At 58.2% G+C, this 57,671-nt stretch carries 46 protein-coding genes and 7 pseudogenes (1 of these 53 running past the window's edge); 27 read left to right on the forward strand and 26 right to left on the reverse strand.

Annotated features, from left to right (window positions below):
• Nucleotides 1–99: 99 nt before the first annotated feature.
• Together gap and HA48_RS00650 are read right to left on the reverse strand one after the other, a co-directional pair.
• Complete coding sequence (gap, locus tag HA48_RS00645; RefSeq protein WP_128599320.1) at nucleotides 100–1,110, reverse strand: type I glyceraldehyde-3-phosphate dehydrogenase; 1,011 nt, start codon at nucleotides 1,108–1,110, stop codon at nucleotides 100–102.
• A 77-nt stretch (nucleotides 1,111–1,187) separates the two neighbouring features.
• On the reverse strand, nucleotides 1,188–2,168 hold the full coding sequence (locus tag HA48_RS00650; protein ID WP_128599321.1) for a GlxA family transcriptional regulator: 981 nt from the start codon (nucleotides 2,166–2,168) through the stop codon (nucleotides 1,188–1,190).
• 222 nt (nucleotides 2,169–2,390) lie between these two features.
• On the opposite strand from HA48_RS00650, the gene HA48_RS00655 reads away from it, so the two are divergent.
• The gene (locus tag HA48_RS00655; protein WP_128599322.1) at nucleotides 2,391–2,828 is read left to right on the forward strand and encodes a hypothetical protein; all 438 of its coding nucleotides are present in this window, start codon (nucleotides 2,391–2,393) and stop codon (nucleotides 2,826–2,828) included.
• An 8-nt stretch (nucleotides 2,829–2,836) separates the two neighbouring features.
• Entirely contained in the window at nucleotides 2,837–3,676 is an 840-nt protein-coding gene (locus tag HA48_RS00660; protein ID WP_128599438.1) for a DUF817 domain-containing protein, read from the forward strand.
• 39 nt (nucleotides 3,677–3,715) lie between these two features.
• Here HA48_RS00660 and HA48_RS00665 read toward each other — a convergent pair whose 3' ends face one another.
• The 3 genes from HA48_RS00665 to pth all read right to left on the reverse strand — a co-directional run bounded on the left by HA48_RS00665 (nucleotide 3,716) and on the right by pth (nucleotide 5,971).
• Nucleotides 3,716–3,988 (reverse strand): hypothetical protein, encoded by a 273-nt coding sequence (locus HA48_RS00665; RefSeq protein WP_128599323.1) that lies wholly within the window; start codon nucleotides 3,986–3,988, stop codon nucleotides 3,716–3,718.
• 194 nt (nucleotides 3,989–4,182) lie between these two features.
• On the reverse strand, nucleotides 4,183–5,274 hold the full coding sequence (gene ychF / locus HA48_RS00670; protein ID WP_128599324.1) for a redox-regulated ATPase YchF: 1,092 nt from the start codon (nucleotides 5,272–5,274) through the stop codon (nucleotides 4,183–4,185).
• A 109-nt stretch (nucleotides 5,275–5,383) separates the two neighbouring features.
• A complete protein-coding gene (pth, locus tag HA48_RS00675) occupies nucleotides 5,384–5,971 on the reverse strand; it encodes an aminoacyl-tRNA hydrolase (protein ID WP_128599325.1) in 588 nt (195 codons plus the stop codon).
• A gap of 262 nt (nucleotides 5,972–6,233) precedes the next feature.
• Between pth and ychH the strand changes: the two genes are divergently transcribed.
• On the forward strand, nucleotides 6,234–6,512 hold the full coding sequence (gene ychH, locus HA48_RS00680; protein ID WP_128599326.1) for a stress-induced protein YchH: 279 nt from the start codon (nucleotides 6,234–6,236) through the stop codon (nucleotides 6,510–6,512).
• On the opposite strand, the gene HA48_RS00685 is transcribed toward ychH, so the two are convergent.
• The 4 genes from HA48_RS00685 to lolB form a co-directional block, all read right to left on the reverse strand.
• The gene (locus tag HA48_RS00685) at nucleotides 6,509–7,684 is read right to left on the reverse strand and encodes a GGDEF domain-containing protein (RefSeq protein ID WP_128599327.1); all 1,176 of its coding nucleotides are present in this window, start codon (nucleotides 7,682–7,684) and stop codon (nucleotides 6,509–6,511) included. The two genes, ychH and HA48_RS00685, sit on opposite strands and share 4 nt — an antisense overlap.
• A gap of 224 nt (nucleotides 7,685–7,908) precedes the next feature.
• Nucleotides 7,909–8,856, reverse strand: coding sequence for a ribose-phosphate diphosphokinase (gene prs / locus HA48_RS00690; RefSeq protein ID WP_006118899.1), 948 nt, complete (start codon nucleotides 8,854–8,856; stop codon nucleotides 7,909–7,911).
• Between the two features lie 125 nt (nucleotides 8,857–8,981).
• Complete coding sequence (gene ispE, locus HA48_RS00695; RefSeq protein WP_128599328.1) at nucleotides 8,982–9,851, reverse strand: 4-(cytidine 5'-diphospho)-2-C-methyl-D-erythritol kinase; 870 nt, start codon at nucleotides 9,849–9,851, stop codon at nucleotides 8,982–8,984.
• A complete protein-coding gene (lolB, locus tag HA48_RS00700) occupies nucleotides 9,848–10,474 on the reverse strand; it encodes a lipoprotein insertase outer membrane protein LolB (protein WP_128599439.1) in 627 nt (208 codons plus the stop codon). The genes ispE and lolB overlap by 4 nt, the downstream gene beginning before the upstream one ends.
• 216 nt (nucleotides 10,475–10,690) lie before the next feature.
• Between lolB and hemA the strand changes: the two genes are divergently transcribed.
• The 6 genes and pseudogenes from hemA to kdsA all read left to right on the forward strand — a co-directional run bounded on the left by hemA (nucleotide 10,691) and on the right by kdsA (nucleotide 15,996).
• Complete coding sequence (hemA, locus tag HA48_RS00705) at nucleotides 10,691–11,947, forward strand: glutamyl-tRNA reductase (protein WP_128599329.1); 1,257 nt, start codon at nucleotides 10,691–10,693, stop codon at nucleotides 11,945–11,947.
• Between the two features lie 41 nt (nucleotides 11,948–11,988).
• On the forward strand, nucleotides 11,989–13,071 hold the full coding sequence (gene prfA / locus HA48_RS00710; protein ID WP_128599330.1) for a peptide chain release factor 1: 1,083 nt from the start codon (nucleotides 11,989–11,991) through the stop codon (nucleotides 13,069–13,071).
• Entirely contained in the window at nucleotides 13,071–13,910 is an 840-nt protein-coding gene (gene prmC, locus HA48_RS00715; RefSeq protein ID WP_128599331.1) for a peptide chain release factor N(5)-glutamine methyltransferase, read from the forward strand. Before prfA ends, prmC begins: the two co-directional genes overlap by 1 nt.
• Nucleotides 13,910–14,308, forward strand: a complete 399-nt coding sequence (locus HA48_RS00720; protein ID WP_128599332.1) for a SirB2 family protein — start codon at nucleotides 13,910–13,912, stop codon at nucleotides 14,306–14,308. Before prmC ends, HA48_RS00720 begins: the two co-directional genes overlap by 1 nt.
• A pseudogene (sirB1, locus tag HA48_RS00725) lies at nucleotides 14,305–15,113 on the forward strand (invasion regulator SirB1). Before HA48_RS00720 ends, sirB1 begins: the two are co-directional and overlap by 4 nt.
• 28 nt (nucleotides 15,114–15,141) lie before the next feature.
• Complete coding sequence (kdsA, locus tag HA48_RS00730; RefSeq protein ID WP_128599333.1) at nucleotides 15,142–15,996, forward strand: 3-deoxy-8-phosphooctulonate synthase; 855 nt, start codon at nucleotides 15,142–15,144, stop codon at nucleotides 15,994–15,996.
• 309 nt (nucleotides 15,997–16,305) lie between these two features.
• Here kdsA and HA48_RS00735 read toward each other — a convergent pair whose 3' ends face one another.
• Entirely contained in the window at nucleotides 16,306–16,929 is a 624-nt protein-coding gene (locus tag HA48_RS00735; protein WP_244182778.1) for a hypothetical protein, read from the reverse strand.
• A 430-nt stretch (nucleotides 16,930–17,359) separates the two neighbouring features.
• Nucleotides 17,360–18,450 (reverse strand): annotated as a pseudogene (gene chaA / locus HA48_RS00740) (sodium-potassium/proton antiporter ChaA).
• 366 nt (nucleotides 18,451–18,816) lie between these two features.
• On the opposite strand from chaA, the pseudogene chaB reads away from it, so the two are divergent.
• Nucleotides 18,817–19,046 (forward strand): annotated as a pseudogene (chaB, locus tag HA48_RS00745) (putative cation transport regulator ChaB).
• Nucleotides 19,047–19,284: 238 nt separating this feature from the next.
• Nucleotides 19,285–19,956, forward strand: coding sequence for a gamma-glutamylcyclotransferase (locus tag HA48_RS00750; protein ID WP_167377132.1), 672 nt, complete (start codon nucleotides 19,285–19,287; stop codon nucleotides 19,954–19,956).
• A gap of 1 nt (nucleotide 19,957) precedes the next feature.
• Here the strand turns inward: HA48_RS00750 and HA48_RS00755 are convergent, their stop codons facing one another.
• The 8 genes and pseudogenes from HA48_RS00755 to HA48_RS00790 all read right to left on the reverse strand — a co-directional run bounded on the left by HA48_RS00755 (nucleotide 19,958) and on the right by HA48_RS00790 (nucleotide 28,943).
• The gene (locus tag HA48_RS00755) at nucleotides 19,958–21,373 is read right to left on the reverse strand and encodes a serine/threonine protein kinase (protein ID WP_128599334.1); all 1,416 of its coding nucleotides are present in this window, start codon (nucleotides 21,371–21,373) and stop codon (nucleotides 19,958–19,960) included.
• A 67-nt stretch (nucleotides 21,374–21,440) separates the two neighbouring features.
• Nucleotides 21,441–22,385 (reverse strand): hypothetical protein, encoded by a 945-nt coding sequence (locus tag HA48_RS00760; protein WP_128599335.1) that lies wholly within the window; start codon nucleotides 22,383–22,385, stop codon nucleotides 21,441–21,443.
• 14 nt (nucleotides 22,386–22,399) lie between these two features.
• A complete protein-coding gene (locus HA48_RS00765) occupies nucleotides 22,400–23,176 on the reverse strand; it encodes a PP2C family protein-serine/threonine phosphatase (RefSeq protein WP_128599336.1) in 777 nt (258 codons plus the stop codon).
• Complete coding sequence (gene tagH, locus HA48_RS00770) at nucleotides 23,173–24,297, reverse strand: type VI secretion system-associated FHA domain protein TagH (protein WP_128599337.1); 1,125 nt, start codon at nucleotides 24,295–24,297, stop codon at nucleotides 23,173–23,175. Before tagH ends, HA48_RS00765 begins: the two co-directional genes overlap by 4 nt.
• A 33-nt stretch (nucleotides 24,298–24,330) precedes the next feature.
• Entirely contained in the window at nucleotides 24,331–25,029 is a 699-nt protein-coding gene (gene tagF / locus HA48_RS00775) for a type VI secretion system-associated protein TagF (RefSeq protein ID WP_128599338.1), read from the reverse strand.
• Between the two features lie 13 nt (nucleotides 25,030–25,042).
• Nucleotides 25,043–27,157, reverse strand: a complete 2,115-nt coding sequence (tssM, locus tag HA48_RS00780) for a type VI secretion system membrane subunit TssM (protein ID WP_128599339.1) — start codon at nucleotides 27,155–27,157, stop codon at nucleotides 25,043–25,045.
• Nucleotides 27,157–28,366, reverse strand: a pseudogene (gene icmH / locus HA48_RS00785) (type IVB secretion system protein IcmH/DotU). The gene tssM and the pseudogene icmH overlap by 1 nt, the downstream one beginning before the upstream one ends.
• A gap of 85 nt (nucleotides 28,367–28,451) precedes the next feature.
• Complete coding sequence (locus HA48_RS00790) at nucleotides 28,452–28,943, reverse strand: SH3 domain-containing protein (RefSeq protein WP_208613091.1); 492 nt, start codon at nucleotides 28,941–28,943, stop codon at nucleotides 28,452–28,454.
• Nucleotides 28,944–29,427: 484 nt separating this feature from the next.
• Between HA48_RS00790 and HA48_RS00795 the strand changes: the two genes are divergently transcribed.
• From HA48_RS00795 to cobA, 7 genes and pseudogenes are all read left to right on the forward strand, one after another.
• Entirely contained in the window at nucleotides 29,428–30,648 is a 1,221-nt protein-coding gene (locus tag HA48_RS00795) for a nitrate regulatory protein (protein ID WP_128599341.1), read from the forward strand.
• Between the two features lie 247 nt (nucleotides 30,649–30,895).
• Nucleotides 30,896–32,166: pseudogene (locus HA48_RS00800) on the forward strand (CmpA/NrtA family ABC transporter substrate-binding protein).
• Complete coding sequence (gene ntrB / locus HA48_RS00805) at nucleotides 32,163–33,038, forward strand: nitrate ABC transporter permease (protein WP_128599342.1); 876 nt, start codon at nucleotides 32,163–32,165, stop codon at nucleotides 33,036–33,038. Before HA48_RS00800 ends, ntrB begins: the two are co-directional and overlap by 4 nt.
• Before the next feature lie 48 nt (nucleotides 33,039–33,086).
• Complete coding sequence (locus HA48_RS00810) at nucleotides 33,087–33,875, forward strand: ABC transporter ATP-binding protein (protein WP_128599343.1); 789 nt, start codon at nucleotides 33,087–33,089, stop codon at nucleotides 33,873–33,875.
• Nucleotides 33,876–33,885: 10 nt separating this feature from the next.
• Nucleotides 33,886–37,952 (forward strand): annotated as a pseudogene (gene nirB / locus HA48_RS00815) (nitrite reductase large subunit NirB).
• The gene (locus HA48_RS00820) at nucleotides 37,949–40,552 is read left to right on the forward strand and encodes a nitrate reductase (RefSeq protein WP_128599344.1); all 2,604 of its coding nucleotides are present in this window, start codon (nucleotides 37,949–37,951) and stop codon (nucleotides 40,550–40,552) included. Before nirB ends, HA48_RS00820 begins: the two are co-directional and overlap by 4 nt.
• An 11-nt stretch (nucleotides 40,553–40,563) precedes the next feature.
• Nucleotides 40,564–41,382: a uroporphyrinogen-III C-methyltransferase gene (gene cobA, locus HA48_RS00825; RefSeq protein ID WP_128599345.1), complete on the forward strand. Its 819-nt coding sequence runs from the start codon at nucleotides 40,564–40,566 to the stop codon at nucleotides 41,380–41,382.
• Here the strand turns inward: cobA and HA48_RS00830 are convergent.
• Nucleotides 41,377–42,250 (reverse strand): annotated as a pseudogene (locus HA48_RS00830) (LysR family transcriptional regulator). The gene cobA and the pseudogene HA48_RS00830 overlap by 6 nt on opposite strands.
• Before the next feature lie 115 nt (nucleotides 42,251–42,365).
• Here HA48_RS00830 and HA48_RS00835 point away from each other — a divergent pair.
• The 4 genes from HA48_RS00835 to flhE all read left to right on the forward strand — a co-directional run bounded on the left by HA48_RS00835 (nucleotide 42,366) and on the right by flhE (nucleotide 46,870).
• A complete protein-coding gene (locus HA48_RS00835) occupies nucleotides 42,366–43,112 on the forward strand; it encodes an SDR family NAD(P)-dependent oxidoreductase (RefSeq protein WP_128599346.1) in 747 nt (248 codons plus the stop codon).
• A 119-nt stretch (nucleotides 43,113–43,231) separates the two neighbouring features.
• A complete protein-coding gene (gene flhB / locus HA48_RS00840) occupies nucleotides 43,232–44,383 on the forward strand; it encodes a flagellar biosynthesis protein FlhB (protein ID WP_128599347.1) in 1,152 nt (383 codons plus the stop codon).
• Nucleotides 44,376–46,463 (forward strand): flagellar biosynthesis protein FlhA, encoded by a 2,088-nt coding sequence (flhA, locus tag HA48_RS00845; RefSeq protein WP_128599348.1) that lies wholly within the window; start codon nucleotides 44,376–44,378, stop codon nucleotides 46,461–46,463. The genes flhB and flhA overlap by 8 nt, the downstream gene beginning before the upstream one ends.
• Nucleotides 46,463–46,870: a flagellar protein FlhE gene (gene flhE / locus HA48_RS00850; protein WP_128599349.1), complete on the forward strand. Its 408-nt coding sequence runs from the start codon at nucleotides 46,463–46,465 to the stop codon at nucleotides 46,868–46,870. Before flhA ends, flhE begins: the two co-directional genes overlap by 1 nt.
• Nucleotides 46,871–47,240: 370 nt before the next feature.
• Here flhE and argS read toward each other — a convergent pair whose 3' ends face one another.
• Together argS and HA48_RS22755 are read right to left on the reverse strand one after the other, a co-directional pair.
• Nucleotides 47,241–48,971 carry an arginine--tRNA ligase gene (gene argS / locus HA48_RS00855; protein WP_128599350.1) on the reverse strand — a complete coding sequence of 577 codons (1,731 nt, stop codon included), beginning with the start codon at nucleotides 48,969–48,971 and terminating at the stop codon, nucleotides 47,241–47,243.
• Nucleotides 48,972–49,137: 166 nt separating this feature from the next.
• Complete coding sequence (locus HA48_RS22755) at nucleotides 49,138–49,260, reverse strand: hypothetical protein (protein ID WP_007889544.1); 123 nt, start codon at nucleotides 49,258–49,260, stop codon at nucleotides 49,138–49,140.
• A gap of 312 nt (nucleotides 49,261–49,572) precedes the next feature.
• On the opposite strand from HA48_RS22755, the gene HA48_RS00860 reads away from it, so the two are divergent.
• Nucleotides 49,573–50,145, forward strand: a complete 573-nt coding sequence (locus HA48_RS00860; RefSeq protein WP_128599351.1) for a VOC family protein — start codon at nucleotides 49,573–49,575, stop codon at nucleotides 50,143–50,145.
• On the opposite strand, the gene HA48_RS00865 is transcribed toward HA48_RS00860, so the two are convergent.
• Nucleotides 50,129–51,268 (reverse strand): MalY/PatB family protein, encoded by a 1,140-nt coding sequence (locus HA48_RS00865; protein ID WP_128599352.1) that lies wholly within the window; start codon nucleotides 51,266–51,268, stop codon nucleotides 50,129–50,131. The two genes, HA48_RS00860 and HA48_RS00865, sit on opposite strands and share 17 nt — an antisense overlap.
• An 84-nt stretch (nucleotides 51,269–51,352) precedes the next feature.
• On the opposite strand from HA48_RS00865, the gene cutC reads away from it, so the two are divergent.
• The 3 genes from cutC to HA48_RS00880 all read left to right on the forward strand — a co-directional run bounded on the left by cutC (nucleotide 51,353) and on the right by HA48_RS00880 (nucleotide 53,871).
• Nucleotides 51,353–52,105, forward strand: a complete 753-nt coding sequence (gene cutC, locus HA48_RS00870) for a copper homeostasis protein CutC (protein WP_128599353.1) — start codon at nucleotides 51,353–51,355, stop codon at nucleotides 52,103–52,105.
• A gap of 196 nt (nucleotides 52,106–52,301) precedes the next feature.
• Entirely contained in the window at nucleotides 52,302–53,123 is an 822-nt protein-coding gene (locus HA48_RS00875; protein ID WP_244182780.1) for a hypothetical protein, read from the forward strand.
• 127 nt (nucleotides 53,124–53,250) lie between these two features.
• Nucleotides 53,251–53,871: a LysE family translocator gene (locus HA48_RS00880; RefSeq protein ID WP_128599355.1), complete on the forward strand. Its 621-nt coding sequence runs from the start codon at nucleotides 53,251–53,253 to the stop codon at nucleotides 53,869–53,871.
• A 3-nt stretch (nucleotides 53,872–53,874) separates the two neighbouring features.
• Here the strand turns inward: HA48_RS00880 and cmoB are convergent, their stop codons facing one another.
• The 3 genes from cmoB to HA48_RS00895 all read right to left on the reverse strand — a co-directional run bounded on the left by cmoB (nucleotide 53,875) and on the right by HA48_RS00895 (nucleotide 56,468).
• The gene (gene cmoB / locus HA48_RS00885) at nucleotides 53,875–54,843 is read right to left on the reverse strand and encodes a tRNA 5-methoxyuridine(34)/uridine 5-oxyacetic acid(34) synthase CmoB (RefSeq protein WP_128599356.1); all 969 of its coding nucleotides are present in this window, start codon (nucleotides 54,841–54,843) and stop codon (nucleotides 53,875–53,877) included.
• Nucleotides 54,840–55,568 (reverse strand): carboxy-S-adenosyl-L-methionine synthase CmoA, encoded by a 729-nt coding sequence (gene cmoA, locus HA48_RS00890; RefSeq protein ID WP_128599357.1) that lies wholly within the window; start codon nucleotides 55,566–55,568, stop codon nucleotides 54,840–54,842. The genes cmoB and cmoA overlap by 4 nt, the downstream gene beginning before the upstream one ends.
• Before the next feature lie 78 nt (nucleotides 55,569–55,646).
• Nucleotides 55,647–56,468 carry a DUF72 domain-containing protein gene (locus HA48_RS00895; protein ID WP_128599358.1) on the reverse strand — a complete coding sequence of 274 codons (822 nt, stop codon included), beginning with the start codon at nucleotides 56,466–56,468 and terminating at the stop codon, nucleotides 55,647–55,649.
• 233 nt (nucleotides 56,469–56,701) lie between these two features.
• Here HA48_RS00895 and aspS point away from each other — a divergent pair, with 233 nt between their 5' ends.
• Nucleotides 56,702–57,671, forward strand: partial view of an aspartate--tRNA ligase gene (gene aspS / locus HA48_RS00900; protein ID WP_128599359.1) — the 5' portion only. Its footprint extends 812 nt past the window's final position; only the first 970 of its 1,782 coding nucleotides appear in the window; the start codon lies at nucleotides 56,702–56,704; its stop codon lies beyond the right edge, outside the window.

Consider the following 57,671-nt stretch of genomic DNA (forward strand, 5'->3'; position numbering starts at 1 on the left):
TTACCCTCCCTTCTTCCCTTAACCATCGGTACCGCTGTTTATAAGGAGCTGATTCAGTTTTGATTCTGGAGTGGCGACCTGCAGGGCTGCCAGCCGCCTTTACAAACCGCGCTGCGCCATCAGGCGAGCCAGATCCACCAGACGGTTTGAGAAGCCCCACTCGTTATCATACCAGGCGAGGATCTTGACCAGGTTACCGCCAATTACCAGCGTTGACAGACCATCAATAATCGACGAACGGGGATCGCCCTGGTAATCACTCGACACCAGCGGTTCATCGCTGTAACCGAGAATACCGTGCAACGGGCCTTCCGCCGCGGCGGCTTTAAATGCTTCATTCACCTCTTCGGCGGTGACATCGCGCTTCAGCGTCACGGTCAAATCGACGATAGAGACCACCGGCACCGGCACGCGCAGCGAATAGCCGGTCAGACGGCCGTCCAGCTCGGGAATAACGCGCCCCAGCGCCTTCGCGGCACCGCTGGAGTAAGGCACAATCGACAGCGCCGCCGCCCGCGCACCGCGCAGATCTTTCTCCGGCTGATCGTGCAGGGCCTGGCTGTTGGTATAGGCGTGCGTGGTGTTCATCAGGCCGTGTTCAATACCAAACGCCTGATGCAGGACCTGCGCCGCCGGTGCCAGGCCATTGGTGGTGCAGCTGCCGTTGCTCACCACAAAGTGCTGCTGCGGATCGTAATGCTGGTCATTAACGCCCATCACAATGGTCAGGTCGTCATTTTTGCCGGGCGCAGAGATGATCACGCGCTTCGCACCGCCATGCGTAATGTGTACTGCAGCTTTATCGCGCTCGGTAAAGAAGCCGGTGGCTTCAATCACGATATCTACCCCAACATCGGCCCAGCGAATGTTGGCGGGATCGCGCTCGCTGAACACGCGCACCGCTCTATCGTCAATGCGCAGCTCGCCTTCACCGGCCGTAACCTCTGCCGGTAAGCGACCCAGCAGGGAGTCGTGTTTCAGCAGATGCGCCAGCGTTTTGCTGTCAGTAAGGTCATTGATAGCGACGATCTTGATGTCATCGCTGCCCAGTGCTGCGCGGAATACGTTACGTCCGATACGGCCAAAGCCGTTAATGCCTACCTTGATCATGATTGACTCCTTTGTGAAGTAATTGCAGTCACTGTAGGCCTGGCGGACTCTGGCGTAAACGACAAAAAAGGATCACTTTACGCCATTTTGCGGCAGTGGAAGCGCTGGCGATATTCACCCGGCGTAAGATGCAGCTGCCGCTCAAAACTGCGGCGCAGGTTGATGCTGCTGCCAAAGCCGGTTGCCATGGCGATACGCTCCAGCGTCTCGGTGCTCTGCTCCAGCCGCTGCCGGGCCGCTGCCAGACGAGCTTCCGCCACGTAGCGCGCCGGCGAGACGCCGGTTTCCCGGGTAAACACGCGGGTAAAGTTGCGCGGACTCATGGCAACCTCGGCGGCCAGTCTTTCCACCGACAGATCGTCCGCAAGGTGGCCGCCGATCCAACTCTGCAGTTGGCTAATCGGGCCGGTATCACTGGCCGGTTGCAGATGGAAGCGGCTGAACTGCATCTGTCCGCCCGGGCGCCGCAGATACATCACCATATCCTGCGCAATGTCGCGCGCCACGCTGAAGCCAAAATCCTCTTCCACCAGCGCTAATGTCAGGTCAAAACCAGAGCTGACACCGCCGGATGTCCAGATGGGGCCGTCCTGAATATACAGCGGGCCGCTTTCCACCTGTACGCGTGGATAGCGCGTCTGCAACGTCTCCAGCAGCCGCCAGTGGCTGGTAGCGCGGCGACCATCCAGCAAGCCCGCCTCCGCCAGCAGCAGGGAGGCGCCGCAAATTGAGACGACGCGCCGCGCCTGTGGTGCCGCCAGCCGGACAAAGTCCACCACCATGTTGCCCTCTTCGACGCTGTCGCCGCGTCCTGTAATCATGATGGTATCCCAGGCGGCGCGCGGATCGAGCTCCGCCAGCTTGAGGTCCGCCAGCAGGTTCAGGCCGGACTGGCCGTGAATAACCTGATGTGGTTGCGTGGTGGCAATACTGATGCGATAGCGTGGCTGGTCAACGCCCACCGGCAGGTGCAGATTGGCGTGCATGAGGATATCGGCGATGCCCGCCGCTTCGAACAGCATGCCGCCGTCCGGTACAATAATCAGAAAGGTTTTCATGGCGTAAAATGTACCTTTACCATGAAAGATGTCAACGCATGATTATGCGCTTCACACATATTCGGGCATCGCCGGAACTTCACTGTCCGTCTGTGATTTCCAGGACAGATCAGCCCGCGCGACCACTGCTAACGCTCGAAAAGCACGGGTGATTATGCTAGCGTCTGGCTATCTGGCCGTGCCCTCTGCGCGGCCATCATCGGGTATCAGACAGGAAAGATTATGGATAATCACTCAGGGAAGCACGCCACCTCCACGGACACGCTCACCGTGTCCTGTCACCTCTATAACCGCACGTCTGTTTTCATTGCCACACTGCTGGGCTCCGTACTGGCAGGCGGCGTGCTCATGGCGTGGAATTATCAGCGTACCGGACAGCCCACGCAGGCGAAAAAAGCCTGGCTCTATGGCTTCTGTGGTTTGCTCGCGACCTGTATCGCCTCGCTCTATATTCCGGCTAACATTCCCGGGCCGGCGATTGTCGTGCCGCTGGCATTTGCCATGTCCGTCATCCATCAGCATGTTCAGGGCGACATGCTAAAGCGTCATTTGCATCACGGTGGCCAGCTGGCATCGAAATGGCGAGCGGCTGGCGTGGGCTGCATGACGATGCTGGCTATTATGCTGGTGCTAATGATGATCTATAGCGTAGTGCGCTGACCACCATGATGGATAATCCTTTTGATCGGTTTTTAATGCATCCGCCGGCTACGCGGCTGACGGGCATGGCTCGCTTTGGTCTCGATTTTCTCTGGTTCGGCATCAAAGAGCTGCGTGCCTGCCTATTTGCCGGCCTGTTCTTTGTCGCTATCTTCTCTGTACCGCGTGCTGGCCTGTTTGGTATAGCGCGCTATGACGTACTGCTGCTGATTGCGCTGGCGATTCAGCTAATGATGATCGCCGTCCGGCTGGAGAGCTGGGATGAGTTGAAAGCCATTACGCTTTTTCATTTGCTTGGTTTTGCGCTGGAATTATTTAAAACCTCCTCAGCGATTGGCTCGTGGCACTACCCGGACGATGCGTGGAGTAAAATCGGCGGCGTGCCGCTATTTAGCGGCTTTATGTACGCCGCCGTCGGGAGCTATATTATTCAGTGCTGGCGATTAATGGACCTGAAAATACGTCACCATCCGCCGATTTTGTTTGCCGTTCTGCTCTCACTGGCGTTATATGCCAACTTCTTCACCCATCATTTTATCGGCGATTATCGCTGGCACATTGCCTGTATTGCGCTTGGCCTGTATGCACGTTCAGAGGTGATTTTTACCCCTTACGATCGCCCTTACCGGATGCCGCTGCTGGTGGCATTTATTCTGATCGGCTTTTTTATCTGGCTGGCAGAGAATCTCGGTACGCTGTTTGGCGTATGGCAATATCCTAATCAGATAGGGGCATGGGCCACCGTGCATGTGGGGAAGTGGGGCGCCTGGTCGCTACTGGTGATGATGACATTTACCATCACGCTGTTTCTGAAGGACATTAAGCAGCGGGTACATATTGCTCAGTGAGGTCAACGGCAATCCGTTGCCGGCGGATTATCAGTAGGATCAGTGATAGTTAACCGTCACGATCTGCACGCTGCGCTGATGCACCGCATGCACACTACCCAGATTGTAAGGCAGCGCCTGGGCGCGGGCGGTAAGTTGCAGTGGCAGGGTATGCATCACGCCACCCCGCGTGCAATGCAAGGCCGGTCGCTGAGTGTTGGCTGATTTACAGGTGTCATCAATGACTGCACCGCTGAATGTCACCTGGCCGCCCGCTGCGCACACGGCGTGGCTGGTGGCAAACAGTAAAGGAAGCAGAAGTCGCTTTTTCATCGTGTCTTTCCTCATCAGATTTGAAGACGGTATCGCGTGAATTCACCACGGGAACTGCATAAGTATACTCAGCGCAGCGATAATCTGATTGAGGGAATAGGTGACAAAAGGGAGTGCGTGGCGGGTATTAGGCTGGCGTAAAGAGCAGATAAAAAAATCCACGCCGGAGCGTGGATTATGGGGCAGTGGGTGAATCAGACGTTAAACAGGAAGTTCATCACATCGCCATCTTTAACGATGTAGTCTTTCCCTTCTGAACGCATCTTACCGGCCTCTTTCGCACCCTGTTCACCTTTATAGGCAACGAAGTCATCAAATGCGATGGTTTGGGCGCGGATAAAGCCTTTCTCGAAGTCGGTGTGGATTTTACCGGCGGCCTGCGGTGCAGTTGCGCCCACCGGAATAGTCCAGGCACGTACCTCTTTCACGCCTGCGGTGAAATAGGTCTGCAGATTGAGCAGGGCATAACCGGCGCGAATCACGCGGTTCAGGCCTGGCTCTTCCAGACCCAGCTCGGCCATAAACTCGTCGCGTTCTTCATCGTCCAGTTCTGCGATATCAGACTCCACCGCGGCACACACCGGCACCACCACAGAACCTTCCGCTTCAGCAATCGCGCGCACCTGATCCAGATACGGGTTGTTTTCGAAACCGTCTTCGTTAACGTTGGCGATGTACATGGTGGGCTTCAGCGTCAGGAAGCTCAGGTAGCGGATGGCCGCTTTCTCATCGGCATCCAGCTGCAGCGAGCGCAGCATACCGGCATTTTCCAGATGTGGCAGGCACTTCTCCAGCGCAGCCAGCTCCGCTTTAGCGTCTTTGTCGCCGCCTTTGGCTTTTTTCTGGCAACGCTGAATCGCGCGTTCGCAGGTGTCGAGATCCGACAGTGCCAGCTCAGTATTGATCACGTCAATATCTTCCGCCGGATTCACTTTGCCTGAGACGTGAATGATGTTGTCGTTCTCGAAGCAGCGCACCACGTGACCAATCGCTTCGGTTTCACGGATGTTGGTCAGGAACTGGTTGCCCAGACCTTCACCTTTCGAGGCACCTTTCACCAGGCCGGCAATATCGACGAACTCCATGGTGGTGGGCACAACGCGCTGCGGCTTGACGATCTCGCTCAGCTGATCGAGGCGCAGATCGGGCATCGGTACTACGCCGGTGTTAGGCTCGATGGTGCAGAACGGAAAGTTGGCTGCTTCGATACCCGCTTTGGTCAGCGCATTAAACAGGGTGGATTTACCGACGTTCGGCAGGCCCACAATACCGCATTTAAATCCCATGGTCTGATTACCTTTCTCACTGAGTGTGCAGCGCTGCTGGCAGCGCCGACTGATTCAAAAAATTTCGCGCATTATACACAGAATTACCTGCGGCGGCGCGGGAATTGGCTTAGCTGGCTTTGAACGCGTGCAGGCGGTTCATGGCTTTGATTTTATCCTCTTTCAGCCACAGCTCGGTACAACGCACCGCCTCATCCACTGCATCATCAATCAGTTTTTGCTCGCTGGCCGGCGGTTTACCCAGCACAAAGCCGGTCACTTTATTGCGATCGCCCGGATGACCGATTCCGACGCGCAGACGGTGGAAGTTATTGTTATTGCCAAGCTTGCTGATGATGTCTTTTAAACCGTTGTGGCCACCATGGCCGCCGCCCTGTTTCAATTTAGCCACGCCCGGCGGCAGATCCATCTCATCATGCGCCACCAGAATCTCTTCCGGCGTAATGCGATAAAAAGTTGCCATCGCCGCAACGGCTTTACCGCTCAGGTTCATGAAAGTGGTTGGCACCAGCAGACGCACATCTTCACCCGCCAGCGACAGGCGTGCGGTATAGCCGAAAAACTTCGGCTCCTCTTTTAAGGACTGATTGTGGCGGCTGGCGAGCAAATCGACGTACCAGGCACCGGCGTTATGGCGCGTTGCGGCGTATTCAGCGCCGGGATTAGCCAGCCCGACAATCAGTTTAATGCTGCTCACGATGTTTATCCTGTCTTGCTGCGGAAAGGGCGATAGTTTACTGCCTGGCGGCAGGGATGACAAAGGGCGCTGCCGGTTATTGGTGTCGCGACGTGATTAATCAATTTCTATCGAAATCAAGGCGCTGGCGGTAAAGTTTTGTCAGAGATTGTGAAAAATGTGTGATCCTGTCCGCAACGTCAGGGCCAGTCATTGCCTAAACTTATAGCAAATTAACCTTACGTGCTGTTTTTTGCTTTGCTCAAATGGATGGAGGTGAATCATGAAACGTCAACACTGCCGTGTTATGGGCAATGGCCTGATGTGTCTCGGCTTACTGACAATGGTACTTGGCGTCAGTTATTCAATCATCAATCAGTTGCCTTCGGTCAATCTGCCGCAGTTCCTCGCGCATGGGGCGATGTTCAGCATCTTCGTAGGGGCGTTGCTATGGCTGGCAGGCGCACGCGTGAGCGGGCGTGAAAAAGTGGAAGATCGCTATTACTGGCTACGCCACTACGGTGATAAACGCTGCCGCCGTAATCATCACTCTTCTCATTAAGAGGCCACTGCGGTACTCATCAACTCCGGGTGCCCGACATAGTGCTCAATACGGTTACGGCCGCTGGCTTTAGCGCGATACAGCGCTTCATCAGCCAGCGCCAGCAGGGCAGGGAACGCCTGATGCGGCAGGCTGGCGGTGGCGAATCCGATACTCACCGTATAACAGATGTCGTTAGGTTGCGACAGCTGTGTCGCCAGACGGATACGCTCACAAACCCGTCGGGCCTGCTCACTGTCGCCCGGCAGCAGCGCGGCGAACTCCTCGCCGCCCAGCCGGGCAAAATGGCTCTCACCGGGTAACAACGCTTTTACCACCTGACAAAAATCAATCAGCACCCGATCGCCCTGCAGATGGCCGTAATGATCATTGATGCTTTTGAAGTGGTCGAGATCAAACAGTACGGCGGTGTAAATGTAGGGTTTTGGCTGGCGACTTTGACGCATAATCAATCGCTCCGCCTGCTCAAACAGCGCACGCCGGTTCCAGACGCTGGTAAGCGGATCATGTAAGGATGCCAGCTTATGGGCAAGCTGAGTACGTTCATTAACCATCGCCAGAATGGTGAAGGCCAGCCCAATGACAAACAGAATGGACTCAAGGATCACGTACACCGAAAAGCCCGATCCGCCAATCGCGCCCCGTACCGGCGTCGCCACCGCATCGTCCAGAAATATACGCGCAACGTGAAACAGCAGGTGGATCCACAGCAGAATTTGCGCCGGCCAGAAGGTCACCGGGAGCGTGGCGCGCGATTGCCACAGCAGACGAATCAGTGCGCCCGTATAGATAATGCACAACAGGCACATCATCAGTACGCGTTTAGGCGGATCATAATAGAACTGCGGAAACAGGCACAAAACTGCCCAGAGCAGCGCGCCGCATAGCCAGCTCACTCCCAGGGGCTGCTGGCAGAAGGTACGAAAGGCGCTGAGCAGGCCGCCATAGGCCAGCAGCATCACGACGTTACCGGCAGCAATCGGCAGGAAGTGCAGGCCGGCACTGCGCAGGCTGCTCAGGAAAACCGCACCAAGCGTTAGCACCAGTGCCAGCGTGGTGAAGCCAAGCACGCGATCGTATTGCGCGCCCACCCAGGCGAAAACCAGAATGATGCTCAGAAACCCCAGCACGTAGAGCTCACAAATAAACAGTGTGTAGATGTCGAGCGTCATAGTGGTCGGAGTTCTCAGCAAAAGTGTGGAGGAAAATACCACTAATCACTGGACCACAAAAGTGCGGAAGCAGGCGTCAGAGAAAAAGAGTGGAAGGCTGCAAGAATAGCGGGATTAAGCGCAATTTATCGCGCAAATATCTTCGGTGAAAGCGGCTTAATCGGTCAATAAGCCCAACGCGGAAATGAAAAAACCGGGCGCGAGGCCCGGTTAACGACGAACGATTAATGCTCGAACATCGCAGAGATGGATTCTTCGTTGCTGATACGACGAATCGCTTCGGCCAGCATGCCGGAGAGCGTCAGGGTGCGCACGTTTGGCAGGGATTTCATCTCTTCTGACAGCGGAATCGTGTCACAGACAATCACCTGATCGATCACTGACTTGCGCAGATTTTCAACCGCATTGCCTGAGAAGATAGGGTGAGTCGCATAGGCAAACACGCGTTTTGCCCCACGCTCTTTCAGTGCTTCAGCCGCTTTGCACAGCGTACCGCCGGTGTCGATCATATCGTCGACCAGTACACAGTCACGACCCGCAACGTCACCAATAATGTGCATCACCTGAGAAACGTTCGCGCGCGGACGACGTTTATCGATGATTGCCATATCGGTATCGTTGAGCAGTTTGGCGATAGCGCGGGCACGCACTACGCCACCGATATCCGGAGAGACCACAATCGGGTTTTCCAGACCAATCTGCAGCATATCTTCCAGCAGGATAGGGCTACCGAACACGTTATCAACCGGGACATCAAAGAAGCCCTGGATCTGTTCGGCGTGCAGGTCAACCGTCAGAACACGGTCAACACCTACACTGGAGAGAAAGTCCGCTACCACTTTGGCGGTAATCGGCACGCGGGCAGAGCGCACGCGGCGGTCCTGGCGGGCATAACCAAAGTAGGGGATAACAGCAGTAATACGACCAGCAGAAGCCCGACGCAGCGCGTCGACCATCACAACCAGCTCCATCAGATTATCATTGGTGGGGGCACAGGTGGACTGGATGATGAAAATATCACCACCGCGTACATTTTCATTAATCTGTACACTGACTTCACCATCACTGAAACGGCCGACAGCGGCGTCTCCGAGGCTGGTGTAAAGGCGGTTGGCAATACGTTGTGCTAGTTCCGGGGTGGCGTTACCAGCAAATAGCTTCATATCAGGCACGAGAAGAACCTCAGGCTTGGCGTCCAGAGAATGAACCGCTCAAAAATAACCGGCGAATACATTTGAGCCTGTTCATACGGGTGTGTTAATGCGCAATGTGCAGTATCTGGAACAGGGTGACACTGTCACGCATACGCTTTGAGCCCGGAAAGGGTGCGCTGCAACGGCGAGAGATTAAGCCCGCGCGCCACAAATCCGCATATCCATTTCGGGGCAAGCTCCAGCACCTGACGAGCAGCAGCCTCGGTGTCAAATTCAGCAAACACACAGGCGCCGGTGCCAGTCAGGCGCGACGGCGCGTATTCTAGCAGCCAGGAAAGCAGCGCATCAACCTCGCGAAAACGTTTTCTTGCCACAGCTTCACAATCATTATGAAAAGGGCGCTGCAGCAGTTCATCTAATGTGCGTATTGGTGAATTGCGCGTCAGGTCGGCATCACGGAAGATATCCGGCGTTGCAATGCTGACGCCGGGATGCGCCACCAGATACCACTTTTCCACCGGTTCGACGGGGTGCAACTGCTCGCCCACGCCTTCGGCAAACGCCGCCTGGCCGCGGACAAACACTGGCACATCGGCACCCAGTGATACGCCAGTCGCCGCCAGCTCATCCACGCTCAGACCGGCCTGCCATAAGTGATTCAGCGCGACCAGCACCGTCGCGGCATCCGAAGAGCCGCCGCCCAGACCACCGCCCATCGGCAGGCGTTTCTCCAGCGCGATACGCGCACCTGCATCGGCGCGCACGGTACCTTTATCCTGTGCCGCCTGTTTCAGCGCCAGGGCAGCGCGCACGATCAGGTTGTCTTGATCGGCCACGCCCGCGAGGGGTGTCAGCAGCGTAATATGACCGCTGCTGTCCGGGATAATCTCCAGCGTGTCGCCGTAATCCAGAAACTGAAACAGCGTTTGCAGGTTGTGATAGCCGTCCGGGCGACGGCCGGTGATGTAGAGAAACAGGTTCAGTTTTGCCGGAGCAGGCCAGGTGGTGATCATTGCGTGGTCCAGCTATCCATACGCAGTTTGATGCGCTGATCGCCTTCGGTCAGCTCCAGGTTGGCCGGCAGCGGCGGGTTCACTTTGCTGTCGTAGCCTGAAATATTTACTTTCCACTGCTGACCGTTACGGCTGTAATTCAGGCTCTGCAGCTGGTACTGGCCGTTGAGCTGGTAATCCGTGGCATCGCCAGGCAGGCCCATCATCCACTGACGCAGGTTCGCCAGCGGAATGTCCATGCCTGTCAGCTGCGAGATCATCTTCTCCGCATCATTGCTGACGTAGCGCTTGCCCTTGTTATCAACGATCTGCACCACAGAGCCCTGCGCATCCAGCTGCAGTTCGGTACTGCCCAGCGGATTGGTGAGCAACAGGCGATAGCGATCGGCGGCGGTTTGCTGCCAGTTAAAGCGCGCATACACTTTCTGCTTGTCAGAGAGATAAGCAAACGCGCCGCGCGTCTGATACTGGCTGATCTTCGCAACAGCCTGCTGGTGCTGCTGCCACTGCGGAGATGTCGTGCTGGGACCAGGACCCTGCTGGGGTTTGTTGATGCTACAGGCTGCCAGCAATACGCTGGCGAGGGGCAAAAGGCGCAACAGCTTGCGCGGGGGCAAATGCATCACGTGGTCGTCTCCTCAGACACGTTTTTACTTCGTAACCGGTAACGCTAACCATCCGCATCAGAGCCGTCAATGGCGTTGAGGGGAAAATTACGCACGATCAGTTTAATCTTATTACAGTCATAGCCTTTGTATGGCTTTTCTTGATCTGCTGCATCTTGTAGAATGCGCTTCACAAAACCCTGACAATTATTGGGACTTCCCAACCCGATCACCATGACGCTGCTTGCTCTCGGAATCAACCACAAAACCGCCCCTGTTGCGCTGCGCGAACGTGTTTCGTTCACGCCGGACACGCTGGATCAGGCCTTAAACAGCCTGCTATCCCAGCCGATGGTGCAAAGCGGTGTGGTGCTCTCCACCTGTAATCGTACTGAACTCTATCTTAGCGTAGAGCAGCAGGCCGATCTGCAGGAGAAGCTGGTGCGCTGGTTGTGTGATTACCACGATCTGCATGAAGAGGACGTGCGTAACAGCCTCTACTGGCATCAGGATAATGCCGCGGTCAGTCACCTGATGCGCGTAGCCAGCGGCCTGGATTCGCTGGTGCTGGGCGAGCCGCAGATCCTCGGTCAGGTAAAAAAAGCCTTTGCTGACTCCTCGCGTGACCATGCGCTGAGCAGCGAGCTGGAGCGCATGTTCCAGAAAACGTTCTCGGTAGCCAAGCGCGTGCGCACCGAAACGGAGATCGGCGCCAGTGCGGTGTCGGTCGCCTTCGCTGCCTGTTCGCTTGCCCGTCAGATATTTGAATCACTCAGCACGGTGAATGTGCTGCTGGTCGGCGCCGGTGAAACCATCGAGCTGGTGGCGCGCCATCTGCGTGAACACAGCGTGAAAAAGCTGATGATCGCTAACCGCACCCGTGAGCGCGCGCAGCTGCTGGCTGACGAAGTGGGTGCGGAGGTAATCGGCCTGGCCGATATTGAAACCCGCCTGGCCGACGCCGACATTATTATCTCCTCCACCGCCAGCCCACTGCCGATTATCGGTAAAGGCATGGTGGAGCGCGCGCTGAAGGCGCGTCGTAATCAGCCAATGCTGCTGGTGGATATCGCCGTACCGCGCGATGTTGAGCCGGAAGTGGGCAAGCTGGCTAACGCTTACCTGTACAGCGTGGATGACCTGCAGGCGATCATTGAGCAGAACATGGCGCAGCGCAAAGCGGCGGCGGTTCAGGCTGAAAGCATTGTGGTGCAGGAGAGCGGCGAGTTTATGGCCTGGCTGCGCGCGCAAAGCGCCGGCGAGAGCATTCGCGAGTACCGTGCGCAGGCTGATGATGTGCGTGCCGAGCTACAAGAGCGTGCGCTGGCGGCGCTGCGACAGGGCGCGGACGCGGAAAAAGTTCTGCAGGAGCTGGCCCACAAGCTCACCAACCGTTTGATTCATGCTCCAACCAAATCACTGCAGCAGGCCGCGCGCGATGGCGATAGCGAACGCCTGCAGATCTTACGTGACAGCCTCGGTTTAGAGTAATCTGGTCTGTCACGACCTATCACTGGGATACCCTCTATTAGATGAAGAGCTCGATTGTTGCCAAGCTGGAAGCGCTGCAGGAACGCCATGAAGAAGTGGAAGCGTTACTGGGCGATGCCGGCGTTATTGGCGATCAGGACCGTTTCCGCGCGTTATCACGCGAATATGCCCAGCTGACTGACGTCACCCGCTGCTTCCGCGAATGGCAGCAGGTGCAGGAAGACGTTGAAACAGCCGAAATGCTGCTCGACGATCCGGAAATGCGCGACATGGCGCAGGAAGAGTTGAAACTGTCGCGCGACAAGCGTGAAGTGCTTGAACAGCAATTGCAGGTGCTGCTGCTACCGAAAGATCCTGACGATGAGCGCCCGTGCTTTGTCGAAGTGCGCGCCGGAACGGGTGGTGATGAAGCGGCGATTTTTGCCGGCGATCTGTTCCGCATGTACAGCCGTTACGCCGAAGGGCGCCGCTGGCAGGTGGAGATCATCAGCGCCAACGAAGGTGAGCACGGCGGTTACAAAGAGGTGATTGCACGCATTACCGGCGATGGCGCATACGGCCGCATGAAGTTTGAATCCGGCGGTCATCGCGTTCAGCGCGTGCCGGAAACCGAATCGCAGGGCCGTATTCACACCTCGGCCTGTACCGTTGCGGTAATGCCGGAGCTGCCTGAAGCGGAGCTACCTGACATCAACCCGGGCGATCTGAAGATCGACACCTTCCGTTCATCGGGTGCCGGTGGTCAGCACGTTAATACCACCGATTCAGCCATCCGTATTACCCACCTGCCTACCGGCATTGTGGTGGAGTGCCAGGACGAACGCTCGCAGCACAAAAACAAAGCTAAAGCGCTGGCGGTGCTCGGTGCGCGTATTCACGCGGCGGAGATGGCAAAACGCCATGCCGCAGAAGCCTCTACACGCCGCAATCTGCTGGGCAGCGGCGATCGCTCCGATCGTATTCGTACCTATAACTTCCCGCAGGGCCGCGTTACCGACCACCGTATTAACCTGACGCTCTACCGTCTGGACGAGACGATGGAGGGCAAGCTGGATACGCTGATTGAGCCGATTGTGCAGGAGTATCAGGCCGATCAGCTCGCCGCGCTGGCCGGGCAGGATTGATGAATATTCGTCGCTGGCTACAGCACGCAGTGGCTGCGTTATGTGGTGGCGATAGCCCGAAGCGCGATGCAGAGATTTTGCTGGGCTTTGTTACCGGCAAATCCCGCAGCTGGCTGATAGCGTTTGACGAGCACGAACTGGATGACGCGCAGCGGGCACAGCTTGAGGTACTGCTGGCGCGTCGCGTGCAGGGCGAACCGATCGCCCATCTCGTCGGCGAGCGCGAGTTCTGGTCGCTGCCGCTGCGTGTCAGCGAGGCCACGCTGATCCCGCGCCCGGATACCGAAGTGCTGGTAGAGCAGGCGCTGGCGCATCTGCCTGCGCATCCCGCCACCCTGCTCGATCTCGGTACCGGTACCGGGGCAATTGCTCTGGCGCTGGCCAGTGAACGCCGCGATTGCCAGGTGTTTGGCTGCGATCGCATTCCTGCCGCCGTGGCGCTGGCGCAGGAGAACGCGCAGCGGCTGCATATCGGCAACGCGCACTTCCAGTTAAGCCACTGGTTCCGCGATCTTCCCGCCCAACGTTTTGACCTCATCGTCAGTAATCCTCCCTATATTGATGCCGCCGATGAACATCTGCAGCAGGGCGATGTGCGCTTTGAGCCGCTTAGTGCATTAGTGGCGGAAGAGGCAGGGCTGGCGGATCTCCGTTTTATCATTCACAGCGCGCCGCAGTGGCTGCGGGCGCACGGCTGGCTGCTGCTGGAGCACGGCTGGCAGCAGGGCGCGGCGGTGCGCGCGCTGATGACAGAGCACGGTTATCAGGCGGTGAACACCGTCAACGATTACGGCGGCAATCCGCGCGTAACCTCAGGACAACTGATTAAGGAAGCATAATGGCCAGCTGGTATCCGCTGATTAAACAATTTCACCTGCTCACCGTAGCCATTACCATTAGCCTGTTTTTGCTACGATTTTACTGGTTAACCACCGGCTCCGCGCTGCTGCAGCGCCGCTGGGTACGCATTGCACCGCATATCAATGATACGTTCCTGCTGCTGAGCGGCGTGCTGCTGGTGTTGATAACCCATTTTTACCCCTTCACACCACAAGGAAGCTGGCTGACGGAGAAGCTGTTAGGGGTTATCATCTACATCGCCTTAGGTTCTGTGGCATTAAGCCGTCGCCCGCGTAAAATGGGGACCCGTTGGATTGCCTGTTTAATTGCAATCGTAGCGTTGCTGTTTGTGATTAAGCTGGCGATGACCAAAATGCCGATATTGGGGATAGTATGACCTCGCCAGTGCAACTTGATTTTAGTGAGACACCGTTAAGTGAAGCGGTGATTGGCGCCACCTGCGCCATACGTAATGATTTCTCTGCGCCCTCTGTGCAGCAACAGCTGGCCGATTTAGTGGAAGAGGCGCGCGCCTACGTCAGTAGCGAGCAGGACGCCGATCTGCAGCTGGAGAAGCTGCTGGAGCTGTTTTATCGCCAGTGGGGTTTTGGCGGTGCCGGCGGCGTCTACAATTTATCGGACGCGCTGTGGATCGATAAAGTGCTGAAGAGCCGTCAGGGTACGGCGGTGTCACTGGGCGTGATTCTGCTGCACATCGCGGAAGAGCTGGAGCTGCCGCTGATGCCGGTGATTTTCCCCACTCAGCTGATCCTGCGCGCTGACTGGCTGGATGGTGAAATGTGGCTCATCAACCGTTTAACGGTGAGACGCTGGATACCCATACGCTGGAAGTGTGGCTGCGCGGCAACATCAGCCCGACAGCCAAACTTTACAATGACGATCTTGATGGCGCGAAAACCGTGAGCGTGATGCGCAAAATGCTCGACACGCTAAAAGCGGCGCTGATGGAAGAGAAGCAGATGGAGCTGGCGCTGAATGTCAGCCAGGTGCTGCTGCAAATTGACCCGGACGATCCCTATGAAATTCGCGATCGCGGTTTGATCTATGCGCAGCTGGAGTGCGAGCATATTGCGCTAACCGATTTGACCTATTTCGTTGAGCAGTGTCCTGAAGACCCGGTCAGCGAGATGATTAAAGTGCAGATTCACGCAATTGAACAGAAACAGGTGACGCTACATTAAGCGTCCCCCGAAATAAGGAAAGCAGGGCATGACACAGAAAGTAGTGAGTATTGGCGATATCAAGGTCGCAAACGATCTGCCATTTGTTCTTTTCGGCGGCATGAACGTGCTGGAGTCCCGCGATCTCGCCATGCGCATCTGCGAACATTACGTGAAAGTGACCGATAAACTCGGTATCCCGTATGTGTTCAAAGCCTCTTTTGATAAAGCGAACCGTTCGTCAATCAAATCCTACCGTGGTCCGGGTCTGGATGAAGGCATGAAAATCTTCCAGGAGCTGAAGCAGGCTTTTGGCGTAAAGATCATCACCGATGTTCATGAAAGCTGGCAGGCACAGCCGGTCGCGGATGTGGTCGATGTGATTCAGCTGCCCGCCTTCCTGGCGCGCCAGACTGACCTGATTGAAGCGATGGCGAAGACCGGTGCGGTCATCAACGTTAAGAAACCGCAGTTCGTAAGCCCCGGCCAGATGGGGAACATCGTGGATAAATTCGCGGAAGGCGGCAACGATAAAGTGATCCTGTGCGATCGCGGCAGTAACTTCGGTTACGACAATCTGGTTGTGGATATGCTCGGCTTTAACGTGATGAAGAAGGTCACTAACAACAGCCCGGTGATCTTTGACGTAACCCACGCGCTGCAGACGCGCGATCCGTTCGGTGCGGCATCAGGCGGCCGTCGTGGTCAGGTGGGTGAGCTGGCCCGCGCCGGTATGGCGGTAGGCATTGCTGGTCTGTTTATCGAAGCGCACCCGGAGCCAAACAGTGCCAAATGCGACGGCCCATCAGCGCTGCCGCTCGACAAGCTGGAGCCGTTCCTCGTGCAAATGAAAGCCATTGATGACCTGGTGAAGAGCTTCCCGGAGCTGGATACCAGCGTCTGATAGGGTTCAGAAGAGAAAAGGCACCGAAAGGTGCCTTTTCTCTTAACGCTGTTTATATTTTAATACCACTTAAAATATTTGACGTAAACTGCGCCCATGATTACGACCCAAACTAACGTTAGTATCAGGCCATAACGGGGTATTAAATGTGTCAGCACTACTCCGCCAGCAATTGCGGCCACTACCGGTAATAATGAAAAGAAAGAGTGGCTGAACCAAGCATAGAGCCAGAGGAATAATTTTTTCATTTCACCAGCATCCTCTCGACCAGCTCCATTATTTCCTCTTCATTTGTAGAGCCAGATTTATTTAAATAAATGATTTTTTCATTTCCGGCTCAATAAGATAATATAGCATTTCTAAATTTTGTTGATATAGATCAAAATAATATTCTGCATCAGCAAATCGCAAATTTTGAGCCGCAGTTGCGGCAATTTGTATTTTTCCATAAAATTTCAAGACAGTTATACTGTAAAGGGATGTTCTGTCAATAACATCCACTAAAGAGCGCTTGAAAACTTTTGATTCTGTGATAATACGTGCAATCAGAAATGAGAGGGCGAGTTTGGTAGCTTTACCAGATGAGTAATTAGCGGCTTTATCCGTGATTTTTCTTATCAGACTTTGGACATCGCTTTCACTAAGTCGGGTGATTTTTTTTCTAAAGTAAATTTCTACCATATCAAGGATAACATCATGCCTTGAAAAAACTTGTGGTAATGCAGCAAACATACGAACATCTTCCTTCGTTAATCTTTTGCATACATCTTTATAATCATCAAAAAGGCAAGAGCCATACCAACTCGCTCGTTCTAATCCAGAAACAACGACCGTGCCGGTTGTCCGGATCTCTTCCTGAAGTTGCACCAATGCTTTTTCCAAATTGAGGGCAATATTACGATCAGCTTGTAACTTAAGCTTTAAATATGACATGATTACGTATTCCTTACGGTAGAAATCCATTTGATACGGTTATATAATTACAATATCCTTATGCAAGGAGCAAGCGGAAAATGAAAAGGATATTACTGATTTCTGGTCTCAGTCTCATCTATGCTATGTTGATCCCAGAAATGATATTTCGTTTTATTCCTGAATCTATCTATATGATCTTGGGTAAGTTAGTTAATCCATTACATATATTCCCCTCCACTATTGATGCATTGATTATTGCTGTCATCCTTTTTTCGCTATTTTTTGCATGGGTCACAGTGAGATTAATCATTTTCATTAAAAATAAAATGGAACATAATAAAATGAAAAGATGATATTTATTATTATAATAAATTGCACTGGAGACATACGGCAATAGTAAATGCCGCATGTCTCCAGTATTACGTCCTGATCTCAGCGTGTCGCATCGCTACAGCATTATCGTCAGCAAATAGCCGGCAAACAGCGCCAGGTGCGCTGCACCGTTTAGCACATTGGTGCGGCCGGTTGAGAACGAGATGTGACACAAAATCAGTACCGCACTCATGATCACCATATGCGGCGGCTCCAGGCCAAAGATCAGCTGCTGATCGGTCAGCGTGGCAATAATCGTCACGGCGGGCACCGTCAGGGAGATGGTCGCCAGCACCGATCCGAAGAACAGATTCATGGCGCGCTGCACCTGGTTCATCAGTACCGCTTTGATGGCACCTAACCCTTCCGGCGACAGAATCAGCAGCGCAACAAGGAAGCCGGTGAACTGCTCTGGCGCATTCAGCTCGGTCAGCAGATGCTCCAGCGTGTTCGCGTTCATTTTGGTTACGCTGATAACGGCAATCAGATGCACAATTAGCCACAGGGTATGCCACAGCGAACTGTGCGCCGAGGGCTTACCGTGGTGCGGGTCGCCATCATCGCTGTCATCTTCATGCTCGTAAACAAACAGGCTCTGGTGCGTTTTGGTCTGAATCAGCAGGAACACGCCATACATCGCTGCGGAGATGGCGGCGATAATCAGCGCCTGCGTGGTCGTGAAGTTACCGCCTGGCAGCGCATTAGGAAACACCAGCACCAGAATCGCCAGCGGGAAAATGGCGATCATGTACTGCTTTACGCCAGCCAGATTGACGTACTGCGTAGCGAATTTGCGCCCGCCGAGCAGCAGCGCGAAGCCTACCAGCCTGCGGTCACAATCATAATGATGGAGTAGAGCGTATCGCGCATCAGCGCCGGTGCCGCATCGCCGGTCGCCATCAGCGCCGAGATCAGGCTGACCTCAAGAATCACCACCGAAAGGCTCAGAATTAGCGAACCGTAGGGTTCGCCTAAACGATGGGCCAATACATCAGCGTGACGCACCACGCTAAACGCACTGCTGAGAATCGCTAACAGCGCCAGCAGGTTAATACCAATAACCGGCAGCAGCGCCTGCTGGCCGCCAAAGAAACTTAGCACCGCCAGCGCGATAATCGGGAAAATCAGTGAATACTCACTGTGTCGGGTTTTTTCATGTGCAGCCATTCAGCATCCTCTCTGGCAAAAAGAACAAAACAGGCAAACCTTGCCTGATAAATAATGACTCATCTGACGCAGCGCAGTGTAACTTTTCACCAGCGGGTGTGCAGGATTTTTACGCGTTTTTACTTTTCTACATTTTTCTTATTAATGCTACAAAAGCGCAGGTTATGAATAAATTATGCAAATTATTCATACGATTACTTAACAGGAAAAAGCAGGTTTTCGCGGTTAATCAGACGATAAAGACGTAAATGATCGCGTTTTATAGCCGCTATAACCAGGTTTTTAGCCAGAGCGCAAGATAATCACGGTTTGCAATTCCCCGGTTATCTTCCAGGCTTAATACGTCAGGGTAAAACAGGAGGAACCATGCCGTATTCATCGAATCGTGAATTACCGGATAGCGTGCGCCATGTGCTACCCGGCCATGCGCAGACCATCTACCAGAAGGCGTTTAACAGCGCCTGGGATCAGTACAAAGATAAGGACGAGCGTCGGGGCGACGAATCGCGTGAAGAGGTCGCACACAAGGTTGCCTGGCTGCGGTGAAAAAGGAGTACGCTAAAGGCGACGACGACAAATGGCACCCTAAAAATTAGCATTAGAGCGGGCGATTTACGGCCCGCTTCACACTTTTCCCCGCTTCGTTCAAGATTCCTGCCAGGCAGCCGATGCTATTTACACATTATTTCCCGATTGTGATCCGGGTCAATCTTGAAACTTTTGTGAAAAATGCATTAATGTCTCTCTTAAAGTCGACGCAGCAGGCGTCGCTTGTATCACATCAGAGTTGAGGAGCCCAACCGACAGGATGTCAGCGCAGTAGAGGAGATCGCAGTGTTAACCCGGGAATTCTTATTAAAAGCAGATTGCAAAACATCATTTGGCGACATTGATGAGGCACTGCTGTGGAGTTGTGAAAAGCGCGCCGCATCGTTATCGGCGACGCTGGCCTGTCGCCCCGATCAGAGCCCGGTATGGATCTTCGGCTATGGTTCTTTAATGTGGAACCCGGTGTTTGAGTCGGAAGAAGTGGCTTCGGGCAAGCTGGAGGGCTGGCACCGCGCCTTCTGCCTGCGCCTGACGGCAGGCCGCGGTACGGAAGCGTCGCCGGGCCGCATGCTGGCACTGAAAGAGGGCGGTACAACCAGCGGGCTGGCCTTCCGGCTGCCGGAAGCGCGGCTACATGAGGAGCTGGAACTGCTGTGGAAGCGGGAGATGATCACCGGCTGCTACCTGCCGACCTGGTGCGAGCTTACGCTGGACGATGGCCGCAGAGTCACCGCGCTGGTGTTTATCATGGACCCGCGCCACCCGCTGTATGAAGATGACTCCTGCCGCAGCACCATCGCGCCGCTCATTGCGCAGGCCAGCGGACCGCTGGGGACTAACGCTCAGTATCTCTACTCGCTGGAACAGGAGCTGGGTAAACGCGGCATGCAGGAAGATGCGCTCACGCGACTGGCTGCCGAAGTCCGCGCGCTGCAGCAATCCACCGCGCGCGGTTAAATCAGTTTCCCGGATTAATCAGCCAGGTACCGGGCTGATTAATGGTCAGCATCTGGCTACGCACCCGGCTGCCGTTATGCACTTCAATGCGATAGTTACCCGCCGCCAGATTGAGCGAAGCAAAACCGCTGCTGGCGGGCTTCACATCTTTTGCTTCCCCGTTCAGCACAATATTCTCACCCGCCTGCAACTGCAGGTAAACGGTAGCCAGGGTTGGCGCGTTGCTGGCGACCGCGGACGGCGTGACGGCCGGCGCGGCCGCAGAGTCTGTTGCGGCAACAGGCGGCACATCGTGAGTACGATTCGCACGCCATACCACAACCACCACAGCCAGAATGGCCACTGCGGCCAGCGCCACCAGGCCAGGTGACAGGCGGCGCACGTTGCGCGATGTCACCGGTTCAATCGCAGCCGCCGCATGATTTACCGCCATAACCTGCGGCTCCGGCACCGCAGGAGCCGCCTCCGGTGCAGCGGGCAGGTCGGTCGCCAGCGGAATGGCGGTGATCAGCGTTTCAACATCGTTAACCGGCAGATCGATCAGGCGGGCAAACGCGTCGATGCTCTGCGGGCGATCTTCCGGTTTCATCGCCAACGCGCAGTCGATGGCATGCAGCAGCGGCAGGGCGTAGCCTTCGGGTTTACGCTCGACCAGCGGCTGATAGTTGTCCTCAATGCAGCGCACCACACTAACCGGTGGCGCATGCCCGGTGATCAGCGTATGCAGTACCGCGCCCAGCGCATAGATATCCGTCCACGGCCCCTGCTCAACTTCACCCTCTTCGCTGTACTGCTCAATCGGCGCAAAGCCCGGCTTAAGCATGATTTCAGTTTCATCAGAGAGGTTACCGATCTCTTTACGCGCTGAGCCAAAATCAAGCAGCACCGGCAGCTGGTTATCCTGAATCTGAATGTTATCCAGCGAGATGTCGCGGTGCAGGTAGCCGGCAGCGTGAATGGTATTGATGGCGCCAAACAGCGGCGGCAGCAGACGACGGATCCACGCTTCGTCAACATTTTCCGGGCTGGTGGCCTGCCACTCCTTCAGCGTCATGCCGCTGTAATACAGCGTACCCATATAGGCGGTGCCGTTCTCTTCCCAGAACCGCAGCACATGCAGCAGGCCAGGGTGATTGAAGCGTGCCAGCAGGCGAGCCTCCTGAATGAAGCTGTTACGGCCCGCGTTAAACAGCTTCTGGAAACGCTCACCGCGCAGCTCAAGCGACAGATCCGCCGCGCGTACCGCCAGCGACACCGGCATATACTCTTTGATGGCGATGGTGCGTTCCAGCTGGTGATCCCAGGCGCGATATACAATGCCAAAGCCGCCGCCGCCAATCACTTCCTTGATCTCAAATTCGTTAAACCGGTAGCCTGCAGGCAGGGCGTTAGGTGTATGGTTTTCGTTTGCCGACATAGTGGGTTCTCTGAACACGTCCTGTAGCACCCCGTCACCGCATGTGACGGCGGGCAACGACCGCTAATTAATTAATGTTACGCCAGGCACCAATCGCCGGATCGGCCAGATCCGCATGCAGGGTGTCAATCAGTAACACAGTCACTTTCTGCTGTGGCATAAACTGCGGCGACCAGATGCCGCGTAAGCTATCAACCCGCGTTTTCACCGCATCGCTATCCTTGCCGGCATTTTTATCCATTTTGATCAACACCATGCCGTTAAAGCGCCACACATGCTGCTGTGCATCAAAAGGCAGCACCAGCCAGCTGCCATCGGCATCCGGACGCGTAACGATCATACGCTGATTATTTACCGCCACTACCTCCAGCGGGGTGCTGGTCAGGCGCAGGTCGACAATCGGATAACCCTGCATAAAGTTCACCGGCTGCTGGCGCGTTTTGCCTTCACTCATCAGCGTCATGTCGCTGGGGCCCTCCAGCCAGCCTTCGGTGGAGCAGCGCTGTTTAGCGTTATCCGGAATAAACAGCGACTGGCCTTTTTCATCCCACCAGGTGCGGAAGTGGCAGCCGCCGGGCAGGGCAAAGTGCTGCAGCGGCGTGCTGTCAGCCGGGCGCGACAGATCAAGCGGTGCGGCGGTGTTGTCGCTGGCGGTGACATCGTTCTGCACGATGGGGCGCCAGTTTTGCAGTTTGGCCGCGCTGCCGGTAGCCAGCACGCTGCCCTCTTTATTGGTCATCTGCCACGGGATCACATCCAGCAGGCCACACTGATTCGCCAGCAGCGTGCCGACGCGCGGCAAAAAGCTGTTCAGAATAGTGGTTTCGCTGCTTTTGCCGGAAACAATGCGCAGCGGTAGCGTCTCTTTGCACCAGTCATTGGGCGCATTACTCGCCACGTTATCGATATACACTTCCAGCGACAGGCTCGGCGAGTAGACAACGCGATAATCTTCAGCCTGCGCGTTCAGCGCCAGCAACAGGGCGACAGCGCCCGGCAACCACACTTTCATAATGATCCTTGCAATCAATAACGTGACGGCAGAAAACGTGCCGCATCAGCCTGGGAGTAGAGCAGCGTCGCATCCTGCGGCTCGCCAATCCAGATTGCCAGCGCGCTGAGATTGTCGCTTTTAACACTGCGATTTACGGCTTGTTCCATTAATGCCAGCCACTCTTCGCAGGCGTTAACCATGCGCAGGGCCTGTTCCATCTCCTGCGTGGTGAGGTTGAGCCAGAAGCCATCGGTACACACCAGGAAAGCATCGCCATCTGTTAACGCGACCACCTCACTGAAGGTGACCGGACGGGCAGGTTCAACGCCGAGCGCATTATAAAGTAAATTACTGTTAATGCCGGTATTTTCATAACCCGCCTCCTGCAACTGCTGCGCCAGGCTATGGTCCCGGGTTACCTCATGCAGGACCCCATGCCGGAAGTGATAAACCCGGCTATCACCGGCGTGCGCCCACCATGCGCGCTCTGTTTCACGGTCAATAAAAAGGGCGGCGAGGGTGGTGCTCATGCGGGAAAAATTCGGATTGTTTCCCTGGGCAATCAGCAGCGTTTGCTGGCAGTGCTCAATCGCGGCACGGGTGCTGTCCGGCGTGAAATGCTCGCTGCCCTGGAGCTGTGTAAGCAGCGTGTCGCGCACCAGCTGCGCGGCATAATCCCCGCCCGGCAGGCCAGCTACGCCATCACACACCAAAAAGCAGGCTTTACGATCGTCGAGTTCCGCCCCGGTGCGATCCTGATTTTCATCGCGCATGCCCTGCTGGCAGCGGCTGGCAAACATCATCTTCATGCGTCTTCGGTCCGCGTCTGGGAGTCTTTATACTGATTCACTTCCATGTCATAGGCATGCAGGAAGGCTTCCCCAAACAGCGTGTGAAAGTCATCTTCAATCTCACCGGCCGTACGCTGGTAGTGGCGGGAAAAGTAGTCCCACAGCGCCGCTTTGCGTCCGCCGCTGAAGGGCATTTTAGGTAGCACGCCATCTTTACGCGCCTCCTCCTCCAGCCGCTGCGGATTAAACGACTGCAGCATCGCAGCGATGATGGCGCGGATACCGGCAATCATCCCCAGCTGGTGCGCCTGCAGGTCCACCAATGCATCGCGCACGGCGGCTTCCGGCGGCATAAATCCCGGCATCTGGCTCTGGTACATCTGCATCAGCACGGTCTTACCGGAGGGCAGAATTTTGAACGGGTTGTTGGCCTCGTTGAGGATCATCGTCATGTCGGCCTTCACGCCGCGCTTGAGGATGGATCGTGAAGAGAGCAGCGCCACGGTGCCTTGTGAAAACAGGCTGAGCATACGGCCGGTGACGCGCATCTGCTCTTCAGTCATCAGCGTCTGCTGACTATTATTCAGCCCCATGCCGTCGAGCAGGGCCGCGATCAGTTTGTCCTGATCCACGCCGGGCAGCACACCCGGTACGCCAGGTGTATCGCTCTGCGGATCGATCGCCAGACGCGCATCGGGCCGCCGCTCCTGACGCGACGCCGGGATTTCCGGCATGATTTCGGCATCGGGCACAGCCTGCTCCATGCCCAGCGGGTCGCTGGCACTGTCGCTAAACAGCGCCAGCGGGTCCTCCTGCTGCAGCGCTTGCCGGGCAGGATCCTGTACCTCAAGGCCATACTCGCCAATGTGCAGCGTATCGCCGTGCTGCAGCAGCACCTGAGAGCCGCGCTGGAGTGCGATGCCGTTATGCACCACTGAGGTCACGCTCCCCTGATTGGTCAGGCGGCATTCGCCCTCGGGCGACAGGTGCACCAGCGCCTGCAGACGTGAAATGGCACGCGACGCGTCGGGCAGCACCAGATCATTATCCTGGCTGCGGCCAATGGTGCCGCCGGGCGGCTGAAACGCGACGGTTTTGGCGGGCACGTCCGTATTGCACTGCACAATGGTAAATTGCATGAGTCATCCCGTTAACAAGGCGATCGCGCAGGCCTACTCGAACATCGGTGGATAGAGGCCATTACGTCCCGGCTGTGCACCTGATGCCGGGTTAAAGAGTAGCGAAAAAAGTTGCGCGGTGAGCGGGCCACTGTGTTTATGGGTGGCATGGGTAAAGCCGTCACTGCGATTACTCCACCAGTAGCTAATATGCTGTTGGGGATCAAAGCGATCCGCCACTTCACGCCAGCTCAGCGTGCAGGGCAGGTCATCAAAACCGATCACATCCATGATGTCGCTGCGCTGGTTTTCCGGCACCAGCAGCGGTGAAAGCTGCTGCATGGCGGCCTCCAGCGCGTCCGGGCTCAGGCGCTCACGTACCGCGCGCAGCAGCAGCGCACCCAGCTCCTGAAACCAGTCGCCGGAGATGGCCAGCTGGGCGTGATGCCAGTCGCTGGGCGCAAAGCTGCGCAGCGCCAGCAGCGGCCACGTCCGGCCAACCCGATCGCACGAGGGGAGCAGGCAGCCCATCTGGATCTGCTGGCGCAGCGGCGACAGCGGCAACACAAAGTTCCACACCGGCGCGCGCAAAAACAGCTGTGTACAGGCGCGCTCCTGCAGATGCCAGTGGGTTAATCCCTGCTGAAACCAGTGGCTCCAGGGCGTAACCGTGCTCTCACTCAGGCGCTGGCGTAAAAAGTCGCCGGTGGCCGGTAACTTGCCATACCAGCCCGGCGCGATAGGGTTCGCCATCGTTACCTCACCATTACTCACTGTGTCCGGTCAATGGTCGCGAAACGGAGTGGGGCGTAACCGCCAGCGAACGGCCATCCTGACCGGCATTTTTCAGATTTTCCGCAAGCTTACGCATCATCAACGCATTGTCCCGCGCATAAGGTGAAGACTGAATCTGCTGATCCAGCAGCTGGCTCAGGTGCCAGTCCAGCTGCTGTAGATCGCGTGCGCTGACATCATCAGGCAGCGTACGTTGCAGGTTCTGCATCAGCCAGCCGCGCAGAAACTCGCCGTCATAGTTGCGCGGCTGATAGAGCATCTGGTAGGCGCGCAGCGCGTTACGGCTGTAATCGTTATCGTTGCCAGGATCGTTACGCAGCAGATTGGTGATCTGCCGGGCCACGCGCGGCAGCAGTAAAGACTTAAGCGCATTTTGATAAAGCACCCATGCGGCATCGCTTACCTGATTGCCCCGGTACAGACCCACGCGCATGGTAAGCGGAGGATTGTCGAGGGAAAAGCGCTCCGACATGGGCAACTTCACCAGGTTATTTAAGAAGGGTAGCAGATCAAAAATATTATCGGCTGGCTGATGAATAACCTGCTGACTCTGCGCGTTAATGGGGGCGATACGGGCCGCAACCTGATCAAGATAGCGCTGATTCTGTATATAGCTGGTGAGCCATAAGCCGCTAAGCAGCACCAGCGCGCCGGTGAGCACACCGTAACCGATCCAGTGGAACAGGCGGTTGCGATACTCCCAGTGGCGGTTGCTGCCCGCCAGGCCGCTTTCGCGAAACACCAGCTCGCTCAGCAGATCGCGGATAAAGAAGCTCTGGCCTTTGCTGCCGGGTATCGGGTTGCTGCGATTGACGCTATCCCATGCGGCCAGGCTACCGGCCCCGCTGTGGGGCAGCTGTAGCTTGCGATTAAGTTCGCCCATAATGCGGTCAAACGGCAATCCCTCCTGGGTGCCACTGGTAAAGAACAGACCGCGTACCGACCAGGCAATCGCCTCCTGCTGGCGGGAGAACACCACATCCAGGAACTCATGCAGCAGCGGACGCAGCGAACTGAACTCCTGCGGGAACAGGAAGCTGTCGGCGCGCTGCGTCAGATCGCGCTCGCTTGCCATCACGTCCGCCAGCTGCTGCTGCAGGCGCTGCTCCAGGCGCTGATACCGTCCGCTGAAGCTCTGGTGCCAGTCATCTTTATGCGGCTTGCCCGGCTCCCACGGAAAGGTAAAGCCCCAGATAGCGTCGCGCTCAGGCTTACTCAGATTGCCGTAAAAGCTCATAAAGCCTTTCAGCAGATCGGTTTTGGTCACCATCACATACACGGGAAAGTGGATGCCGGTCTGCTGATGCAGCTCAACCATGCGCTGACGCAGTGCGCTGGCCTGCGCGTGGCGCGCTTCCGCAGAGTCGGTGAGCAGATCGGCCACGCTAATGGTCATGATCACGCCGTTGATGGGCTGACGGGTACGATAGCGCTTCAGCAAATGGATAAAGTTCTGCCACTCGGCGCCGTCGCGCGCGCGCTGGCTCTCCTGCAGGGCATAGCGGCCGGCGGTATCGATCAGCACTGCGCTGTCGGTAAACCACCAGTCGCAGTGACGGGTACCGCCCACGCCGCGAATGGCGGTTTTGCCCAGGCTGTCGGTCAGCGGAAACTCCAGTCCGGCGTTGAGCAGCGCGGTGGTTTTGCCCGCGCCCGGCGCGCCAATAATGACGTACCACGGCAGCTGATAAAGGTAGTGGCTCTGGAAGCGCGCCAGCCAGCTCTGGCGGTGACGACGGCCAAACTGGGTGCGCTTCAGACGCAGCACCGCCTCGCTGAAGCGCTGCGTCAGCAGGGTTTCAGTCGCCTGGCGATCCGATACCTCTTCGCTGCTCATCTGCTGCAGGCGATTCAGTAACTTGTTATTGAACCAGCCGCGCCAGATCGCCGGGATAAACTGAAACAGCACCCAGCAGAAGTAGAGCAGCCCCACCAGCATCTGGCGCGGGAAGACCGGCTCCAGCGGACGGGTATCGCCCCAGGTCCAGAGCGGGCCCAGCATCCACAGCACGCAGCTGAGCGCGGTGACGCCAATCAGGCTCCACAGCAGACGGTGGGTTAACAGATGTTGAAGTGATGCGCGCATCACTGGCCTCCCTGGTGAGTACCAAGCGTTTCCGGTGCCGCAAACAGGGTGATCTCCACCCGGCGATTGCGGGCGCGGTTTTCATTGCTGTCATTGGGGAGCAGCGGATTGCTGTCGCCACGGCCTTCCGCTTTTACGCTGTGGCCGTCCGCCAGCTGAAGATTGAGCTGCTGGGTCACGGCGCGCGCGCGCCAGTGAAAATTCGTAGCTGGAGGCAAAACGGCCATCAACCGGGCTGTTGTCGGTATAGACCGATACCAGCACCGTGCCCTTTACGGTTTTCATCGCGCTGGCAACGTGCGCCAGCAACGCGCGTCCGACCGGGTTCACCACGGTGCCCTCCGTGACAAACAGCTTATCGGCCGGGATGATCACCTTGCTGCCGAACGCGCCATCGCTCACCTCCAGCTGGCCGGCGGCAATCACGTCGTTGAGGCGCTGATGCAGATCGAGCAGCGCCTGCGGCGAGGTGGGCCGGCGACCGGGCATAATCTGCGGCAGCGGCGTTTGATAGATGGCGCGCAGCAGCGGTTCCGCTGCGTTACCGAGCCGCCAGTTCAGGCCGCTGTAAATCAGGCAGGCGATCAGCGTGGCCAGCGTTGCGCAGGCCCAGAGCGGCACCATCGGCCGCGTCAGGCTGCTAACCAGCGGATGCACCTGCACCAGCGGTGTGGCACTGGCCGGTGCCGGGCGGTGTTCAGCAATAAGCTGCGCCAGCCGTTTGCGAATGCCTTCGCACTGGGCCCGGCCGCTGTCGCTGCCGCGATAACGGCCTTCATACCCCAGCAGCAGGCAGTAGTGGATCAGCTCCAGCAGCCACAGATGCTGCTGCGGGCTTTGTGACACGCGAGACAGCAGCTGGAACACCTTTTCGCCGCCCCAGCTCTCATTGTGAAAGGTTACCAGCATCCCGTTGCCGGACCACACGCCGCGTGTGCCCCATGGCGTCTGCGCGGCGGACTCATCCAGCACGCTACACAAGCAGTAGCGCGCACCGATGATCATCTCGAAAGGTAAACCGGCTTGTTTACAGCGTTGTTCGAACTGGCGGATCTCTTCGATCAGCAGCTGGCGCAGGCCGGCAGGATCGTCATGCGTCGCCGCCTGCCGGATGCGGACCACGGCATTCAGTATGGGCGCTGCGGCATTCAGCAAAAGGTTATCATTGCCCGCGATAATGCCATCGCGGGCAAGGGAATCCTGAGTCATTAAATCTCGATTTTCCTGGCAATGGCGCGACGCTGAGCCCGCAAAGCGTCGAGAGGGTGCAGGCAATATGCGCCAGATTGCATGATCAGTCTAAGATCCAGGTCGCGGTATCGTTGGTGCGGCAGGCTTTACTGGCACCTCCTACCGCTACGCAGACCTGTTTAGTACGGCGGGGACGCGGACGATCGCTGCGCAGCGTTGCGTCATAGCGGCTGCTCTCCACGCCGGCTTTCGGCGGAATATAGCCAATCAGCGGACCATCAGGCTCATCGGCAATTGCCAGCCAGTTATGCTCCACCTTACCCAGCACCTCAAACGGTTTCGCGTTATCCAGGTAACGCACCACTTTGCCGCTATAGTCCGGCGTGGTCATCACAGAGGCGGCATACAGCGCGCGAAAGCTCTCATTGACCGGCGTGAACTCACCGGGTGCTGCCACCGCATGACGATGCACCAGTTTGACCCCATTAACTTCACTGGTGACCAGCGTGTCATCAGTAACGGCCGGCGGTGGCGCTTTACAGCCTGCCAGGGTTAACGCCGTCAGCAGCAGTAGCACGAGTCTCTTATTCACCATGATCCTCAAATTTCATCAGATTAACTGCAGAGTATTCTGCGGCACGCGCGTCGGGAGCGGGCAGAGTATGCAGCGGGAAAGCCACTAAAAAAACAGTCAGATTACAGAAAGATAGTGCTGCGCTCAGTCTACCTAAGACTTTTGAGAATTCAAACCATTGCGCCAGGAGAAATCCCGTGTTAATGGGCGAAAAAGCAGCATGACACTGATAACGCTTACATCACACCGGTACGAAATATAAGGCAGGTTAAATTATTTGTCTGGCTCAGCGCGCCAGGCCAGCATCACCGCATTTGTCTGCTTTCAGGGCCAGTGAAAAATGGTAAACGGGATTTATCTATTTTTATAACCGAAAACTGATTGCCTGGCGTAACAATTTTTAGCGTTTCAGAATTTTCGGGCGCCTTATTCACACGTACTTCCCCGGTCCGGCACGGCTTTTGCTTAATCCCTGTCATCAATAGGTCTTACGCAGGAGAGAGCGATGAACCGGGCTCTGGAGTACCTCCGCGCCAGCCGTGCCAGTGAGATTGCCAGCCTGCAGCGGCTGCTGCGCACCGGCCAGCACATCACCGCCATCAGTGAACTGATTCATGCGCTGCAGCGCGAGCGCGGGGTGAGTAATATCTGGCTCTGCTCCGGCGGACAGCTATTCGGCGAGGAGCTGGCGCTGCGCGCCGCGGCGGTGACGCGCCAGCAGCAGAGCGTGCTGGCCGCGCTGCCTGCGGCAGAAGCGCAGGCAGGCAACAGCCGCTTCTGCATGCTGATTGCGGCCGCGCTTCAGGCGCTGGATGAGCTGCCCGCGCTGCGCCAGCAGGTTCGCGATCGCAGTCTCGATCAGGCTCACGCCATGGACGCTTTCAGCCACATTATCCGTACCCTGCTTAACCTGGTGTTTGAAGCGGCCGATACTGCCAGCGAACCGGATATCTCCCGCGCCCTGATTGCGCTGTTCAGCTTTATGCAGGGGAAAGAGCTGGCGGGGCAGGAGCGGGCAACCGGGTCCGCCGGTTTTGCGGCCGGTGCCTTTACGCTGGCGCAGCGCCAGCGGATTCAGCTGCTGATTGATGCCCAGGAGCAGAACTTTGCCACCTTCAGCCAATTTGCCGATGCCGGCAACCTGCAACGCTGGCGGCAGATGGCCGACGCCAACAGCCAGATTGAGCGCCTGCGCCGTATCGCCTGTACGGGGGCGCACTGTGCGCAGGATGGCGTACTGCAGTGGTTTACGCTGCTGAGTGCGCGGCTGGATCAGATGCGGCAGATAGAGGATGCGCTGTGCGCGGCTCTGATGGCGTGCTGCCAGCGGGCGATCGCTGCGGCGCAGCAGAATGAGGACGCGGTGCCGCACAGGGAGACGGAGAGCAGCTTTACGCTCTATCTCTCCGGCGCCAGCTGGCTGGATGAACATGAGGCCACGCTGGACAGCGACGGCATTGCGCCACAACTTAGCCGCTCGGTGCTCTCCTTAATCCGCGAGCAGGCGCAGCGTTTACAGGCGCAGCGTGATGAGCTGGCAACCATGCGTGCCTCGCTTGATGAGCGCAAAATTATCGATCGGGCCAAAAGCTGGCTGATGCAGCAGCACGGATTCAGCGAGCAGGATGCGTGGCAGATGCTGCGCAAAAGCGCCATGAATCAGAACAGACGCATGCTGGATATTGCTCAGGCCGTGCTCGCCGTTGCGGCCACGCTCAAGGGATAACTCATTGGAGGTAGCTGCACAAAGGCTGTGCGCAGGCTGCGTCAGCGCGGTGCAATCCGGCCAGCGAACGCGGCAGAAAGTGCCCTGATGCGCGGCTGAAACTCTGGCACAGCCTTTGCAATACCTTACAGACATTGCGCATTCGTTTTGCCAACGGCGGCAGAGCGAGTGCTTTGGATAAAGGCGTCCGGCCCCATGCTCAGCATGCGGGAGGACGCCTTTTTTTATTCATTTTTTCGGGATGCGCATGATGAGCAAAACGCGGTTGGCAGTATCACGACGGCAGTTCCTGCTGGGCAGCGCGGTGGTCAGCGGCAGCTACTTACTGCCCGGTTTACGCAGTGCGGTCTGGGCCGCCGGCTCGGATGCGCCGGAGAAGAGCACGGTACGGGTCGGTTTCATTCCGCTTACCGATTGCGCACCGGTGGTGATGGCGTCGATCAAGGGCTTCGACAAGAAATATGGTCTGACGCTGCAGCCGAGTAAAGAAGCGAGCTGGGCGGCGGTGCGTGACAAACTGACTGCCGGAGAGCTGGATGCGGCGCACGCGCTGTACGGCATGATCTACGGCCTGCAGCTGGGGATCGCCGGGCCTCAGCACAACATGGCGAACCTGATGACGCTGAACAACAACGGTCAGGCGATTACGCTCTCCAGCCAGCTCAGGGCACAGAACGTCACCGACGGCGCCACGCTGCAAAAGCAGATCGCCAGTCAGGCCAAAGGCGCCTTCACGTTCGCCCACACCTTTCCCACCAGCACGCACGCCATGTGGCTCTACTACTGGCTGGCCAACGCCGGCATTGATCCCTTTGCCGACGTGCGCACCGTGGTAGTGCCGCCACCGCAGATGGTGATGAACATGAAGATGGGCAACATGAGCGGCTTCTGCGTCGGCGAACCGTGGAACCAGCGCGCCATCAGCGACAACATCGGCTTTACCGCAGCCACCACACAACAGATCTGGCCGGATCATCCGGAGAAGATCCTGGCCACGCGCGCGCAGTGGGTGAGTGAAAATCCACACACCGCGCGGGCGCTGACGGCCGCCGTGCTGGAGGCCGCGCGCTGGATAGACGCCTCTGATGCCAACCGCAAAGAGACTGCCGCCGTGCTGGCGGGGCGCGCGTGATCAACACCAAAGTGGAAACGCTGGAGGGGCGCATGCTTGGTCAGTACGAAAACGGCCTTGGGCAGCGCTGGCAGGATGCGCACGGTATGCGCTTCTTCCGCGACGGTGAAGTGAGCTTCCCGTGGCTCTCCGACGGTATGTGGTTCCTGACGCAGATGAAGCGCTGGGGCATGGTGAAAACCGCGCCCGACTACGCCGGTCTGGCGCGGCAGATCAACCGTATTGATATCTACCGGCAGGCGGCCAGCGCGGTCGGCGGCATCAGCGTGCCTGCCGGTGAGATGCGCAGCAGCACGCTGTTCGACGGCAAGGTGTGGGACGGCAGCAATCCCGCCGCCTATGCCGACAGCTTCTCCATCCAACGCAGCTCAGTGGGGTCCGCATGAAAAATCAGGCACGCACGCTTAACCGCGTCACAGATGTAGCGAAAGCGCCAGCGCAGGTGATCGCGCTCAATATTCCCCGGGCACCGCGTGCACGATCACGCTGGCTGCGCCCGCTGCTGCAACGGCTGATTCCGGCCTGCTGCGGCCTGTTACTGCTGCTGTTTATCTGGCAGCTGGCGTCTGTGTCAGGCAAAGGTTTTCCGACACCGTTCGCCACCTGGCAGGCCGCCGTCACGCTGTTTGCCGATCCGTTCTACAACAATGGCCCGAACGATCAGGGCATCGGCTGGAACATTGTGGCCTCGCTGCAGCGTGTCGCTATCGGCTTTAGCCTCGCGGCGCTGGTGGGCATTCCGGCCGGCTTCCTGATTGGCCGCTTCAGCTTTGTGGCGCGCATGTTCAACCCAATTATTGCGCTGCTGCGGCCGGTTAGTCCGCTGGCGTGGCTACCCATCGGTCTACTGCTGTTTCAGCGCGCTGAACCGGCATCCAGCTGGACCATCTTCATCTGCTCCATCTGGCCGATGGTGATCAACACCGCCGAGGGGGTGCAGCGTATTCCCCAGGACTATCTCAATGTGGCGCGGGTGCTGCAGCTCAGCGAAAGCACGGTGATGCGCCGCATCCTGTTCCCGGCGGTTTTGCCGGCCGTGCTGACCGGCATGCGTCTGTCGATGGGCATCGCATGGCTGGTGATTGTGGCGGCGGAGATGCTGACCGGCGGTCTCGGTATCGGCTTCTGGATCTGGAACGAGTGGAACAACCTCAACGTAGAGAACATCTTGATCGCCATTGGGGTGATTGGCGTGGTCGGGCTGCTGCTGGAGCAGGCGCTGATGCTGCTGGCGCGCCGCTTCAGCTGGGATCGCTAAATCAGGACGCGCGAAGAGATAACGTACGACACAACGCAGGAGATCACTATGCATCCCATTATTCGTGTACAGCAGGTCAGCCAACGCTTCAACACTGCCAGCGGCGAATTCCTCGCGCTGGATAACGTCAGCTTTGATATCTACCCGGGTGAGACGTTAAGCCTGATTGGCCACTCCGGCTGTGGTAAATCGACCCTGCTCAACCTGATTGCCGGCCTGACCCGGCCCGGCAGCGGTGTGCTGCTGTGTGAAAACCGCGAGATCGCCGGGCCGGGCCCGGAGCGGGCGGTGGTGTTTCAGAACCACTCACTGCTGCCGTGGCTGACCGCGTGGCAGAACGTAGAACTCGCGGTACAGCAGGTCTTTAAAGGAAAAATGAACAAAGCAGAGATGGCGGAGTGGATTGAGCACAACCTCAACCGCGTGCAGATGAGCCACGCCCTGCACAAGCGCCCGTCGGAGATCTCCGGCGGTATGAAACAGCGCGTAGGCATTGCGCGGGCGCTGGCGATGAAGCCGCGCGTGCTGCTGCTGGACGAGCCGTTCGGGGCGCTGGATGCGCTGACGCGTGCGCATCTGCAGGACAGCGTAATGCGTATCCAGCAGGAGCTGAACACCACCATTGTACTGATTACGCACGATGTGGATGAAGCGGTGCTGCTGTCAGACCGTGTACTGATGATGACCAACGGTCCGGCGGCGCAGGTCGGTGAGATCCTCACGATTGACCTGCCGCGCCCTCGCTCGCGGGTGGCGTTGGCCGATGAGCCGCGCTATCACCAGCTGCGCCAGCAGATTCTGCATTTCCTCTACGAAAAACAGACCGCCGTGGCGTAAGGAGCGGGCAATGGTGCAGCAGCTGGTGGTGATCGGCAATGGTATGGCGGCGATGCGCATGGTTGAAACCCTGCTGCTGCGTGCGCCCGGCCGTTATGCCATCACGGTGATTGGCCGGGAGGCGCAGGGCAGTTACAACCGCGTCATGCTGTCGCCGGTGCTGGCCGGTGAAAAGCGATTCGCCGACACGCTGATGTACACGCCGCAGTGGTACCGCGACCACGGCGTGCGCCTGCTGATGGGTGAGACCGCGCTGCAGGTCGATCTGCAGTGCCGCACGCTGCTAACCGATCGGCGCACGCTGCGCTGGGACAAGCTGGTATTCGCCTGCGGGTCTCAGCCGCGCATGCCGGATGTACCGGGCATCGATCGCCCGCAGGTGTGCGGGTTCCGCACCATCCGTGATGTGGAGAAGATGCTGGCGCAGCCCGGACCAGTGGTGGTAGTGGGTGGAGGGCTGATTGGCGTTGAAGCCGCTGCGGCACTGCGTCAGCGCGGACGCGACGTCACGCTGCTGCACCATCGGCCCTGGCTGCTGGACCGCCAGCTGGATGCCCGGGCCGGCACGATGCTGGCTGACCATTTGACGCAGCGCGGCATTGATTGTCGCTGTGACGTGTCGCTACAGGCTATTCACGATGGCAGCGTGACGCTTAGCGATGGCCGTTCGCTGGCGGCGCAGCAGGTGGTGATCGCCATCGGCGTGCAGCCGGAGATCGCCCTGGCGCAGGCGGCAGGTGTGCCGTGCCAGCGCGGCATTCTGGTGAACCGACAGCTGCAAACCCCGATTGATGCGGTATACGCGCTGGGCGAGTGCTGCGAAATCGACGGGGAGACCTTTGGCCTGGTGGCGCCCTGCCTGGCGCAGGCGGCGGTATTGGCGGCGCAGCTGGCGGGTCAACCAGAAGATGACTTCTTCTTCCGGGAGCAGGGCACGCGCCTGAAGGTCAGCGGTATCGATCTGTTCAGCGCAGGCGATATCCGCGACGGTGATGCCATTACCAGCTTTGATCCGCACTACCAACACTACCGTCGGCTGTTTCTGCGCGACGGCGTACTGCGCGGGGTGCTGCTGTTTGGCGATAGCCAGATGGCTGGCACGCTGCTCAGTGTCCTTCAGCAGGCCGCACGCGTCGATATCAACACGCTGTTTGGCCTGGATAATCCCTCAACGCAGCCTTGCGCTGCAGGAAGCACTGTGATGAGCAAACCTCTTCTCGCCGTGGTGGGTCACGGCATGGTCAGCCACCATCTCCTTGAGCAGCTGGTAAATCGCGAGCTGCATCAGCATTACCATATCGTGGTGTATGGCGACGAGCCGCAGATGGCCTATGACCGTGTGCACCTGACGGAGTACTTCAACGGCAAAAGCGCTGAGGATCTGTCACTGGTCAGCGATAACTTCTTTGCGCAGCACGGCATCGAGCTGCGCAGCGGCTGCGAAGTGGTGGCCATTGATCCTGCCCGGCGCAGCCTGCGCGATGCCAGCGGTGCCGAACTGGCGTGGGACAAACTGGTGCTGGCGACCGGCTCGGTACCGTTCGTGCCGCCGGTGCCGGGGCACGACCATCCGCGCTGCTTTGTCTATCGTACGCTGGCCGATCTTGATGCCATTGCCGCCTGTGCGCGGCAGGCGAAGCGCGGCGTAGTGATTGGCGGCGGGCTGCTGGGCCTGGAGGCCGCCAATGCGCTGAAGCAGCTTGGACTGGAAACCCACGTGGTGGAGTTTGCGCCGCGCCTGATGGCGGTACAGCTTGATGAGGGCGGCGCGCATATGCTGCGGGGCAAAATCAGTGCGCTGGGCGTGCAGGTGCACACCAGCAAGCAGACTGAGGCGATTGACAGCCTGGCGGACGGCAGCGTGCAGCTGCGCTTTGCCGATGGTGAGGTGCTGGAGAGCGATGTGATCGTGTTCTCCGCCGGTATCCGCCCGCGTGATGCGCTGGCGCGGCGGCCGGGCTTGAGCTGGGCGCACGCGGCGGCATTGTGATCGATGATGGCTGCGCCACCAGCGCGGAGAATATCTACGCGATTGGCGAATGTGCGTTATGGCAGGGACAGATCTTTGGCCTGGTGGCGCCGGGCTACCAGATGGCGCGCGTGCTGGCCGCGCAGCTGGCGCAGGAGGATCTGAGCTTCAGCGGCGCGGACATGAGCACCAAACTCAAGCTGCTGGGTGTTGAGGTAGCCTCCTTCGGTGATGCGCACGGTCGTACAGCCGGCAGCCAGAGCTATCAGTGGACCGATCATCCCAAAGGAATCTATAAAAAGCTGGTGGTGTGCGCCGAAAACAGAACCCTGCTGGGCGGCGTGCTGGTGGGTGACAGCAGCGATTACAGCACTCTGTTACAGATGATGCTGAACGCGTTGCCGCTACCGGCGGAGCCGGAGAGCCTGATCCTGCCGCAGCTGGCGGGCGCCCCGGCGAAAGCGTCGGGCGTTGCCGCGCTGCCGCAGAGCGCGCAGATCTGCTCCTGCCATAACGTTACCAAAGAGGATATCTGTGGCGCAGTACAGCAGGGCTGTGGCGATATGGCCGCAATCAAGCGCTGCACCAAAGCGGCCACCGGCTGCGGTGGCTGTAGCGCGCTGGTGAAGCAGGTGATGGAGCTGGAGCTGGCGCAGCAGGGTGTAGAGGTGAAAAAAGATATCTGCGAACACTTCGCTTTCTCCCGGCAGGAGCTCTATCACCTGATCCGCGTAGGTGAGATCGCCACCTTTGAACAGCTGATCGCGCAGCACGGGCGCGGTCACGGCTGTGAGATCTGTAAACCGCTGGCCGGCTCGCTGCTGGCGTCGTGCTGGAACGACTATCTGCTGAAACCGCAGCATCTGCCGCTGCAGGACACCAACGATCGCTACTTTGCCAACATCCAGAAGGATGGCACCTACTCCGTCGTACCGCGCATTCCGGCCGGAGAGATTACGCCGCAGGGGCTCATCGCCATAGGTGAAGTGGCGGCGCGCTACGATCTCTACACCAAAATCACCGGCGGCCAGCGTATTGATCTGTTTGGCGCCCGGCTCGATCAGCTGCCTGAGATTTGGGAAACGCTGATCGCCGCCGGCTTTGAAACCGGCCACGCCTATGGCAAATCGCTTCGCACGGTAAAATCGTGCGTGGGATCAACCTGGTGCCGCTATGGCGTGCAAGACTCCACCGCCTTCGCCATTGCCCTGGAGAACCGCTACAAAGGGCTGCGTGCTCCCCACAAAATCAAGATGGCTGTCTCCGGCTGTACGCGCGAGTGTGCCGAAGCGCAGAGTAAAGACATTGGCGTCATCGCCACAGATAAAGGCTGGAACCTCTATGTGTGCGGTAACGGCGGCATGAAACCGCGTCACGCCGATCTCTTCGCCAGCGATCTGGATGACGATACGCTGCTGCGCTACGTCGACCGTATTTTGATGTTTTACGTGCGCACTGCGGATCGCTTACAGCGCACCAGCGTCTGGATGGACAACATGGAGGGTGGGCTGGATTACCTGCGCCAGGTGGTGATCGACGATGCGCTGGGTATTGCGCAGCAGCTGGAGAGCGAGATGCAGCAGGTGGTGGATCGCTACCAGTGCGAATGGCATACCACACTTGAGGATCCTTCGCGTAGGACGCTGTTTACCGCCACGCTCAACAGCAGCCAGCCGGACGAAACGCTCAACTATGTTCGGGTCCGCGAGCAGCGGCAGCCGGCGGCGGGGGAGCGCATTCCGGTGACGACGCTGCCCGCCGAGCCGTGGAGCGCGATTTGCGCCGCCGAAGCGATCCCGCCTGCAGCCGGTATCGGCGCGCGTCTGGGCGGACAGCGTGTGGCGCTGTTCCGTTTTGGCGAGGCGATCTATGCGCTGGAGGACATAGAGCCGGGCACTCAGGCCAGCGTGCTGTCGCGCGGCATACTCGGGGACGTTGGCGGTGAACCGGTGGTGATCTCGCCGCTCTATAAGCAGCGCATTCGCCTGCGCGACGGGCAGAGCCTGGACAACCCGGAACACCAGCTGCGCTGTTGGCCGGTGCGCGTTGACGGCGGCAGAGTATGGCTTGGTCATCAGCCGCTGCTTGCGCTGGCGACCGCATCATGAAAACCACCTGTCCCTACTGCGGGGTAGGCTGCGGCGTAGAGGTGACGGGCCAAGACGCGGTGATCGGCGGCGATCGCCAGCATCCGGCTAACGGCGGTCGGCTGTGCGTGAAGGGAGCGGCGCTGGGAGAGACGCTGAGCTATGACGATCGGCTGCTATGGCCGCAGCTTCACGGCGAGCGCGTCAGCATGGCGAGCGCGCTGGATCACGTGGCCGGCGAGCTGCAGCGCATCATTAAGCAGCACGGCCCGCAGGCCGTGGCGTTTTATGGCTCCGGCCAGCTGCTGACCGAGGATTACTACACGGCCAATAAACTGATGAAGGGCTTTATTGGCGCCGCCAATATCGATACCAATTCACGGCTGTGCATGGCTTCCGCCGTGGTGGGCTATAAGCGGGCGCTGGGCGCGGATGCGGTGCCGTGCTGCTATGAGGATATTGAGCAGGCCGATCTGGTCATCCTGGCAGGTGCCAATATGGCATGGGCGCATCCGGTAGCGTGGCAGCGCCTGATGCAGGCCCGGCGCGAACGGCCGCAGATGCAGCTGGTGGTGATCGATCCGCGCCGCACGGCCAGTTGCGATACGGCGGATATGCACCTGGCTTTAAAACCGGGCACCGATGGCGCGCTGTTCGCCGGCTTACTTAACTGGCTGGCACAGCAGGGTGGCATCGACGCCGGCATGTTACCGCACCTGAGCAACGTGGAGAGTACGCTGGCGGGGTGCGCCGTCTGGGATAGCGCCACGGTTGCCGCCGCCTGCCAGCTGCCGGAATCAGCGGTGATAGCATTCTGGCAACTGTTCGCTACGGTACCGCGCGTGCTGACGATGTGGTGTATGGGCATTAATCAGTCACAGACCGGCAGTGACAACAACAACGCGATTCTTAATGTGCACCTGCTGAGCGGCAAAATCGGTCGCCCGGGCTGCGGACCCTTTTCGCTGACCGGGCAGCCAAATGCCATGGGCGGGCGCGAAGTGGGCGGGCTGGCGAATCAGCTGGCGGCACACATGGGGTTTAGCGCAGAGGAAATCGATCGCCTCGGTCGCTTCTGGCACAGCGACCGGGTGGCCCGCCAGCCGGGACTGATGGCGGTGCCGCTGTTTGAGGCCATCGCGCGCGGCGAGGTGAAAGCGGTATGGATCATGGGCACCAATCCGGCGGTCTCTATGCCGGAAGGCAACCGCGTAACGCAGGCGCTGGCTAACTGTGAACTGGTGGTTGTGTCCGAGGTGAGTGCCCGAAGCGATACCGCCGCGCTGGCGCATGTGCTGCTGCCCGCTCAGGCCTGGGGTGAGAAGAGCGGCACGGTCACCAACTCCGAGCGGCGGATTTCGCGCCAGCGCAGCTTCGTGGCCCCGGCCGGCGAGGCGAAACCGGACTGGTGGCTGCTGGCTGAAGTGGCCCGGCGGCTTGGCTTTGGTGCGGCCTTTGCCTGGCAGCACCCCAGTGAAATCTTTGCCGAACATGCGGCGCTGTCGGGCTTTGAGAATAACGGCACGCGCGCCTTTGATATCAGCGCCCTGGCGGGGATCACCCGTGAGCAGTATGACCAGCTGATGCCGGTACAGTGGCCAATAACGGCTGCGACACCGGACGGGGTGGCACGCTTGTTTGCCGATCGCCGCTTCTTTCACGCCGATGGCAAAGCGCGCCTGCTGCCCCCGGCCATGCCGGTCACCACCCTGACCGATGCGTGTTATTCGCTGTTGATGAATACCGGGCGTATCCGCGATCAGTGGCACACGATGACGCGCACCGGCAACGTGGTGCGCCTGATGCAGCACTACGACGAACCCTTTGTCGCGCTGCATCCGCAGGACGCCGATGCCCGGGGTCTGCACCAGGGCGACATCGCGCGCGTGCAGTCCGCCTCAGGCTGGTGGTGCGGCCGGGTCACGCTTGACGACGGTCTGAGGCGCGGAGAGATATTTGTGCCGATGCACTGGACGCAGCAGTTCAGTGCCCAGGCCAGAGTCGATAGCCTGGTGGCGGCACGCTGCTGCCCGGTATCCGGCCAGCCCGCGCTGAAGCAGACCGCCGTACGCATTCAGCCGCTGCGCCCGGCGTGGCAGGGCTGGCTGTTTATGCCGCAGACGGTGACGCCACAGCGGCTGCTGTACTGGTCGCGGGCACCGCAAAACGGCGTGCAGCGCTATGTGCTGGCAGGCGACGGCAGTGCAGCGGCATGGCTGATGCAGCAGCCGGGAATGCAGGATCTGCAGTGGCAGCAGGCGCAGGCCGGGCAGCAGCACCAGCTACTGGGCTGGCGCGACGGGCAGTTGGCCTGTGCACTCTATGCGGCGCCGCAGTTGCCCGCCATCGATCACGCCTTTGTCGCCAGCGCATTTACGCACCCTCCCGCCTGCGCAGCGCAGCGGCACGCGCTACTGGGTGGCCGTCCCGTTCAGGGCGCCAGTCAGGGACGTATCCTTTGCAGCTGCTTTGGTGTAGGAGAGCTGGTGATTCAGCGCGCCATTGAGCAGGGCTGTGACTCGCCGGCGGCGCTGGGTGCGGCGCTGAAGTGTGGAACGAATTGTGGCTCCTGCGTGCCGGAGCTGAAGCAGATGCTGGCTGCACAACGCGTGACGTTGTAACGGAGAGAGTAATGACTAACGCTATCGATTCTTTAGACAAACTGTTTCCGCCGCTGGCAAAAAAGCCAGGCGATGTGTGGCTGGTCGGTGCCGGACCAGGCGACGTTGAACTGCTGACGCTGAAAGCGTTACGGCTCATCGCGCGTGCCGATGTGGTGGTGTATGACCGGCTGGTGAGCACGGATATCATGGCCGAGGTGCCTGCCGGCACGCTGGCAATTGATGTGGGTAAGCAGCCGGGTAGTCACGGTCTGAAACAGGCGCAGATCAATCAGCTGCTGGTCGATCTGGCGCGCAGCGGGCGTGAGGTGGTACGGCTGAAGGGCGGCGACCCGTTTATCTTTGGCCGCGGTGGCGAAGAGATGCTCTGGCTGCGGCAGGCGGGGATCGCCTGCCATATTGTGCCGGGCATCACCGCTGCTGCCGGCTGCGCCGCCGCGGCCGGTATTCCGCTAACCCACCGTGATTGCGCGCAGTCGCTGCGGCTCATCACCGGGCATGGCAGGCACGGCGAGCCTCAGCTGGCCGATGCCTCTCTCGCGGCCCGTAACCAGACGCTGGTGTTCTATATGGGACTAAAGTGGAGCGCCAGTATCAGCGCCCAGTTGCAGGCGCACGGACACAGCGCAGAGACGCCGGTGGCGATTATTGAGAACGGCACGCGCGCCAGCCAGCGGGTGATGATCACCACGCTGGGGCAGCTGGCAGCAACGGTCGTGCGCGAGCAGGCGCAGTCACCGGCGCTGCTGCTGGTAGGCGAAGTAGTGCGCTTCTACCGCGCCACCGATTGCGTTGATTCACCGTGGGATAGCGTGGTGACGGCGTCATGACGGGCGCACTGCATTGCCGTCTGCCAGCAGGCTATCGGCAATATCCAGCATGGCCCGCAAGCGATCCATGTGCCGGAGATCCTGATGATAGCCCACCCATTATTTCGCGCGAAGGGGGAGCCCCCGCTATGTCGATGCGCTGTAATCCTGGCGTCATATCGCCCAGGGGTTGCGGCAGCACGGCCACGCCCATACCCTGCAGGCACATCTGCGCCTGAATAGCCCGGCTGGTGCTGGTAAAGACGCGCCGCGAGCGGGGAAAGTGCTCCAGCAGCCAGGCGACGTCAGGGAAGTGCGACTGGGCGGTGTTCATCAGAATCAGTCCTGCTGCCGCCGAATCCTGTTGCATCGCCAGGGCGAGTTCTGGCGTGCCGTAGAGCCCGTAGTGCAGGGGCATCAGGCGGCGCTGCACAATATCCGGCTCGGTAAAAGGGATAAGGCGAAAAGCCACGTCGGCGTCACGGCGCGATAAGTTGAGTAACCGGTAACTGGCGATCACCTCTGGCACGATGGCGGGGTGGCGGCGCGTCAATTCGGCCAGAACGGGCGCGAGCACGGCAGTGGTAAACCACTCCGCGGATGAGATGCGCAGAATGCCCTCCAGCCGCTCGTGGTTGCCCGCCAGGCGCCGCTCCAGCGCCAGCGCAGAGTTCTCCATCGACTCTGCGAGGTTCAGCACCGCATCGCCGGCGTCCGTCAACACTAATCCCTCCCGGGTGCGGCGGAACAGCGCCTGCTGCGCCTCCTCCTCCAGCGCTTTTATCCGGCGACCCACCGTAGGATGGCTTACGCCCAGCGTGCGCGCCGCCTCGCCGTAAGAGCCTTTGCGCATAACGGCCAGGAAGATGCGGATGTCGCTCCAGTCCATATTACTACCCCGTTCAAAAATGAACATTTAATATACAGATATGGCAGTTCCTAAACAATGCTGTACGGTGCACGCTGGTATCTCGAATTCATACATTTCATCAGGATTAAAAGAGATGACCACATTACAAAACAGCGTTGCCATTGTTACCGGTGCTTCAAAGGGGATTGGCGCAGGCATTGCCCGCCAGCTGGCCGCCGATGGCGCGCAGGTTATTGTGAACTATACATCCGATCGGCAGGGCGCTGATGCGGTCGTGGCCGCTATTCTCGCTGCCGGCGGTAAAGCTGTGGCGGTCGCAGCGGATGTCACGGATAAAACGCAGGTGGATGCACTGATCCAGACGGCTATTGCGACATTCGGACAACTGGACATTGTGGTGAACAACGCCGGTATCTATCAGTTTGCCCGCATTGAAGAGACCACGGAAGCGCTGTACCGCAGGCAGTTCGATATCAACGTTCTTGGGCCGCTGCTGGTTGCGGCGGCGGCTACGCCGCATATGAAGCGAGGCGGCAGCATTATTAATATCAGCTCCGTGGTGACACGGGTATTTGTGGCGGAGAGCGCGATCTACAGCGGTAGCAAAGGGGCGATTGACGCGATTACCGGTGTGCTGGCGCGTGAACTTGGCCCGCGCGGCATTCGTGTTAACACAGTCAGTCCGGGGCTGATTGAGACGGAAGGTACGCATACAAGCGGTGCGATGGGCTCCGAATTTCAGCGCTGGAATGAGAGCCAAACGCCGCTGGGCCGCATCGGTCAGGTAGAGGATATTGCGCCGATCGTCTCCTGGCTTGCCTCCGCTCAGGCGGGTTGGATCACCGGAGAGACCGTGATGGCCTCCGGCGGGATGCGCTGACGACGGGCGCAATTTTACTTATGGCTAAATAAACCCCCCTTTTTCTCGCTTAATCCACGCTTTAGCCGTGGGCGGTTTTGGCATTCTATGCTCAGAATTCCTGCCAGCTGAGGTATGTCGTGGCTGAAGAGAGCAACGAGGACAAAACAGAATCGCCCACACCCCACCGACTTGAAAAAGCGCGTGAGGAGGGGCAGGTTCCGCGTTCGCGCGAACTGACCTCGGTGTTAATGCTGATGGCCGGACTATTAATCATCTGGCTGGGCGGCAGCAATATGGCTGACCGCCTGGCCAGCATGGTCGCTACCGGCTTCCGCTTTGACCACGGCATGGTCAGCGACGACAAAATCATCGTTTCGCATATTGGTAACCTCATCATGCAGGCGGTAGTGGCGCTGCTGCCGCTGATGTCCGGGCTGGTGATTGTGGCGATTGCCGCGCCGATGCTGCTGGGTGGGATCAATATCAGCGGCAAATCCATCAAGTTCGATTTCAAGAAGCTCAATCCGCTGCCGGGTATTCAGCGCATGTTCTCCGGCCAGACCTGGGCTGAACTGCTGAAGGCCATTCTGAAAGCCGTGCTGGTTGGCCTGGTGGCCGGCTGGTATCTGTGGAGTCACTGGCAGGAGATGCTGCGCCTGATGAGCGAATCACCGATCAACGCGCTACGGCACGGCCTGACGATGACTGCCATCAGCTGTGCGCTGGTGATGCTGGGTTTGATTCCTATGGTCGGCTTTGACGTGTTCTGGCAGCTCTACAGCCACATTAAAAAGCTGCGTATGACGCGTCAGGAGATCCGCGACGAGCATAAGCAGAATGAGGGGGATCCGCACGTCAAAGGGCGTATTCGCCAGGCGATGCGCGCCGCCGCACGTCGCCGCATGATGGCCGATGTGCCGAAAGCGGACGTCATCGTCACGAACCCGACGCACTACTCGGTGGCACTGCAGTATCAGGAGGGCAAGATGGGCGCACCTAAAGTCATTGCCAAAGGGGCGGGCGATATTGCGCTGCGCATCCGCGAAATTGCTAAAGAGCACCGCGTACCGATTCTTGAAGCGCCGCCGCTGGCGCGTGCGCTCTATCGTCACACGGAGATTGGTCAGTTCATTCCCGGCGCGCTATATGCCGCGGTGGCGGAAGTACTGGCCTGGGTCTGGCAGCTGCGCCGCTGGAAGCGTGAAGGCGGCCTGATTCCAACCAAACCTAAACATCTGCCGGTTCCGGCAGAGATGGACTTTGCAGGAGAGAACAGAAACGATGGCTAATCTGGCCGAAAAGCTGCGTTTACCGGGCAATTTTAAAGACACGCAGTGGCAGGTGCTTGCAGGGCCGGTGCTGATCATGCTGATCCTGTCGATGATGGTCTTGCCGCTGCCGGCATTCATCCTCGACCTGCTGTTTACCTTCAATATTGCGCTGTCAATTATGGTGCTGCTGGTGGCGATGTTTACCCAGCGCACGCTGGAATTCGCTGCGTTCCCGACCATTCTGCTGTTCTCTACGCTGCTGCGTCTGGCGCTTAACGTCGCCTCAACGCGTATTATCCTGCTGGAGGGGCACACCGGTGCTGATGCGGCGGGGCGCGTGGTTGAAGCCTTCGGTCACTTCCTGGTGGGTGGCAACTTTGCCATCGGTATCGTGGTGTTCGTGATCCTCGTTATCATCAACTTTATGGTTATCACCAAAGGTGCCGGACGTATTGCCGAAGTGGGGGCCCGTTTCGTACTGGACGGTATGCCGGGTAAGCAGATGGCGATCGATGCCGATCTGAACGCCGGATTGATTGGTGAAGAGGAGGCCAAGCGCCGCCGCTCGGAAGTGACGCAGGAGGCCGATTTCTACGGCTCCATGGACGGTGCCAGTAAGTTTGTCCGCGGTGACGCCATCGCCGGTATCCTGATCATGGTGATTAACGTGATCGGCGGCCTGCTGGTTGGCGTGGTGCAGCACGGTATGGATCTGGGGCATGCGGGTGAAACCTATACGCTGCTGACCATCGGTGACGGTCTGGTAGCTCAGATTCCGGCGCTGGTGATCTCGACGGCTGCGGGCGTCATCGTGACGCGCGTCAGTACCGATCAGGACGTCGGCGAACAGATGGTAGGCCAGCTGTTTAACAACCCGCGCGTGCTGATGCTGAGCGCCGGCGTTATTGGTCTGCTGGGCCTGGTGCCGGGCATGCCAAACTTTGTGTTTCTGCTGTTCACCGCCGCGCTGCTGGGCCTGGCCTGGTGGTTGCGCGGACGCGAAATGCAGCCGAAAGCGCAGACGGAGAGCTCCAGCCTGGTGAAAACGCAGGAGACCCCGGCAACAGTGGAGGCCTCGTGGACCGACGTGCAGCTGGAGGATTCGCTGGGCATGGAGGTGGGGTATCGCCTGATTCCGATGGTGGATCATCTGCAAAACGGCGAGCTGCTGGGGCGTATCCGCAGTATCCGTAAGAAAGTTGCGCAGGAGGTGGGTTTCCTGCCGCCGGTGGTGCATATCCGTGACAACATGGAGCTGCCGCCTGCCCGCTATCGCATTCTGATGAAAGGGGTGGAGATAGGCAGCGGCGATGCGTATCCGGGGCGCTGGATGGCGATCAATCCGGGGACGGCGGCGGGCTCACTGCCTGGTGAGCCGACGATCGATCCGGCCTTTGGCCTGGCCGCTATCTGGATTGACAGCGCGCTGAAAGAGCAGGCGCAGATTCAGGGTTATACCGTCGTTGAGGCCAGTACCGTGGTGGCGACGCACCTGAATCACCTGATTGGTCAGTATGCCAGCGAGCTGTTTGGGCGTCAGGAGGCGCAGCAGCTACTGGATCGCGTGACGCAGGAGATGCCGAAGCTGACGGAAGATCTGGTGCCGGGCGTGATCACCCTGACCACGCTGCATAAAGTGCTGCAAAACCTGCTGACGGAACGCGTGTCGATTCGCGACATGCGCACCATTATTGAGACGCTGGCCGAGCATGCGCCGGTGCAGAACGATCCGCAGGAGCTGACCAGTGTGGTGCGCGTGGCGCTGGGCCGTGCGATTACACAGCAGTGGTTCCCGGGTAACGGCGAAGTGCAGGTGATTGGTCTGGATGCCACGCTGGAGCGTTTGCTGCTGCAGGCGCTGCAGGGCGGTGGCGGACTGGAGCCGGGGCTGGCCGATCGTCTGCTGGTGCAGGCACAGGCGGCACTGCAGCAGCAGGAGATGACCGGGGCGCCGCCGGTGCTGCTGGTTAATCATCCGCTGCGAGCTCTGCTGGCGCGGTTCCTGCGCCGCAATCTGCCGCAGCTGGTGGTGCTGTCGAATATGGAGCTGACCGATAACCGTCAAATCCGTATGACATCGACCATCGGAGGTAAATGATGCGTCGCAGTTTTCAGCTGTTAATGCTGCTGTCCGCTATGGCGCTGTCGCTTAGTGCGGACGCGGCCAGCGGCGCGTGGAGTGCCAGCGTGAGCGGGCCGGGTCTGGGCGCCCGCGGCAACTGGTTGCTCTCGCCTGCGTTAAAGGCGCCATCCGCTGCGCCAGGCGTAATCTCCACCGTTAACTGGCGCTATACGCTGAGCCGGCCGGCACCATCCGGGCTGGTAGTACGGTTGTGTGCCAGCCAGCGCTGCGTGGAGCTGGACGGCGCCAGCGGCACGACGCGCGGCCTGGCTAACGTCACAGCGGATGAAACGCTGCATCTGGCGTTTGGTTTTCAGGGGCAGGGCGCGTTGCCGCCCGGCCTGCGCGTGGTGAGCAGTGAAGTGACGGTGAATTATCAGTAAAGGATAAAGCGATAAGTCGCATGGCGAGGCGCTATGAGTAAGTGCTGCATCCGCAATGGCGCACCTGGCGGGCTGGGAAAACCTACACATTTTATCGCTGTGAATACTGCACACGGTCAGAAGGAAGAGCGAACACGCCCCGGCACGGCAACGGCCGCATCCATGCGGGCCTCGGCACGCGACATCCTTGCCGCGTGACGTCCGGGCTTACCTCGCTCTCCCTTCTTCCCTCAAATGTCGATATCGCTGTTTGTAAAACCTAACTTCTTTTGACTTTCGGAGTGGCGATCCGCAGGGCCGCCAGATGCGCCGATATCGCATTCAGCCATGGCAGCCCTGACGATCGCCATTAATGGCGCTGCCGTTTAACTTACATACGCTCGACGGTTTTAATGCCCAGCGTATCAAGGCCCTGCTTCAGCGTCTTCGCGGTCAGCGCTGCCAGTTGCAGACGGCTGTTACGTACCTGCGCATCCTCAGCAGAGAGAATCGGGCAGTGCTCGTAGAAGCCTGAGAACAGACCTGCCAGATCGTAGAGGTATGCACACATAACGTGCGGCGTGCCGTCGCGCGCCACCTGCGTGATCACCTCTTCAAACTGCAGCAAACGGGTCGCCAGCAGCGCTTCACGATCGTCAGTTAATACGATGTCGCCGCTCAGGCTATCCGCATCAATCCCGGCTTTACGGAACACAGACAGCACGCGGGTATAAGCGTACTGCATGTAGGGGGCGGTGTTGCCCTCAAACGCCAGCATGTTGTCCCAGTCGAAGATGTAATCAGTGGTGCGGCTTTTGGACAGATCGGCATATTTCACCGCGCCAATGCCGACCACTTCCGCCAGGTCTTTTAACTCCTGTGCGCTCATCTCCGGATTCTTCTCGCTCACCAGCGTATGGGCGCGCTCAACCGCTTCATCCAGCAGATCGGCCAGCTTAATGGTGCCGCCGCTGCGGGTTTTAAATGGACGACCATCTTTGCCCAGCATCATACCAAAGGCGTGATGCTCAAGCGGTACGCTCTCCGGCACGTAACCGGCTTTACGCACAATGGTCCACGCCTGTTGCAGGTGCTGATGCTGGCGGGAATCGATGTAGTAGAGCACGCGATCGGCATGCAGCGTTTCGTAACGGTATTTCGCGCAGGCGATATCGGTAGTGGTGTAGAGATAGCCGCCATCCTTCTTCTGGATGATCACGCCCATCGCTTCGCCTTCCTTGTTTTTGTACTCATCAAGGAATACCACGGTGGCGCCTTCACTGGTCACCGCCAGTTTTTTGTCACGCAGGTCAGCAACGATGCCCGGCAGCATATCGTTGTACAGGCTCTCGCCCATCACATCTTTGCGCGTCAGGGTAACGTTCAGGCGGTCATACACCAGCTGATTCTGGCTCATCGTGATATCGACCAGCTTCTTCCACATGCTGCGGCAATATTCGTCGCCGCCCTGCAGTTTTACCACGTAGCCGCGCGCGCGCTCCGCAAAGGCAGCATCTTCGTCATAGGTACGTTTGGCTTCGCGGTAAAAGGCTTCGAGATCGGCCAGGGCGATATCTTCATGGTGCTCGTTCTGCTGCTTCTCCAGGAAGGCGATCAGCATGCCGAACTGGGTGCCCCAGTCGCCTACGTGGTTAGCGCGAATAACGTTATGGCCGAGGAACTCCAGCGTACGCACGGCGGCGTCACCGATGATGGTGGAGCGCACATGACCCACGTGCATCTCTTTAGCGACGTTAGGCGCAGAGTAATCCACCACGATGGTTTGCGGCTCGACGCTGTTCACGCCCAGGCGCGGCAGCTGCAGCGCCTGGGCGGTCTGCTGCGCCAGCCACTGGCGATCGAGGAAGATGTTGATAAAGCCGGGACCGGCGATCTCGGTTTTGCTGGCGATTCCGTGCAGATCCAGATGCTGAACCACCTGTTCAGCCAGCTGGCGCGGTGCCAGACCGAGCTTTTTCGCTACAGCCATGATACCGTTCGCCTGGTAATCGCCGAACTGCACCTTCGCAGACTGACGAACCTGCGGTTCGCAATCGGCGGGCGCACCCGCTGCTACCATTGCCTGACTGACTTTATCGGAAAGAAGAGCCTGAATATTCACCGCGTTACCTTCATATGCTGAAAAGGCCCGCCAGCAGTGGGCGAGCCGATGTCGTCATCCCGCGCGCTTGTCGGGACGGAAAAAGAAGAGGTGAAGTATACGTGAAATGTTAAGGTGCGTCAGCATTCGGTTACGTCTGAGCCGCTGGCGCAAAGCCGCGCGCCGGTTAACGGCGACGCGGGTGACGACGAGGATTTTTAACGCTTTTGTCTTCACGCACCTTCCAGTGGCGGGAAATAGCAAATCCCATCAAGGCTATCAGGACCGCAACAACAATGAGCATAGACATAAGGCCGTTCCTTGTAGTTAAGAAACTCAAATTTATAAGAAAGGCCCACGGTCTGCAATTGATTGCGGTCTAAATAGGACTTATCTTATTGTATTAATTATTGTCAATTATAACAGTCATTTAAGTTACTTTTGTAAAGTAACGACTGGCCCTGATTTCGCGATTAATCCGAAAGAGATAGCGATTTATGCGGTTTTAGGAGCTTTTACCGGCTAACCAGGACGAATCCGAGCGTTTTGTCAGGTAAAAAACAGGCGTTAAGCGATTTTTTAGAGATTAAAATATCTGAACTTAGAGTGAGGCGAGAGAGATATGGATTTGGATTTTCCTTCAGAACTGAGCGACTTAAAACAAGACCTGTCCCGATTTGAACAGGCTCTGCACGCATTTGCTGAACGTTTGGGACTAAACCTGGCAGAACATGAAGCCGATCATGTCGCCGTGCGCTGCCATCAATATGCGACAGCGGAGCGCTGGAGAGCCGGTTTTTTGCAAATGGGGACGCAGTTTTCTGAAGCGATGATCAATGGCCGGCCAATCTGTCTGTTTAAACTGCATCAGCCGCTCTCCCTCGCCGGCTGGCAGATCGATGTCATTGAGCTGCCGTGGCCCGGTGAAAAAATGTACCGCCATGAGGGCTGGGAGCATGTCGAGATCGTGTTACGTGGTGAACCAGACGAGCTGGGGGCGCGTGCCATGGCGCTGTTATCAGACAATGCCCTGACGCAACCGGGTATCTCGTTCAAAACCAGTTCGCCACAAGGGGAAAAAGAGCGGCTGCCCAACCCGACACTGGCCGTAACCGATGGGCAGACTACCATCAAGTTTCACCCGTGGCGGCTGGAGGAGATCGTAGCCAGCGAACAGATTAGCGACACGCTCTGACCGCCTGATGCAAGCGATCCACGGCTTGCTCAAGCAACGCCCGCGTGCAGCCAAAGTTAAAACGTACGAAACGCGCATCGCCGAAATCGCTGCCGGGCGTAAATCCAAGTCCGTGCTGTTCAAACCAGTCAGCCGGATTGTCCACTGCCATCCGGCTGGCATCTATCCAGCCAAGATAGGTGGCTTCCGGTGAAGCCATGCTCAGTTCGGGCACTGTTTCAATCTGCGCTACCAGCCAGTCGCGGTTGCTGCGCAGATACTCCAGCTGCGCCGCCAGCCACGCATCTCCGTCGCGCCAGGCGGCTTCAGCCGCGACCAGCGCCAGAATATCCACGCCCGGCACAATGCCTTCACGCACCTGTTTAAAACGCTGACGCAGCGCCGCATTCGGGATAATGGCCATCGAGGCGCCGAGCCCGGCAATATTGAAGGTTTTCGAGGGGGAGAGCAGCGTAATGCTGCGCTGCGCTGCATCCTCGCTCAGGGTGGCAAACGGAGTGTGCTGCAGGCCGGGCGTTAGCAGTAAATCGCAATGAATCTCATCAGAGCAGACGATCAAATCGTGCTGCCGGGCAAATGCCAGCTGCGCTTCCAGTTCATCGCGCCGATAGACCGTGCCGCCGGGATTGTGCGGATTACACAGCATCAGCAGGCGTTCGTTACCTTGCATCAGTGTATGATCCAGATCGATCATCCAGCGATCGTGCTGTAACCGCATCGGCAAATTAACCTGTGCGCGCGCGGCCAGCTTTGCCGCCGCGCGGAAGGGCGGATAGATGGGCGTGGGCGCAACGGTCGCCTGGCCCGCATCGGTGAAGGCGCGCACCGAAAGGTTCAGGCCGCTCACGATGCCCGGCAGTAACACAATCCACTCGGGCTGAATATGCCAGTTATAGCGCTGCGCCAGGCGGGCGAGGGTGATATCAATCAGGCCCGTGGGCGTGCCGCCATAACCAAATACGCCGTGGTCAGCCCGGTTTTTAATGGCCTCAATAATGCAGGGCGGCGAGCGAAAATCGGTATCTGCAACCCACAGTGGCAGCACATCGCGATCGCCATATTTGTGCCATTTCAAACTATCGCTGTGACGACGGTCTATCCCTTGATCAAAATCGAATGCCATAGTGCACTTTCCACGTAAACTGTTTGAATAAGCAGACTAACTGAAGCAATCCTCCCGAGCCAGAAGTCATAAAAGGAGAAAGGCATGACGAAACTGGAAATATGTTGCTACGGCATTGACTGTGCAATGACTGCGCAGCTGTCCGGTGCCGATCGCGTGGAACTGTGCAGCGCTCCGCGTGAAGGTGGATTAACGCCATCAGCAGGTGTGCTGGAAGCGGCAAAACGTGAATTGAGCATTCCGGTGCACCCGATTGTGCGACCGCGCGGCGGCGATTTTTGCTATACCGATCGCGAATTTGCCGCCATGAAATCGGACGTGGCGATGATACGTGACATGGGTTTCCCTGGCCTGGTGATCGGTATGCTGGATGAAGATGCACACGTTGATATTGCGCGCATGCGGCAGATTATGGCCCTGTGCGATGGCATGGCCGTAACGTTCCATCGCGCTTTTGATTTGTGCCACAGTCCGAAACGCGCGCTGGACGTGCTGACGGATTTAGGCATCGCCCGCATTCTTACCTCGGGTCAGCAGCAGAGCGCGGAAACCGGAATTGCATTATTGCGGGAACTAAATGAACTGAGCACCGGTCCAATCATTATGGCTGGTGCAGGCGTACGTTTGAGCAATTTACAGAAATTTCTCGACAGCGGTCTGCAGGAGGTTCACAGCTCCGCCAGCCGCGCGGTTGCTTCGCCCATGCGCTACCGTAAAGCCGGCGTATCAATGTGTGCCGAAGCGGAAACCGATGAATTCAGTCGCTCCTGCGTTGATGGCGATGTGGTAGAAGCCATGAAGAGCATGATGCAGATGAGCGTGGATCGGGTAGCCTGATCCCTCCCAGTTTTGCCGCGCAGCACGCCGAAAATAATGACGTGATGTTTGCAAGTACCAAACCCCAGTCTCTCTTGCTGGGGTTCTTTTTGTCTGCCGTCCGCCGCCGGATAGCGCGTTAGCAAAAAAGATGCTTTGATTACTCTATGGCTTAGCGCGGATAACGCTGATGAAATCCACCTCTTATGTTGTTGTAATGCTGCTGCTTCCGCTCACCGGTACGGTCCTGGCGGCAGAGACCGCTTGCCCGCCGCTGAGCAAAAATATCACCAGCAGTAACAACTGGATCATGCTGGGAGGCAGCGCCAAAGGCGCAGTTCGTCAGGTCATTGCCGGTGAATTTGGCAAAGATGTGAACTCGCAAAAGCGCGTGCTGGGGCAGTTTGATCGCTGCGGTGACTTGATGGTGGCTGACATTACTTACGATAAAAGTGAAGGTAACGTCGTGCTCAGCATGGAGCAGCATATTGCGCGCGTGCAGCGCGGCTGGGTTGCTGAATACGCTTATCAGGTAAAAGTGGTTAAAGCGGGCAAGGAGGAGATGGTGGATAACCGTCAGGGCACCATCAGCTGGCAGATTGGGCAGCACGGCAACATTATCAGCGCGTCGGACAAGTTTACCAGCATGGGCAGGGAGGGCTTTACCGATACTACGTATCGTTACGATAACCATTTCCGGCTGGAGAAGAGCGTCGCACGCGGCAGTGATACGCTCACTAACGGTGAGAGCCACTGGCGCTGGAATCCACAAGGGCTGGTGGTTTCGGCGAGCAGCGCGCGCGGTAAAGATTCTTACAGTTATGACCAACAGTGGCGTGAACTGCGGCTAAACGGCACCTCGACAACGCCGGTCAGCACGTTACGCTCCGTTGATGAGTGTCAATTATGGGACGAGGTGGGCAACTGCACCTTAAGCTACCTGCGTGAAACGGAAGTGTTTGCCAAAGGTACGATCGAGCGTAATTTGAGTTCGGCGTATAAATATCAGTACTGGGATCGACCTCAGGCGGAGAATTAACGCACCAGGCGCGAAGGGCCCGGTACGTTTCCGCTCAGGCTGCGGCCGTGCATAGTCACCCGTTGCAACAGTTTGCGCCGCCGTGCAATCGCGCTACTATCAGGCGCGGACTAACCGGGAGCCAGCCATGACACCGCTCTTTTCCTTCCTTTTTGCCATTACTGTTCTCACGCTGACGCCCGGTTTCGATACCGCGCTGGTGTTGCGCTCTGCCGCCGCACAGGGCTGGAAGCGTGCCTCGGCAACGGCCTTTGGCGTGACGCTGGGCTGCCTGGTATGGGGTGTAGCCGTAGGTTTGGGGCTTGGCGCACTGCTGCTGGCCTCTGAGATGGCGTACAACCTGCTGAAATGGATTGGCGCCGCGTATCTGCTCTATCTCGGCGTAAAACTGCTGCTTAAACCGCGCAGCCAGGCGGAGAACGCGCAGGGCGAGCAAAAAAGAGAGCAGGGGTATCTCGCCTGTTTTTCACGTGGTCTGTTTGGCAATTTGCTCAACCCGAAAGTCGGCGTGTTTTACGTCACCTTCTTGCCGCAATTTATTCCGGCAGGCGCATCCGTGCCGCTGTGGTGTACGCTGATGGCGCTGGCGCACATGGTGATTGGTCTGATCTGGAATGCGGTACTGATCAGCAGCAGCCACTATTTTGCGGCGCATTTACGGCGCCCGGCAGTACTGAAAATGATGGATCGCCTGACCGGCTGTGTGTTTATTGGTTTCGCCGCGAAGCTGGCGCTGTCGCGGCGGTAAACGTTACGGCTTGCGCGCCACCAGCACGGCACGCAGCGGGGCGGGATAACCTTCTACCGTCTTGCTGCTGTCGTCAGGATCGAGGAATTCGGCCAGTGATTCGCTGGTCATCCAGCTGGTGCGGCGCTGCTCATCCACTGAGGTGATGGCGTAATCAGCGATGCGCACATCCACAAAGCCGCACTTCTCCAGCCAGTTTTTCAGCGCTGCGGCAGAAGGGATAAAGTAGACGTTGCGCATCTGCGCGTAGCGCTCGCCCGGCACCAGCACCGCATTCTCATCCCCCTCAATCACCAGCGTCTCCAGCACCAGCTCGCCTTCGCTCACCAGCTGGTTTTTCAGCTGCAGCAGATGGTCGAGCGGCGAGCGGCGATGATAGAGCACACCCATCGAGAACACGGTATCGAATGCCTGTAGCGCGGGCAGCTGCTCAATGCCGAGCGGCAAAAGATGCGCACGGCGATCATCGCCCAGCAGCTTACGCACCGCTTCAAACTGGCACAGGAACAGCTGCATCGGATCGATTCCGACCACCAGCTGCGCGCCCGCGCCGATCATACGCCACATGTGATAACCGCTGCCGCAGCCCACGTCCAGCACCGTGCGGCCAGCCAGCGAAGAGATATGCGGCAGTACGCGATCCCACTTCCAGTCCGAGCGCCACTCAGTATCGATCTCGGTACCGTAAAGGGAGTACGGCCCTTTGCGCCACGGCATCAGATTACGCAGCAGCTTCTCAATGCCGGCACGCTGGCGATCGGTTAAATCATCCTGCTGTGCGCTCACGCTATTCAGCAGGTCGAGCTTTTGCGGCGTCAGCAGCGGTAAGTAGTCCACCGACTTTTCCCAGTTGCGGAAGTGCCCGTGCAGATTTTCACGCTGCCAGGCCGCCACCTGCGCCGGTAACACTTCGAGCCAGCTGGCGAGCGGGCCGGTGGCGATTTGCTGATAAAAACGGCCAAAATCAATCATTTCAACGCCACCAGAGAGCCAAAGTTAAAGCACTGGAACCACAGTTCCGCATGGGCAAACCCGGCGGTTTTCAGCCGCGCTTTGTGCGCTTCCACGCTATCGGTCAGCATGACATTCTCCAGCATGCTGCGCTTCTGACTGATCTCCAGTTCGCTGTAGCCGTTGGCGCGTTTAAAGTCGTGGTGCATGTTGAACAACAGTTCGCCAACTTCTGCATCTTCGAAGCTGAATTTTTCTGACAGCACCAGCGCGCCGCCGGGATTTAGCCCTGCGGCGATCTTTTTCAGCAGCGCCAGCCGGGCATCCGGCTCCAGAAACTGCAGGGTAAAGTTAAGCACCACCAGCGAGGCGTTTTCGATGGGGATATCGCGGATATCCGCTTCCAGCACCTGCACCGGCGTATCGGCACGAAAGGCGTCAAGATGGCGACGGCAGCGCTCTACCATCGCCGGCGAGTTATCCACGGCAATAATCTGGCAGCCCGGCACATGAATATTGCGGCGCACGGAGAGCGTGGCGGCACCGAGTGAGCAGCCAAGATCGTAAACCTTGCTATCGGGCTGCACAAAGCGTTCTGCCAGCATGCCAATCATCGAGATGATGTTGGAGTAACCCGGCACCGAGCGCTGAATCATGTCGGGAAAGACTTCAGCCACGCGCTCGTCAAAGGTCCAGTCGCCCAGCTTGGCAATGGGCGCGGAAAATAGCGTATCGCGGTCAGACATAATGAAAAGTCCGGAGAGAAAACGGAAAGGGCGCTATTCTGGCAGAAACTGCCGTCTGCTGCACCCGTTTCCCTGCGTTTAGAACAGGCTGGTCTGCTGCGGCCAGTCGGGCAGATTGCGCAGCGAAGGCTCAAGCTGTTGCAGTTGCGGCCAGAGCGCCTGCAGCAGCAGAAAGACTTCGCCCATATCCGGCGTATGGATAAACAGCAGCACATCGCCCTCGTTAAGCCAGCCCGGCAGCTTCTCGCGCCATACGTCAAACAGCGGCACGCTCTCGCTAACCTCATCGCTACCGATAAATCGCACCATCGGATTGTTGCCGGTACGGATGGCGTGAGTAGGAACGCGCGGCTTTTGCGATCGCGCATGCACGGCGGCCGGTGAGAGCGAACGGGAGGCGTGCACCGGACGGCTATCGAGGATCACCCGGTTTACGCCGCGTTCAAGCAGGCCGCGATTGAGGGCGCGCTCAGCTTCTCCTTTATTGAAAAACGCCTGATGCCGCACCTCTACGCCGTAGCTGAAACTGCGCGGCAGGCGATCGAGAAACGCCCATAAGTCAGTCAGCTGCGCCGGCGAAAAGGCCGGCGGCAACTGCAGCCAGTATTGGCCGATACGGTCACTGAGCGGGTCCAGCAGGCGGAAAAACGCATTGAGTAACTCGTCGCAGTTCTTCAGCGCCGCCTGATGGCTGATGGTATTCGGGAATTTGAAGCAGAAGCGGAAATCATCGTGGGTCATGTCACGCCAGCGCTGCACCACCTCCGGTGACGGCAGGGCATAGAGCGTGGTGTTACCCTCTACGCAGTCAAACAGCCGGGTGTAATCCGCTAAGGTCTCCAGTCCAAACTGTTTCCAGCGGGCGTGCTGCCATTGTGGTAAGCCAATTCGTAAGGTCAAACGCGAACTCCTGATGACAAAAGGGCGGAATAACGCCGCCTGATATAACCTGATTGCGGGCCCACAGGAAAAAGTGGCGGCATAAACGCTGATGATTTGTCCGCTTTGCGCGGGATCTGCTTATCCTGTCTGGCTTTTTCCATTATAATAGCCGCCTTTTTTGCGGCAGCATCTCAGAAGGTTACGCGGCCTGATGTTGTCTGGCAGCAGCGGCGAAGTTAAAAGGATACGTTATGCGTACAGAATATTGCGGACAGCTCAATCTGTCTCATGTAGGTCAGCAAGTTACTCTCTGCGGCTGGGTCAACCGTCGTCGCGATCTCGGCAGCCTGATTTTTATTGATATGCGCGACCGTGAAGGGATCGCTCAGGTGTTCTTCGATGCCGATCGTCAGGAGGCTTTCCAGCTGGCATCTGAGCTGCGCAACGAATTCTGCATCCAGATCACCGGTACTGTGCGTGCGCGTGAAGAGAAGAACCGCAACAGCGATATGGCGACCGGCGATATCGAGGTGTTTGCGCATGAGCTAACCATTATCAACCGTGCTGAACCGTTGCCGCTGGACTCAAACCAGACCAACAGCGAAGAGGCGCGTCTGACCTATCGCTATCTTGACCTGCGCCGTCCGGAGATGGCACAGCGCCTGAAAACCCGTGCGAAAATCACCAGCTTTGTGCGTCGCTTTATGGATAACGAAGGTTTCCTCGATATCGAAACGCCGATGCTGACCAAAGCGACGCCAGAAGGCGCGCGCGACTATCTGGTGCCAAGCCGGGTGCACAAAGGCAAATTTTATGCGCTGCCACAGTCACCACAGCTGTTCAAACAGCTGCTGATGATGTCCGGATTTGATCGCTACTATCAGATCGTTAAATGCTTCCGCGATGAAGATTTGCGTGCTGACCGTCAGCCGGAGTTCACCCAGATCGACGTGGAGACCTCGTTCATGACGGCAGAGCAGGTGCGTGAAGCGATGGAGCGCCTGATCCGTGAGCTGTGGCTTGAGATCAAAGGCATCGACCTGGGTGATTTCCCGCAGATGACCTTTGCCGAAGCGATGAACCGTTACGGTTCCGACAAGCCAGACCTGCGTAACCCGATGGAGCTGGTGGACGTTGCAGACCTGCTGCAAAACGTTGAGTTCCAGGTCTTCGCCGGTCCGGCCAACGATGCAAAAGGCCGTGTGGCTGCCCTTCGCGTAC

Source organism: Pantoea wallisii (assembly GCF_002095485.1).
Lineage (GTDB): Bacteria > Pseudomonadota > Gammaproteobacteria > Enterobacterales > Enterobacteriaceae > Pantoea > Pantoea wallisii.

What these genes read in the sequence shown, in the direction of transcription:
- gap (WP_128599320.1), bottom strand. Translation starts at nt 1,110, where the DNA reads ATGATCAAGGTAGGCATTAACGGCTTTGGCCGTATCGGACGTAACGTA.
- HA48_RS00650 (WP_128599321.1), bottom strand. Translation starts at nt 2,168, where the DNA reads ATGAAAACCTTTCTGATTATTGTACCGGACGGCGGCATGCTGTTCGAA.
- HA48_RS00655 (WP_128599322.1), top strand. Translation starts at nt 2,391, where the DNA reads ATGGATAATCACTCAGGGAAGCACGCCACCTCCACGGACACGCTCACC.
- HA48_RS00660 (WP_128599438.1), top strand. Translation starts at nt 2,837, where the DNA reads ATGGATAATCCTTTTGATCGGTTTTTAATGCATCCGCCGGCTACGCGG.
- HA48_RS00665 (WP_128599323.1), bottom strand. Translation starts at nt 3,988, where the DNA reads ATGAAAAAGCGACTTCTGCTTCCTTTACTGTTTGCCACCAGCCACGCC.
- ychF (WP_128599324.1), bottom strand. Translation starts at nt 5,274, where the DNA reads ATGGGATTTAAATGCGGTATTGTGGGCCTGCCGAACGTCGGTAAATCC.
- ychH (WP_128599326.1), top strand. Translation starts at nt 6,234, where the DNA reads ATGAAACGTCAACACTGCCGTGTTATGGGCAATGGCCTGATGTGTCTC.
- HA48_RS00685 (WP_128599327.1), bottom strand. Translation starts at nt 7,684, where the DNA reads ATGACGCTCGACATCTACACACTGTTTATTTGTGAGCTCTACGTGCTG.
- ispE (WP_128599328.1), bottom strand. Translation starts at nt 9,851, where the DNA reads ATGATCACCACCTGGCCTGCTCCGGCAAAACTGAACCTGTTTCTCTAC.
- lolB (WP_128599439.1), bottom strand. Translation starts at nt 10,474, where the DNA reads ATGCATTTGCCCCCGCGCAAGCTGTTGCGCCTTTTGCCCCTCGCCAGC.
- hemA (WP_128599329.1), top strand. Translation starts at nt 10,691, where the DNA reads ATGACGCTGCTTGCTCTCGGAATCAACCACAAAACCGCCCCTGTTGCG.
- prfA (WP_128599330.1), top strand. Translation starts at nt 11,989, where the DNA reads ATGAAGAGCTCGATTGTTGCCAAGCTGGAAGCGCTGCAGGAACGCCAT.
- prmC (WP_128599331.1), top strand. Translation starts at nt 13,071, where the DNA reads ATGAATATTCGTCGCTGGCTACAGCACGCAGTGGCTGCGTTATGTGGT.
- HA48_RS00720 (WP_128599332.1), top strand. Translation starts at nt 13,910, where the DNA reads ATGGCCAGCTGGTATCCGCTGATTAAACAATTTCACCTGCTCACCGTA.
- kdsA (WP_128599333.1), top strand. Translation starts at nt 15,142, where the DNA reads ATGACACAGAAAGTAGTGAGTATTGGCGATATCAAGGTCGCAAACGAT.
- HA48_RS00735 (WP_244182778.1), bottom strand. Translation starts at nt 16,929, where the DNA reads ATGTCATATTTAAAGCTTAAGTTACAAGCTGATCGTAATATTGCCCTC.
- HA48_RS00755 (WP_128599334.1), bottom strand. Translation starts at nt 21,373, where the DNA reads ATGTCGGCAAACGAAAACCATACACCTAACGCCCTGCCTGCAGGCTAC.
- HA48_RS00760 (WP_128599335.1), bottom strand. Translation starts at nt 22,385, where the DNA reads ATGAAAGTGTGGTTGCCGGGCGCTGTCGCCCTGTTGCTGGCGCTGAAC.
- HA48_RS00765 (WP_128599336.1), bottom strand. Translation starts at nt 23,176, where the DNA reads ATGAAGATGATGTTTGCCAGCCGCTGCCAGCAGGGCATGCGCGATGAA.
- tagH (WP_128599337.1), bottom strand. Translation starts at nt 24,297, where the DNA reads ATGCAATTTACCATTGTGCAGTGCAATACGGACGTGCCCGCCAAAACC.
- tagF (WP_128599338.1), bottom strand. Translation starts at nt 25,029, where the DNA reads ATGGCGAACCCTATCGCGCCGGGCTGGTATGGCAAGTTACCGGCCACC.
- tssM (WP_128599339.1), bottom strand. Translation starts at nt 27,157, where the DNA reads ATGCGCGCATCACTTCAACATCTGTTAACCCACCGTCTGCTGTGGAGC.
- HA48_RS00790 (WP_208613091.1), bottom strand. Translation starts at nt 28,943, where the DNA reads ATGGTGAATAAGAGACTCGTGCTACTGCTGCTGACGGCGTTAACCCTG.
- HA48_RS00795 (WP_128599341.1), top strand. Translation starts at nt 29,428, where the DNA reads ATGAACCGGGCTCTGGAGTACCTCCGCGCCAGCCGTGCCAGTGAGATT.
- ntrB (WP_128599342.1), top strand. Translation starts at nt 32,163, where the DNA reads ATGAAAAATCAGGCACGCACGCTTAACCGCGTCACAGATGTAGCGAAA.
- HA48_RS00810 (WP_128599343.1), top strand. Translation starts at nt 33,087, where the DNA reads ATGCATCCCATTATTCGTGTACAGCAGGTCAGCCAACGCTTCAACACT.
- HA48_RS00820 (WP_128599344.1), top strand. Translation starts at nt 37,949, where the DNA reads ATGAAAACCACCTGTCCCTACTGCGGGGTAGGCTGCGGCGTAGAGGTG.
- cobA (WP_128599345.1), top strand. Translation starts at nt 40,564, where the DNA reads ATGACTAACGCTATCGATTCTTTAGACAAACTGTTTCCGCCGCTGGCA.
- HA48_RS00835 (WP_128599346.1), top strand. Translation starts at nt 42,366, where the DNA reads ATGACCACATTACAAAACAGCGTTGCCATTGTTACCGGTGCTTCAAAG.
- flhA (WP_128599348.1), top strand. Translation starts at nt 44,376, where the DNA reads ATGGCTAATCTGGCCGAAAAGCTGCGTTTACCGGGCAATTTTAAAGAC.
- flhE (WP_128599349.1), top strand. Translation starts at nt 46,463, where the DNA reads ATGCGTCGCAGTTTTCAGCTGTTAATGCTGCTGTCCGCTATGGCGCTG.
- HA48_RS22755 (WP_007889544.1), bottom strand. Translation starts at nt 49,260, where the DNA reads ATGTCTATGCTCATTGTTGTTGCGGTCCTGATAGCCTTGATGGGATTT.
- HA48_RS00860 (WP_128599351.1), top strand. Translation starts at nt 49,573, where the DNA reads ATGGATTTGGATTTTCCTTCAGAACTGAGCGACTTAAAACAAGACCTG.
- HA48_RS00865 (WP_128599352.1), bottom strand. Translation starts at nt 51,268, where the DNA reads ATGGCATTCGATTTTGATCAAGGGATAGACCGTCGTCACAGCGATAGT.
- cutC (WP_128599353.1), top strand. Translation starts at nt 51,353, where the DNA reads ATGACGAAACTGGAAATATGTTGCTACGGCATTGACTGTGCAATGACT.
- HA48_RS00875 (WP_244182780.1), top strand. Translation starts at nt 52,302, where the DNA reads ATGCTGCTGCTTCCGCTCACCGGTACGGTCCTGGCGGCAGAGACCGCT.
- HA48_RS00880 (WP_128599355.1), top strand. Translation starts at nt 53,251, where the DNA reads ATGACACCGCTCTTTTCCTTCCTTTTTGCCATTACTGTTCTCACGCTG.
- cmoB (WP_128599356.1), bottom strand. Translation starts at nt 54,843, where the DNA reads ATGATTGATTTTGGCCGTTTTTATCAGCAAATCGCCACCGGCCCGCTC.
- cmoA (WP_128599357.1), bottom strand. Translation starts at nt 55,568, where the DNA reads ATGTCTGACCGCGATACGCTATTTTCCGCGCCCATTGCCAAGCTGGGC.